Annotated in this window: 42 protein-coding genes and 3 tRNA genes (1 of these 45 running past the window's edge); 18 read left to right on the top strand and 27 right to left on the bottom strand. The window is 57.7% G+C overall.

Annotated features, from left to right (window positions below):
* Positions 1–118, bottom strand: the beginning of a protein-coding gene (locus tag GO707_RS01785) for a CPBP family glutamic-type intramembrane protease (protein ID WP_114538872.1). Its footprint begins 569 nt before the window's first position; the window shows 118 of its 687 coding nt (coding positions 1–118); it begins with the start codon at positions 116–118; its stop codon lies off the left edge, out of view.
* Positions 119–191: 73 nt separating this feature from the next.
* Between GO707_RS01785 and GO707_RS01780 the strand changes: the two genes are divergently transcribed.
* Positions 192–899, top strand: coding sequence for a TraX family protein (locus GO707_RS01780; protein ID WP_227069380.1), 708 nt, complete (start codon positions 192–194; stop codon positions 897–899).
* 60 nt (positions 900–959) lie between these two features.
* On the opposite strand, the gene GO707_RS01775 is transcribed toward GO707_RS01780, so the two are convergent.
* From GO707_RS01775 to GO707_RS01735, 9 genes are all read right to left on the bottom strand, one after another.
* Positions 960–2,417, bottom strand: a complete 1,458-nt coding sequence (locus tag GO707_RS01775) for a hypothetical protein (protein WP_114538871.1) — start codon at positions 2,415–2,417, stop codon at positions 960–962.
* 86 nt (positions 2,418–2,503) lie between these two features.
* Positions 2,504–3,454 (bottom strand): Rpn family recombination-promoting nuclease/putative transposase, encoded by a 951-nt coding sequence (locus tag GO707_RS01770; protein ID WP_181869638.1) that lies wholly within the window; start codon positions 3,452–3,454, stop codon positions 2,504–2,506.
* 30 nt (positions 3,455–3,484) lie between these two features.
* The gene (locus tag GO707_RS01765; RefSeq protein WP_157011821.1) at positions 3,485–3,643 is read right to left on the bottom strand and encodes a hypothetical protein; all 159 of its coding nucleotides are present in this window, start codon (positions 3,641–3,643) and stop codon (positions 3,485–3,487) included.
* Between the two features lie 77 nt (positions 3,644–3,720).
* Positions 3,721–4,347, bottom strand: a complete 627-nt coding sequence (locus tag GO707_RS01760; RefSeq protein WP_147272670.1) for a hypothetical protein — start codon at positions 4,345–4,347, stop codon at positions 3,721–3,723.
* A 705-nt stretch (positions 4,348–5,052) separates the two neighbouring features.
* The gene (locus GO707_RS01755) at positions 5,053–5,721 is read right to left on the bottom strand and encodes a DUF3800 domain-containing protein (protein ID WP_114538868.1); all 669 of its coding nucleotides are present in this window, start codon (positions 5,719–5,721) and stop codon (positions 5,053–5,055) included.
* A 760-nt stretch (positions 5,722–6,481) separates the two neighbouring features.
* Positions 6,482–6,976: a hypothetical protein gene (locus GO707_RS01750; protein WP_114538866.1), complete on the bottom strand. Its 495-nt coding sequence runs from the start codon at positions 6,974–6,976 to the stop codon at positions 6,482–6,484.
* Between the two features lie 60 nt (positions 6,977–7,036).
* Positions 7,037–13,030, bottom strand: coding sequence for an InlB B-repeat-containing protein (locus GO707_RS01745; protein WP_227069490.1), 5,994 nt, complete (start codon positions 13,028–13,030; stop codon positions 7,037–7,039).
* Between the two features lie 173 nt (positions 13,031–13,203).
* Positions 13,204–14,613, bottom strand: a complete 1,410-nt coding sequence (locus tag GO707_RS01740) for an ATP-binding protein (protein ID WP_114538864.1) — start codon at positions 14,611–14,613, stop codon at positions 13,204–13,206.
* Positions 14,614–14,778: 165 nt separating this feature from the next.
* Positions 14,779–15,369, bottom strand: a complete 591-nt coding sequence (locus GO707_RS01735; RefSeq protein WP_157011819.1) for an integrase core domain-containing protein — start codon at positions 15,367–15,369, stop codon at positions 14,779–14,781.
* A gap of 288 nt (positions 15,370–15,657) precedes the next feature.
* Here GO707_RS01735 and GO707_RS01730 point away from each other — a divergent pair, with 288 nt between their 5' ends.
* On the top strand, positions 15,658–16,818 hold the full coding sequence (locus GO707_RS01730) for an IS256 family transposase (protein ID WP_157011817.1): 1,161 nt from the start codon (positions 15,658–15,660) through the stop codon (positions 16,816–16,818).
* Positions 16,819–16,861: 43 nt separating this feature from the next.
* On the opposite strand, the gene GO707_RS01725 is transcribed toward GO707_RS01730, so the two are convergent.
* The 11 genes from GO707_RS01725 to GO707_RS01675 all read right to left on the bottom strand — a co-directional run bounded on the left by GO707_RS01725 (position 16,862) and on the right by GO707_RS01675 (position 29,242).
* Positions 16,862–17,143 carry a hypothetical protein gene (locus tag GO707_RS01725; protein ID WP_157011815.1) on the bottom strand — a complete coding sequence of 94 codons (282 nt, stop codon included), beginning with the start codon at positions 17,141–17,143 and terminating at the stop codon, positions 16,862–16,864.
* Between the two features lie 89 nt (positions 17,144–17,232).
* Complete coding sequence (locus tag GO707_RS01720; RefSeq protein ID WP_198160973.1) at positions 17,233–17,664, bottom strand: helix-turn-helix domain-containing protein; 432 nt, start codon at positions 17,662–17,664, stop codon at positions 17,233–17,235.
* 62 nt (positions 17,665–17,726) lie between these two features.
* The gene (locus GO707_RS01715) at positions 17,727–19,025 is read right to left on the bottom strand and encodes an ATP-binding protein (protein ID WP_114538862.1); all 1,299 of its coding nucleotides are present in this window, start codon (positions 19,023–19,025) and stop codon (positions 17,727–17,729) included.
* 478 nt (positions 19,026–19,503) lie between these two features.
* Entirely contained in the window at positions 19,504–20,277 is a 774-nt protein-coding gene (locus GO707_RS01710; protein ID WP_232325506.1) for an Rpn family recombination-promoting nuclease/putative transposase, read from the bottom strand.
* Positions 20,278–20,456: 179 nt separating this feature from the next.
* On the bottom strand, positions 20,457–21,056 hold the full coding sequence (locus tag GO707_RS01705) for a signal peptidase I (RefSeq protein ID WP_173111216.1): 600 nt from the start codon (positions 21,054–21,056) through the stop codon (positions 20,457–20,459).
* Between the two features lie 158 nt (positions 21,057–21,214).
* A complete protein-coding gene (locus GO707_RS01700) occupies positions 21,215–23,887 on the bottom strand; it encodes a Spy0128 family protein (RefSeq protein ID WP_157011811.1) in 2,673 nt (890 codons plus the stop codon).
* A 79-nt stretch (positions 23,888–23,966) separates the two neighbouring features.
* Positions 23,967–25,946, bottom strand: a complete 1,980-nt coding sequence (locus tag GO707_RS01695) for an autotransporter outer membrane beta-barrel domain-containing protein (RefSeq protein WP_157011809.1) — start codon at positions 25,944–25,946, stop codon at positions 23,967–23,969.
* 15 nt (positions 25,947–25,961) lie between these two features.
* Positions 25,962–28,124: a MucBP domain-containing protein gene (locus GO707_RS01690; protein ID WP_157011807.1), complete on the bottom strand. Its 2,163-nt coding sequence runs from the start codon at positions 28,122–28,124 to the stop codon at positions 25,962–25,964.
* On the bottom strand, positions 28,070–28,369 hold the full coding sequence (locus GO707_RS01685; RefSeq protein ID WP_157011805.1) for a hypothetical protein: 300 nt from the start codon (positions 28,367–28,369) through the stop codon (positions 28,070–28,072). Before GO707_RS01685 ends, GO707_RS01690 begins: the two co-directional genes overlap by 55 nt.
* 582 nt (positions 28,370–28,951) lie before the next feature.
* Positions 28,952–29,027, bottom strand: a tRNA-Ala gene (locus GO707_RS01680).
* A 138-nt stretch (positions 29,028–29,165) separates the two neighbouring features.
* Positions 29,166–29,242, bottom strand: a tRNA-Ile gene (locus GO707_RS01675).
* Between the two features lie 438 nt (positions 29,243–29,680).
* On the opposite strand from GO707_RS01675, the gene GO707_RS01670 reads away from it, so the two are divergent.
* Positions 29,681–30,193 carry a bifunctional nuclease family protein gene (locus tag GO707_RS01670; protein ID WP_157011803.1) on the top strand — a complete coding sequence of 171 codons (513 nt, stop codon included), beginning with the start codon at positions 29,681–29,683 and terminating at the stop codon, positions 30,191–30,193.
* 299 nt (positions 30,194–30,492) lie between these two features.
* Here the strand turns inward: GO707_RS01670 and gyrA are convergent, their stop codons facing one another.
* From gyrA to dnaN, 4 genes are all read right to left on the bottom strand, one after another.
* Positions 30,493–33,096: a DNA gyrase subunit A gene (gyrA, locus tag GO707_RS01665; RefSeq protein WP_418655103.1), complete on the bottom strand. Its 2,604-nt coding sequence runs from the start codon at positions 33,094–33,096 to the stop codon at positions 30,493–30,495.
* A gap of 246 nt (positions 33,097–33,342) precedes the next feature.
* Positions 33,343–35,286 carry a DNA topoisomerase (ATP-hydrolyzing) subunit B gene (gene gyrB / locus GO707_RS01660; RefSeq protein ID WP_335878660.1) on the bottom strand — a complete coding sequence of 648 codons (1,944 nt, stop codon included), beginning with the start codon at positions 35,284–35,286 and terminating at the stop codon, positions 33,343–33,345.
* Between the two features lie 256 nt (positions 35,287–35,542).
* A complete protein-coding gene (recF, locus tag GO707_RS01655; RefSeq protein WP_157011799.1) occupies positions 35,543–36,649 on the bottom strand; it encodes a DNA replication/repair protein RecF in 1,107 nt (368 codons plus the stop codon).
* Positions 36,650–37,750, bottom strand: a complete 1,101-nt coding sequence (dnaN, locus tag GO707_RS01650; protein ID WP_157011797.1) for a DNA polymerase III subunit beta — start codon at positions 37,748–37,750, stop codon at positions 36,650–36,652.
* 724 nt (positions 37,751–38,474) lie between these two features.
* Here dnaN and GO707_RS12140 point away from each other — a divergent pair.
* The 10 genes from GO707_RS12140 to GO707_RS01600 all read left to right on the top strand — a co-directional run bounded on the left by GO707_RS12140 (position 38,475) and on the right by GO707_RS01600 (position 46,896).
* Positions 38,475–39,608, top strand: a complete 1,134-nt coding sequence (locus tag GO707_RS12140; protein ID WP_232325509.1) for an ATP-binding protein — start codon at positions 38,475–38,477, stop codon at positions 39,606–39,608.
* A 79-nt stretch (positions 39,609–39,687) separates the two neighbouring features.
* On the top strand, positions 39,688–41,316 hold the full coding sequence (dnaA, locus tag GO707_RS01640) for a chromosomal replication initiator protein DnaA (RefSeq protein ID WP_157011795.1): 1,629 nt from the start codon (positions 39,688–39,690) through the stop codon (positions 41,314–41,316).
* 411 nt (positions 41,317–41,727) lie between these two features.
* On the top strand, positions 41,728–41,862 hold the full coding sequence (gene rpmH / locus GO707_RS01635) for a 50S ribosomal protein L34 (protein WP_022737978.1): 135 nt from the start codon (positions 41,728–41,730) through the stop codon (positions 41,860–41,862).
* A gap of 11 nt (positions 41,863–41,873) precedes the next feature.
* On the top strand, positions 41,874–42,260 hold the full coding sequence (gene rnpA / locus GO707_RS01630) for a ribonuclease P protein component (RefSeq protein ID WP_302223934.1): 387 nt from the start codon (positions 41,874–41,876) through the stop codon (positions 42,258–42,260).
* Positions 42,193–42,477 carry a membrane protein insertion efficiency factor YidD gene (gene yidD / locus GO707_RS12525; protein ID WP_114538850.1) on the top strand — a complete coding sequence of 95 codons (285 nt, stop codon included), beginning with the start codon at positions 42,193–42,195 and terminating at the stop codon, positions 42,475–42,477. The genes rnpA and yidD overlap by 68 nt, the downstream gene beginning before the upstream one ends.
* Positions 42,478–42,505: 28 nt before the next feature.
* On the top strand, positions 42,506–43,282 hold the full coding sequence (locus GO707_RS01620) for a YidC/Oxa1 family membrane protein insertase (protein ID WP_022737989.1): 777 nt from the start codon (positions 42,506–42,508) through the stop codon (positions 43,280–43,282).
* A gap of 96 nt (positions 43,283–43,378) precedes the next feature.
* Entirely contained in the window at positions 43,379–43,966 is a 588-nt protein-coding gene (locus tag GO707_RS01615; protein WP_114538848.1) for a Jag family protein, read from the top strand.
* Between the two features lie 95 nt (positions 43,967–44,061).
* Positions 44,062–44,736 (top strand): 16S rRNA (guanine(527)-N(7))-methyltransferase RsmG, encoded by a 675-nt coding sequence (gene rsmG / locus GO707_RS01610; RefSeq protein WP_157011793.1) that lies wholly within the window; start codon positions 44,062–44,064, stop codon positions 44,734–44,736.
* Between the two features lie 119 nt (positions 44,737–44,855).
* Positions 44,856–45,851: a ParA family protein gene (locus GO707_RS01605; protein WP_321203150.1), complete on the top strand. Its 996-nt coding sequence runs from the start codon at positions 44,856–44,858 to the stop codon at positions 45,849–45,851.
* Positions 45,844–46,896 (top strand): ParB/RepB/Spo0J family partition protein, encoded by a 1,053-nt coding sequence (locus tag GO707_RS01600; protein ID WP_335878659.1) that lies wholly within the window; start codon positions 45,844–45,846, stop codon positions 46,894–46,896. The genes GO707_RS01605 and GO707_RS01600 overlap by 8 nt, the downstream gene beginning before the upstream one ends.
* 172 nt (positions 46,897–47,068) lie before the next feature.
* Here GO707_RS01600 and rlmN read toward each other — a convergent pair whose 3' ends face one another.
* Entirely contained in the window at positions 47,069–48,124 is a 1,056-nt protein-coding gene (gene rlmN / locus GO707_RS01595; RefSeq protein WP_114538845.1) for a dual-specificity RNA methyltransferase RlmN, read from the bottom strand.
* A gap of 72 nt (positions 48,125–48,196) precedes the next feature.
* On the opposite strand from rlmN, the gene GO707_RS01590 reads away from it, so the two are divergent.
* Positions 48,197–49,147 (top strand): D-alanine--D-alanine ligase family protein, encoded by a 951-nt coding sequence (locus GO707_RS01590; RefSeq protein ID WP_157011791.1) that lies wholly within the window; start codon positions 48,197–48,199, stop codon positions 49,145–49,147.
* 75 nt (positions 49,148–49,222) lie between these two features.
* Here the strand turns inward: GO707_RS01590 and GO707_RS01585 are convergent, their stop codons facing one another.
* The gene (locus GO707_RS01585; protein ID WP_198160972.1) at positions 49,223–49,915 is read right to left on the bottom strand and encodes a hypothetical protein; all 693 of its coding nucleotides are present in this window, start codon (positions 49,913–49,915) and stop codon (positions 49,223–49,225) included.
* Between the two features lie 87 nt (positions 49,916–50,002).
* Here GO707_RS01585 and GO707_RS01580 point away from each other — a divergent pair, with 87 nt between their 5' ends.
* From GO707_RS01580 to GO707_RS01565, 4 genes are all read left to right on the top strand, one after another.
* Entirely contained in the window at positions 50,003–52,972 is a 2,970-nt protein-coding gene (locus GO707_RS01580) for a helicase C-terminal domain-containing protein (protein WP_157011787.1), read from the top strand.
* Between the two features lie 15 nt (positions 52,973–52,987).
* Positions 52,988–54,223, top strand: coding sequence for a hypothetical protein (locus GO707_RS01575; RefSeq protein WP_157011785.1), 1,236 nt, complete (start codon positions 52,988–52,990; stop codon positions 54,221–54,223).
* A gap of 61 nt (positions 54,224–54,284) precedes the next feature.
* Complete coding sequence (locus GO707_RS01570) at positions 54,285–57,413, top strand: aminopeptidase (protein ID WP_114538840.1); 3,129 nt, start codon at positions 54,285–54,287, stop codon at positions 57,411–57,413.
* A gap of 19 nt (positions 57,414–57,432) precedes the next feature.
* A tRNA-Arg gene (locus GO707_RS01565) sits at positions 57,433–57,508 on the top strand.
* The last annotated feature ends 163 nt before the right edge of the window (positions 57,509–57,671 follow it).

Below are 57,671 nucleotides of genomic sequence, written 5' to 3'. Positions count from 1 at the left end.
GCACTGCTTGCGAACCCCCGTCGGCCCACCACTGACCGAGGCCGCCCACGACGCCGGCGAGCAGCACCAAGACGAGCACAGGCCCAAAGCCACACGGTATGATTTTGGTATTTCCCATGGCGCATCATTATAATAGGTGCGCCTCTTTGACTGCGCCGGCACCTTTCAGCCGGCCTCGCGAAAGGATCCCCATGAAGCCTATGCCCCCCGTTACCGCCTTTGTGTTGAAGGTGGCAGCTATCGTGGGCATGACGTGCAACCATGTTGCCAACGTGTTCGGCAGCGAGCTGCCAGGGGGCGCCATGGTCGCTTTGTATTCTTTGGGCGGCCTCACCTTCCCCATTATGGCGTATCTGCTGTGCGAGGGGTATCGACACACCTCCAGCGTGCGACGCTATGCAGAGCGACTCGCCGTGTTCGCGGTTGTCTCGCAAATTCCCTATTCGCTGCTGTTCGGAGCGACGGGTAACGTGCTCATCACCCTGCTTATCGGGCTCGGGATGCTGTGGCTTGTCGACCACCAGCGGCAGAACCTTGTCCTATGCGCGCTGGGCCTCCTTGGAGAGCTGGCCGTCAGTTCCTTTTGCGACTGGGGCATTATCGGCCCGCTTATGATTCTGCTTTTCTGGCATTTTCACGATCGGCCGCGCGGGGTAGCGCTCGCGATGCTCGTACCTTTTTTGAGCCTAGGGCTGCCGGCTCTTTCATGGGCAGTCAGCGATCCTGCGCTGCTAAGCCTAGGCGTACTCGGCTATTACACCGTTGGGTTCGGGTTGGCAACAGCGCTCATGCTGAACTACAACGGCCAGCGAGGCCGACCGTTGAAATGGTTCTTCTATGGGTACTACCCTGGGCATCTTCTAGCACTGTGGGCGCTGGCGCAAGCGCTTGCTCTCTAGCTGAAACGCCAAACCCTGAGGGCGCGGCGGTCCTTTAGAAGCGCTCCCTTTAAAGCAAGGCTAAAGCGCTTGATGCCCGGCATTCGGAACGGCGACGGCATCAGCCTCGACAGCACTATTGCCCAGCACCTGGCCCTCGAAAGACGCCAGCCGCTGCGCCATCACGAGACGTCGGCGCACGGCGATAACGCCCCACAGCGCCGTTCCAATAGCCCCCAGACCCGCGACCCAAGGAGCCGGATCAACCGGAGCGTCGAAGGCCCCCATGGGAACCTCCTCTTCGGCAATGGCTTCGGCGCCGCCGACTCGAGCAACCATCGGTGTTGCATCATCGTCGATGGAAACCGTCTCGGCTGCAGGCTGCTCGGCAGAAGTCGTTTCGGCAAGCTCGACCTTCGCGGGAGCGGCCTGGGGCGCGGGCTCGGACACAGCCGTGCGCTCGCCCGCATTGAACCCACCGCCGTTGGCACCGGTGGCGGTGTCGTTATTCTGGGCATTGCTCTGCGACTGCTGAGGTGTGGGCGGCGCGGGAACCTTGATGCTTGGCACCTTCGGGGTTTCGTTGTCGGAAGGCGCCGGCGGCTTCACGCCACCGTTGTTGTCGACTGACCCGTTACCATTATCGTCGGGGACGACGGGCTTGCCGGCAGGATCGTTATCGCCAGGGTTTTCGGGCTTGACCGGCTCTTCGGCTGTCTTTTTGTAGACCAAGGTCATGCCGGAAACGGAGGATCGCGCGAGAGATTCAGCTGCTACCGTAACGGACTCGCCGCCATTCTTCTCTGTAGTTAGCTCTTTCGAATATTCGTAGCCTTCGATGTCGATGATTTGGTCGTCCGCAGCTATCTCCGACCCAACGGCAGCCAAAATGGTGCGCGTGTCGGTCTTGTTGCCCTGATCATCTACGTCGCCCACAGCAAGTGCGTTGCCCTCGGCGTCAATGTAGCGGACATCGAAATTCACCAGCTGATCGCACAGTTCTCCGTCGAGGTGCCACGTATGCCCTGCCACCGCATAATCAGTCGCTCCGGAGCACACCTTAAGGGCGGTCCACTTCGCAGCACTCAGGCTCAGTGCTTGGGCACCAGGGTAATAGTTGATCGACCGCAAAGCCGTGCCTATCTGATTTTGCATAGCTTTAAGCTCAGTTTGGTCAACCTCGTAATTCAAGGGCTTTTCACTCGGTTTTGCAATGCCTTTCAATGCAATGACGCCTACCGTGAACCAGCCCTCCCGGTTGACCTCCAACCCGGCCGCCTTCGCCGTATCCAGAGCCGGCCCATTTAAATGCAGGTACACAAAGACGTTCGATCCCGCCTCGGGCTCCTCGGGTGCAGGCAAAACAAGGTGCTCGGTAGCCGCATCGACGCCGTCGGCCTCTTCTGCCAGGGCGGTGCCGGGAAGCACCGTCAGATTCAAAAATGTCAGAGCGAGCAATGCGGCCAAGCCGGCAGCCAAAACCCGCATCGCCAAACCCATTCCTTTATTGGTAAACCGCGTGATGTCTCCCACGATCATCACCCGCTTCCTTCCCATTTCAGCATCTCGTTAAAGATGATTCAAGTTTACCAAATATTGACAGAATTATCAGCTCATCAACCGCATTATTCGGCCTGGGAGATGCCAAACTCACGTATCAGCTCATCCCGGTAACTCTCTTCCACAGCTGCCCGTCGAGCGTCGTCGAGCCGTTCGGCGCCCAAAAGCAACGCCATCAGCGAAGCAACCTCGCTAGCCGCTTCCGCGCGGCCCTCGGCCAGGCCTTGCTCTCGGCCCTCGGCCAGGCCTTGCTCCCGACCCTCGGCCAGGCCTTGCTCCCGACCCTCGGCCAGGCCCTGTTCAAGGCCCTCGGCCAGGCCCTGTTCAAGGCCCTCGGCCAGGCCCTGTTCAAGCCCCATCTGGAGGCCGATTATTTGACCGCGCTCTTGTCCCTTTTTCTCAGCAATGCGCCTTTGAATTTCCATGTCTTCCTCAAACGTCAGCAACGCCATCTTCTCCTTCCGCCAATTCTCGTTTTTGTTGGCCTTTTTCACCGCAACGGCAAGCTGGCCCATAAGCGGATCTTCCCCGGCTTCCCCCGTCCAAACATAGTGTAGCAGGTTCCGCAAGCGCCCCTCGGGGAGCTTGCCCCAAGCAGGGGCGGATAGGGCTTTCCAAAGAAAGCCATGACCGATGCGCGCACTGGGTTTCTCCAAGCAGTTCACATCGAGCGTATACACAGGAAGTCCTTCATCGAACGGATCGTGCATGCAGATGAAAATAATGATACAAGGAGGTAGCTCTTCGTAACCTTCTCCCTTCCGCAGAGTCAGCGTATCCAACGCTCCCTGGTAGTACCGCATTCTCCGTCCGAGGTCTTCTCGCTTGGTTGTCTGCATCTCAATATCGTAGATCTCGTTTTTCGTCTTCACGAAGGCATCGAGACGCACGCCGTGATTGGTGAGTGTTGGGCGAACGTCGTCTTCGGTGACGATATACTCGATATCTGCTATTGGCTCGAGGAGGTTCCCATGGACACTGCAGCCGACATCGTCGCGCAGCTCGCTACGCGCCAACCGCGATGGCATCCTCGGCGCGGCCTTCCTCTAGCCCGCCGGCAGCGAGGCGACACGGGCGAGCAGCCCCGCCACCGTCTCCGGATCTTCGATTCTGCTTACCGCAAAGGCGCGCTTTCCCGCATCCTTGATAGAGGCGCCGACGTGGTAGGCCTCGGTGCCGCCGAGAGCCTCCAAGTCGACATACACGTCGACAAGCAGAATCCTTTCCCGCGCGCGGAGGTCGTTAGCTATGTCTCAGTCGAAGGCCCCTAGCACGAATCGCACTATGCGAGCTTGCGTCTCACCTGCTTAAGAAAGTTCTGCCTGAAGTTTCTACGCGTTCCGAAGAAGCGCCGGTAGGAGGCGCTCACGTCTCCGCGCTCGTAGCGTCTCTCGGCGAGGCCGACCGTGCACAGGTAGTCCGCCGCCTGGGCCAGCCTCTTTTCCTGGTGGGAAAGCGGTTTGTAGACCGCGGCACTGCGCGCAAGGGCGTAATCGAACGCCCCGTGCAGAGACGCTGTCACCGCCTCCTGGCCTCCATCGTAGTATATCGCCACCCGATCGTATAGCTGAAAGTCGTCGAGACGGTCGAACACGAAGTCGATTATATCCTTGCGCAAGCGCGCCTCAAGCCGATCGCGATCTTCCGTGTACGCCCTCTCGTAGGAAAAGACCCTGTAAGTAATGGGCAACGTGCGGACGAACATGGAAAACGCGATCAAATGGCGCTTTCTCTTCTCAGGAGAGATTCCCTCGTAGTCTCCATGGCCGTGAATGAGATCGACGCCATGGAACGGAATATCGGCCAACCCCTCCAGACTCAAGCGATCCAGATAAGGCCCGATATACTGCGCAAGCTCTTTGCTCTGGTCGTGAAACACCAACGCCGTCAAATAGTAGCCGGCGGCCATGTCTTGCGCCCCCGCCTCATCGGTGAAGCAGCTTAGTAGTCGCAAAACAGCACGCCCCCTTAAATGCAAACGGCGAGGGAGCACCCTCGCCAGTCTGGAGCCATCGGGCCTTCCGACCCTCCGGCAGAATCTTTTATACCACAAACAGGCGGCCCTGGAAACGCATCTTTCTCATTTGTTTCCCTTGCGACCGCCGCTAGCTTCGGCTTCGGACTGAAAACTATCCTACTCGATCGCGACCGCGGAAATGACGCGGGAGTGTCCCGATCCGTTCCCCGCGCCGACCGCACCCGCGTCGCAAACCACCAGGAAGATGCCCCCAAAACCGCAGCGACACAGAAGGAGGACATATCAGCGCTGCCCCCTCTGGTCATCGGCTGCTCCTCGGATCCGCAGGCCCTCGCGGACCCGAGGGCCGCCCCTACGCCGCCAGGAACGCGGCCAGCAGTCCATCGTCCCGAGCGACTTCGCGCTCATCCCGAAAGTTCTCAACGAGTTCGACGCATGCGAGCACACGGGTACGGACAAGCTGGGCAACAAGAAATCCCTCGTCGACATCGTCACGCAGCTCGCTGCGCGCCCACACGAAGAAGAATGGTTCGAGTTCAAGACGAATTGGTGCGAGCCCCGGATTTTGGGGGAGTATGTATCCGCCCTCTCCAACGCCGTTCTCTCTCGCCCAAACCCACACAGAAGCTAGAAGGCTCAGCGGCGGAACTCCTTCAGATAGGTCTTCTTGAAACTTCCGGCGCCTCCGAAGAACGCAGCCTCGGACTTCGTGAGCCCGCGCTCGGTGCGCCGTCTCTCAACTAGCTCGATCGTACAACAAAGATCCGCGACCTGGAACAGGACGTAATCGGCCGGTGCGACAACCCTGTGCTCGACGTGGCTGAGCGAGGCCGCGAAGGCGACCCTGAGCGTGCGACTTATCTCCTTTTGCCCCCTATCGTAGTACACGATGACCCTGTCATAGGACTGAAAGAAAGAAATATTCTCTCTTAAAAACTCACCCAGCTCGCGAGCGATGCGCTCCTCCAGGGCATCGCCGTCCCCGAACCAGCGCTTATCGACGAGAATAACTTTGTGCCTCATGGAACAGCGGCGGCTGAACGCGAAGAGCGCATCGAACATGCGGCGCCTCTGCCTACCATCGAGCTCGGAATACGGCGCCTCCCGGCGAATCAGCGGCGCGGTGTGAACCGGCCCATACCTGTCGAACCCCGACTCGCGCATCACCTTTTCCAGCCTCCCCAGCTGGGCGTCGATGGGCTCGTCTTGGTCGTGAACGACAAGGCTCACAATATAGAAGGGGCAGTGAGCGGCGAGCGCCCCGAAATCTCCGGACTCGTCGACGAAAACGCTCAACTCGCTCATTTTACCCCCTCCCCTCAGCATGGCACCGAGAAATAAAAAGGCGGGGACTGTTCCCCGCCGATGGGTGGACCCGCTCTCGCGCGCCCCGCGCTAATCTTATATCACGGCCTGCAACCTCGCGTCAAGCCACGAGGAGCTGGCGCGCCGCGATCGACTGGGCTCGGCCGTCAGGACCGGTCTCGACTTCGAACCAAGGCCATCCTACTTGATCCCGACCGCGGAAACGACGCGGGAATGTCCCGATCCGTTCCCCGCGCCGACCGCGACGGAGTCGCAGGGGCGCCCCCATTGCGCTGCGGAGGCATGCGCCCCGCCGCTGGCGGGGATACGGAAGGTGCGGAAAGCAGGGCCGCGCTGATGGGAGCGCAGCAGTCGCGTGCAGCGCGCCCGCAACCAATCGCCCTGCATCGTCCTCGACTCGAGGCGCATGAGAAAAGTCCCGGACGCCGCAATCGAAAGGGAGCTGAGAAGGTGCGCGAAGACCATCAAGGGGATAAGGCGCCTCCTGTTCGTCGGCCGACACGGAAGCGTCACAACCATTCTCTGAATCTGTGGTATGATTGCGCCAGCAAACGCCCGAACGGTACGCAGTTTACCTTCCTCGGGCGTTTTTGCTGCTTCCCCTGGTTTAGTTTTTCATCCCAGCATCTTTCCGCTGAAATTACCTCCTATTTCATAGAAAAGGAGGTCGGCGCTCGCCAGAGCGCCGGCCCCCTCTCGGTTGGCTATGTCGCGGCCCCTAAGGGCCAGCGGGCCTCCCCTACGCCGCCAGCAGGGCGGCCAGGTCCTCGCGGGACGAGAACGCACGCGGCTCGGCCTCGGGGTCGTGGGCGGGGACGACCTCGCCCTCCCAGACCTCGCCGTTGCGGTCGAACTTGCGGCTCCGCACCACCCAGCGGAACGCGGGGCGCACGCGCTCGTCCAGCGCAGCCACCTCGTCGGGGAAGGCCATGCCGGCGAGCGTGCGCTCAAGCGCCGCCAGCTCGCTCTCGCCGGCGTCGGGCATCACGAGCCCGGCCTCCGGGTTGTACACGATGCCCTCGCCGATAAAGGCCAGGCGCATCTTCTCGCGCCTCTTGCCCTCGGCCCACACGATGCCGCCCACGACGGCGGCCACGGCGAGCCACCACACCACGGCGACCACCAGGTCCAGCGGGTCGTCCACGTGGTTGAAGCCCAGCGCGAACCAGGCCCACAGCAGAACTCCGCAGGCGACGGCCGCGATCGCTGCGACGATCCAGTTGTTCTTTCTCATCTCAGTCTCTCCTTTCCTTCACGGAGGGGGGCGGCGGGGCCGCCCCCTCGCGGCTGTCTCTTACAGGGCCTGGCGACCGTCGGCGGGCACGGCCTCGGGGGCCTCGTCCTCGATGCCGAGCACCTGCTTCTCGTAGTCGTCCACGTCGTCGGCCAAATGCAGGCGGCGGCGGACGACGATGGCGCCGTAGGCGGCGGTGATGAGGATGCCGAGCAGCATCACCCAGTGAACCCAGCAGTGCGGCTCGTCGAAGGCGCCCATGGGGGTCGCCTCGTCCTCGATCTCCTCGGTTTCGGCCAGCGGCGTGCCCTCAGCGGGCGCGGCGGCCTGCGGCGTGGCATCGTCCTCGATGGGCTCGGCGGCCGGAGCCGGCGTCGCAGCCGCAGGAGTGGCGGCCGGAGCCGGAGCGGCGGGAGCGGGAGCCGCCGGGGCAGCAGGCGCAGCCGGGGCCGGCGTCGCGGGCGTCACAGCAGCCGGGATCACCGGAGCCGTAGCGGCCAGGACGGTGAAGTTGCCGGGAACCACCGTCACCGAGTAGTTCGGGTTGGCCAGGTAGGTGGCACCGATCACGCCCGGGTAGAAGCCGACGCCCTCGGCCGCGTTGCTCCGGCCGAACGAGACGGCACCGAGATCTCCGGCGCGAACCAGGCCGGTCACCGTACCCGTGAAGATCGGGTCGGCGGCACCCGCAGTCTTGGTCGCGCTGTTCGCGACGATGACGGCAGGCCGCGGGTTGATGGTCACCGTCGCGCGGACGGCGCGGGTGGTCTCGTAGTTGGCGGCGTTCGCGCGCACCCACACCGAGTAAGTGCCCGCGTTGGTGAAGCTCGGGTTGGCGGCAGTCCAGTTAACGCCGTCGAGCGAGTACTCGAAGGTGGAGCCGGCCACCGCGGCGGTCGGGGAGACCGAGGTGGCCGCGCCGTCGTAGGTCTTGGTCAGGCCCGTGGCGTCCGACAGGTTGGAGACGGTAACCACGTTGGCCCCGGAGGCGACAATCTCGAAGATGTCGGTCACGTAGCTCACGCGGTAGTTACCCTGGATCTCGTCACCAGAAGGCGTGATCACATAGTCATCGACGTCCTCGCCAGGAGCGCGGGTGACATTGCAGGCAATGTCAAAGCCGTCGCTGGGCTTCTGGCTGACCGTGGCCGTGAGGGCCGGATCTGCCGTGCCGTAGGTCTTACCGGCGCCGTTGGCCGTCACGGTGACGGGGAAGTGCATGATCTGGTACTCCGCCCAGTCCTCGCCATCGTAGTTGCCCTTGCCGACGACCGTCACGCGGACGGTGCCGACGTTGGTCGTGTCGGAGGACCAGCGTAATTCGTAATCCTTGCCTTCGACGAGCTTCTTATCGCCGTCCTTCACGACGATCTTCTCGTGCTGCGGCTGCGAAGAGCCGTTGTATGTAACATTCTCGAGGCCTTGGAGGGTCAGCTTGTGTTCAACTGCGTCCGGATCCTCCGGGGTCGGAGTCGGCGTCGGGTCGATCTTCTTTGCGGTCACGGTCAGCACCCCGATGCCGTCAAGCGAGGTATCGTGGATGTAATTGCGCTCATCGGTGCCGCTAGCCCAATTGACATCGCCAGCCGAGTTCGGCACTTCGCCCTTGTCGGTGATCTCTCCAGTTCCCTCGACGTACGCCGTGTCCTTAGCAACCAGGCCTGCAACCTCAGCATTTTTGTTTGTCAGAGGAGTGCCGTCGTATTCCTTGCTGTCGGAGGCTGTATTAATACCGTACGCCTTAGCAGTGATGGTCAGCTTCTGGGTGCCGGTGACGTAGCCCTCGTAGGAGGACTCGACGGAGGCGCGCACGTTGACGGTCACGGAGTCGGCCACGGCGGTCGCGGTGATCGAGGCCGGGTCGGTGGTCCAGTCGGTCCCGTTGACGCTGTACTCGACCTTCACGGCCTTGCCGTTGGCGTCGGCGGCGGTGGCCACGCCGGCGGCGTGGGCGGCGCCGTCGTAGGTCTCAACGACGTCGACGGGGGTGAGGGTGACGTACTGGGCGATCTCGGACTTGGTGATGTCCAGGGAGCCCGGGGTCTTGGTCTTCAGCGTGTAGTTGGCGGTCACGTCGTCGGCGCCGGCCATGACCTTGAAGTCGTCGCCGAACGCGCCGTCGTAGTGGCCCACCTCGGTGCCCGAGAGCTCGTAGCCGATGGTGGCCGTCTGGCCGGCGACCACGTTGTCGAAGGCGTACTCGCCGTCCTTGGTGTAGGGCTTGCCGGTGTAGGGCTGCTCGGAGGGCCAGCCCTCGCCCGTGACGGTCACCTCGCGCTGGCCGATTTTAGCAAGACCGTTCTTAATCTCAGTGATGTTGTACAGACGTGTTACATCTACACCAGACCAATAAATCTTCACATCGGATTTATCAAGCGTGGTCAGTTTTTCACCAGCATTGATCATCTCACTGGAGCCATCAGACAGCTTGATTGCATCAGAGCTTATGACCACCTTATGACCTGGTAGCAAATTCGTAGCGGTCGCATCAGTCCACCCGCCAGCAACCATAATATTGGTGCCATCATAGGTCATAGTCTTTGAGGGTGCCGTTACAACGACATCAATCTGCCACAACGCCTCTATCGTCAGATCGCCAATGGTTCCCTTGGCAAGTGTGATGGTCTGCCCCAGCGACTCCGGAGGCAAAAGATCAGTCGATGGATCTTTGCTAATTATCTGCTCAACCTTGGTATCAACTCCGTCGACCTTCCAGCCAACAAATCTGTGACCTTCCCACGTAGGCTGCTTGCTGATACTGATCTCTAGATCGTTCTTTGTATAGAAGTCGTTTTCCCAAGTTTCGCCATTGCCCAGCACATAAGTAATAGTGTAGGGCTGGTAGTCGAGATCGAAAGTTACCACTTTGCCGAGGCCCATGTCGGAGACGACCTGGGTGGTGCCGTTCTTGAACATGTAGCCGTTGTCGGAGGCCCAAGTGGCGGCCTCCTGGGAGATGCCAACAACCTGCATCCGAGCTGCCGCGGGAACGTCCTTCTGGGTGAGTTCGTTAACGATGGAGCCATCGGGGAGCTTGTACTCGACCGTGTACTTGATGTCGTCGAGCTTCGCGTACTCGAAGACCATCGTGTTCTCGCCGCGGACGAGCGTCGTAGTTTGGGTAGCCGGAGTCGGCAGGTAGTCCTTGTATTCACCGAGCGCATCCTCGGAAAGAGCGCTTGCCGTAACCGTGGATCCAACCATACCGGTGTGCTTCTCAGTAGCGATAACCTCGCCGCCGACCTTATGGATCACGGTGTACTCAACTGTGGAGCTCGCCATCCAGGAGGCATAGAGCGTGGTGTCCTCGGTGATGGGCTTGCGAGGATCGAACGGCGCTTCGGTGATGGGGCTGGTGACCCAGCCGGTGAAGATATAGCCGGGTTTCTCGGGAGTGGGAAGCTGAGAGCCGATAATCTCGCCGTACTCCACGTCCTCGGGCATCTGCGCATCGTCAGTGAAGGTACCGCCCTGACCGTCGAGCGTGATCTTATACGTCGGCATGTTCCAGTCCGCGTACAGCGCCAGACCCATGGGCATCGCAGTGCCAGTGAATGGCGTCGTGTGCTCGGGATCGATGAACCAGCCGGCGAACGTCGCGCCGTCGACCGGGGCCTCCGGCTCAGTGAGATACGAAGTGATGTCAGCACCTAGTTTCACGGAGTTGGTGGAGAGTTTCACGCCCTCGTAGCCGTATAGATCGAGGCTATAGCTCGCGGCGTTATAGTAGAAATCGCCAGTTGTGCCATTGCTGGTAGTGTATTCGCCGAAATTAACGCCCCGTGACCTACCATCGATATAGGCGTCGTGTCTCATATATCCAGTATGATCCGGGAAATCGGCGCTATTCAGGTAATTGAATTTCACATTAATAGTTTTGTACAGACCATAAGTACGACCGTCGTACATGGTAGTGGTATCCGAAGCATAATTCTCGAGCCAATAGCTAAGCGTCTGACTTTTTTTCGAGCTGTACTCAAACTCGTAGACTGTAGCATTCCTACCGGGCATGACATCGATTGCGGCGACTTTCGTGCTCTGATCGTTTTCAAGAGACCACGCGATGTCGTTTCCAGTTGGCTCGTTGAAAGCTTTGTTGAAGGCATCAGTAATGTGAGCCCCATATTTAGCTGTCAAGGTCAGCTTTTTCCCACCGTGTTTTTCTTCGGACGTAAGAGTATAAGTGTTGCGCTTGTACTTGACCGTGACGACGGTGGAGCCGTCGGCCTTGACGGTCGCGGAGGTCGATTCGGCGAAGGTGAAGTGCGCGGTATCGAGACCGGAGGGCTTGGCGGAGTTCGCGTTCGCGGTCACAGTAGTACCGACCTCGGCGAGCTGATTGCCAATGCTGCCGAAGTATGAGCAGTTGCCGTCGTCAGCATTCTCGGTCAGGTAGACAATGGTGTAGAGCGCCTGACCGGCCGTCCACTTCGCGTAGAGGGTGCGGTCGCCGGTGAGCACGTAGGTGTTCTGCGCCGGGGTGGTCAGGGCCTCGTCCTCGTACCAGCCCTCGAACGTGTAGCCCTGCTTCTGCGGGGTCGGCGTCCAAGACTCGAGGGTCACCTCGTAGCACTCGCCGTCGGTGTGCTGGTGCGCCTCGAGTCCGCAGGTGTAGCCGTAGCAGCTGTCGCCATGGGTGTGGGCAGTTTTCCCACAGCTCGGATTCCGGCTCCAGCTGCTTCCGTAACAGCCGCCCTTGTACTCCATATGACCACCCAAGAGCGGAATACCTTTCCATTGCGACTCCGTATAGCTATGGGTATGCTCCTCAATCTTGCACGTCAGCCCCCAGCAGTCGCCGTCGTGTGAATGGACGGTCTTGCCGCAGGTGAGAACCTTGCTGTAGGGGATATAGGTGATGGCGTCAACCGTCTGCCCGTGGACTCCAAGCACCGGAGGGACGTAGGAGCCGCCGTTGGACTCGTAGCTCAGCTTGTAGCTGTTGGGCGCGTAGTAGATGTTCACCACGGCGTCGTTCTCGACCGTCACGATCGTCTGCGCGACGCCCTCGCACGTGTAGCCCTCATAGGTATTGGCCACGGCCTCCGTCGAAGTGCCGACGATGCCCTCCCGCTGCACGGATTCCGCAAGCGTCTCCTCGCCCTCGTTGGCGCCTCGCTTGTAGTGGTTGACCGTGTAGGTCGCCTTCTCGCCCCGCAGGGTCACCACGATGGTCACCGGCTCGTCGTCTTGGAAGCTGAAGGAGACAAGCCCCGTTTCGTCGATGGTGGCCATCTCTGCGTCGCAGCTTGCGGTGAAACCGTTCAGATCGAGCTTGTAGGTGCCGGCGTAAGCACCGTCCTTCTTCTCGACCGCTATCGGAATGACGTCGCGCACCGCGCCCGTCTCGTATACGACGCGGAGGGTGACGGTCTTCTGCTCGACCGTGGGAGCCTTGATCTCGGCCTTCTTGCCAACCAGAACGTAGACGTTGCCAGACTCGGTCGGAGCAGTATCGGAGAAAGCAGCTGTGCCGTTATCCCGAATCTCGGCAACCTCGACAGCACGGGCTCCATTCGCGACCTTCATGACGGTAATCTCATCGCCGTCGACTCCGGCGTTGCGGAACGACACCTTCACCTTCTTGGCGGGAGACACCTCGTCACCCGCAGCGTTGAAGAGAGTGATGCTGTAGGCAGATTGCTCCTCGACCTTCTTGCCCTCATCAGCCACGACCTCCTCGACTGTCTTCTCGACAGCGCGCGATGACACCGTCTCCACCTTCATGGAGCTGTTGGCCGGGAGCGCTCCCTCGGGAGCCTCCATGACGACAGTCACTCCATCGCCCGCCTCGGCGGTCAGGCGCTGGGCCGGATAGCTCTCCTCGGGCTCCTCCGCCACGGCAGGGGCCTCGGGCTCGGCGGCGGGCTCGGCCTCGTTCACCTCCTCCGCGGGCTCCTCAGATTCCGGGCCGTTGGCCTCGTCCTCGGGCTGCGCCTGGGCCTCGGGCTCTCCGACAGGCTCGGCGAACTCGGTCGCCTCCCCGTTGTCACCCTCGGCGTTGGCGTAGTCCGTGAACATGGTCACGTTCAGGAACGAGAACACCAGCAGCACCGACAGCAAGATTCAAAGCTCTGACCAGGGGTTTCTCGGAACTTTCTTACGAAGTGTCCAAAACAAGTTGGTAGGCAAATGACAGGGTAAAGAACGACGAAAATGCTTTCTAAACGCTCTAAACCCTATTCGAGCGGTACATTTTCAGGGGTGAGCGGCGAAAGAGAAAAGCCTCACACTACTCCGCTGGAGTTCTCTCTTGTGGGCGCGGATAGGGACGGAAGCGTTATGCTGAACGAGTCCTCCTCATCGGAGCGCTTTCTCAGGCCGAGAGCCTCGGGCAGGCACGCCGTCACGTACCAGGGGAGGTAGACAACACGATCGCGCTGCTCCACATTGAGGCGCGAAAGCACGTAGCCCTTTTCAATCCCGTATTCCGGAGTGGCGAGCAGCTTGTTCAAAGCTTCATGGGCGCGGGGCGTGCGGCCCGACTTGATCTCAAGTGGAACTACGTCTCCCCGGGCATTTTCAACCAGGAAATCAACCTCTCCCCTCTTGCGGTTCATGTAGTAGAACAGATCACACCCGCAAGCAGTAAGCGCCTGGGCGAACACGTTCTCGAACATGAATCCGAGATTGAGCGTGCGATCATCGCTGTACAAACCGCGCGCCACCGAAATGTCGTAGCGACTCGCCAGCATCCCCGTGTCCGACTCATACAGCTTGAAGTTCCCCGCGTCTTCCGTGGCCTTGAGAGGCCTCTTCGGATCGCGTACCACGTTGCATTTCAGGCCGACATGGGCCGAAACTAGCCAGTTGAAATCGAAGCTGAACTTGCTGTAGCGCGCATCCCTTCCTAGGGAGTTCAGTTGGAACCGCTGCGAGCGCGCGTCCAGCTGAAGAGGAAGCTGTTCGAAGATCGCCCTCACGGTTGGAGCCGCAGTGCCGGCGTATTTCGTGATGTCGTGAACATACGAAACCACCAGCTCAGCCTGAACCTCTCGCACCGGTCCCATATTGCCGGCGTTGTCGAGAAAGGCTTGCACTGCTGCAGGCATTCCCCCTACTACCATGTAGCTGCGGAAGTAGCCGAGTAGGGCTTCGTGCAGGTAGCCAGGCACCGCCTGAAGGGACGTGCAGCAGTCCCGGACGACGGAAAGAGCCTCGTTCTGGACACCCGTCGCCCAGCAGAACTCTTCGAAGTCCATAGGGAACATGGTGACCTCGGTCACAAAGCCCACAGGATAGGAGCGCACGTGCTTCAGCTCGGTTCCCAGCATCGAACCCGAGAACGCATAAGAGAATCGGCCGTCCTGAACAAGACCCTTCACCATGGTCATGAGGTCGGGAAGCTCCTGGATCTCGTCGATGAAGATCAGCGTCTCGCCAGGAACGAGGGGCTGGTCAGCCATGAGAGAGAGGCGTGTTATGAGATCCGCTACATTGGAGGCCTCAGCCAGCGAGCGCTTCGCCGCCTTATCGAGGTAGAGATTGACTGTCAGAAGGCGCTGATACTTCTCGCGACCCAAGCGCTCTACCAGATAGCTTTTACCGATCTGGCGCGCACCTGTCACGAGAAGTGCTGTCTGACCACGTCGGGTCGCCCAACGCTGTAGAGACTCGTAGACCTTCCTGCGAAACAAGGAGGACTCCTTTCGCTGCTATCGTTTTGTCTATTCTAGCTGGGCTTTTTCAATAATGCAATTCTTTATTTGGTCGATTTCTACGATAATGTAACTCTTCATTTTGCAGAAATTGACGATTTTGCCGCTTTTCATGGCTTCGGGCTTACCAGTTCTTTGTACTAGTCAAGCTTCGTAGACACTTTTTCCATCTTCCCCGTGGCAATGGTGGACACCAGAGCTGGAATCCGCATCGCGTTCGTAGACACTGGAGCTGTTTTTCTTTAGAGGGACGTAGACACCGGCATCGAAGCAGAGGAGCTCGCTTGTGCCGATCGCGTTGCTTTCGGCATCGGCCTCGGCCCTTGCGAGCTTCTCGCGCACGAACTTCGGCGTCGGGTCGATCACGCGACCCGCGAACGTGTCGCGCCTCTCCACCTCCCCCGCCATGAAGGCGTCGTAGAAGTCGTTCGGCGTCATGTACCCGAGAGACCAGCAAGGTCGCTTCGCGTTGTACCACTCGATGTAGTCGTCGACCACCTGCTCCACCTCCCAATCCCGCTTGTCGTAGAGCCCGAAGTCCGTGAAGAGCTCCTCCTTGATCCAGCCGTTCAAAGACTCGTTCACGGGGTTGTCCGTGGGCTTGCCCGCGCGCGAGCACGAGCGGACGATGCTGCTCTCGCGGATGATCTCGTTGTAGGCCTTGGATGTGTAGACGCTCCCCTGGTCGGTGTGCAGCACGCAGATGTCGCCCGATCCCGCCTCCAGCCTCCCCACGGCCTCCGCCCTGGATCTCTCGATCTCCTCCCTCGCCTGCTCGAGGCCGTCGTGGTAGATGCCCGGCCAGCCGCGTCTTTTCGTGAGGCCGCGCCCTATGATCTGCTTCGTGAACACGTCGAAGTAAAGAGCGAGCTCCCAGTACCTGCTCCGCGTCCAGAACGCCGTCGGTAACGTACAATCTCTTGCGCACTTTCACAGCAGCATAGCCTAGATACCAAAAGACACGGCTCCGGCCTTCGGTATGATTCGAGTTGTCTAGATTCGATCATATTAGGAGGCAGAGCCATGTCCGATCCCATCGTATCATTCGACGAGGCCGCCATGCGCGGCGAGCTCAGGGGGCTCGTCAGAAGAACAGTCGAGGACACCCTGAACGCCCTTCTCGAGGAGGAGGCCGACGATCTGATAGGCGCCGACCGCTACGAGCGGACGGCAGGGCGCGAGGCCTACCGCGCCGGACACTACGAGCGCGGGCTCACGACCACCTCGGGCCAGGTGACCCTCAGGATGCCCAAGCTCAAGGGCATGAGGTTCGCGACGGCGATCATCGAGCGCTACAAGCGCCGTGAGACCTCCGTCGAGGAGGCCATGATCGAGATGTACCTGGCCGGGGTCTCCACCAGGAGGATCGAGGACGTCTCCGAGATCCTGTGGGGCGCGAGCGTGTCGGCATCGACGGTGTCGAACCTCAGCGACAAGGCGTTCGAGGCCGTCGAGGAGTGGAGGAGCAGGCCGCTGACCCGCAAGTACCCCTACGTCTTCGTCGACGGCATCTACCTCAAGAGAAGCTGGGGCGGCTCCTTCGAGAACGTGGCCGTGATGGTGGCCATCGGCGTCAACGACGACGGCTACCGAGAGGTGATCGGGGCCGCCGAGGGCTTCACCGAGTCGGCCGAGTGCTGGCGCGAGTTCCTCTCCTGGCTCAAGGGCCGGGGCCTCTCTGGCGTGCGCATGTTCACCGGCGACAAGGCCGCCGCCATGACGGGCGCGATAGCCGAGGTGTTCCCGGACGCCGCCTACCAGCGCTGCACGGTGCACTTCTACCGCAACGTGCTCTCGAAGGTCCCCAAGTCCAAGCGCGCCGAGGTGGCCGCGATGCTCAAGGCCGTCCATGCCCAGGAGTCTCTGGAGGCGAGCACGGAGAAGGCCGGCCGTGTCGCCGCCAAGCTGGAGGACATGAGGCTGGCGGCGGCCGCCAAGTGCGTCCGCGACGGCGTCGCGGAGACGCTGACCTACACGCGCTTCCCCGCGCGGCACTGGAGACGCATCCGCACCAACAATGCCATCGAGCGGCTGAACCGCGAGATCCGCCGCCGAACGCGGGTCGTCGGCACCTTCCCGGACGGCAAGAGCGCGCTCATGCTGGCGACCGCGCGCCTGAAGTACGTGGCCGACAGCGAGTGGGGGTCGAGGAGGTATCTGGACGTGTCGCTGCTGGACGAGTGATCATGCCGACGGCTGGCGGTCGCCTGCTGGAATTTGCGCAAGATTATTGACAGTACCACGCCGTCATGTCGGAGACTATCACCTGGCGCGGGCGATCGACCGTCTCCCACGTGGAGAAGATGAGGTTGGGGTAAGGATCGCGCGCCTTGCGCTCGCGATCCTTCTTCTGATGCTTGGTCTCGGCGCGTATGCCCAGGTAGAGAAAGCATCTCCTGACGTATTCCGCGGACACCGTTATGCCATCGCTCCTCTTGAGGTAGGCGTGCACCCACCGGTACCCGTGCGAGGGGTGGGCGTCGTGGCAGCCTTGCACCAGCCGCAGCACCTTCGCGCGGTCTTTCGGCGGATCCCCGCCCCTCTTCCTCCACTTGTAGAAGCCGGAGCGGCTCACGCCGCACAGGCTGCAGAGCCCGGTTACAGGGAACTCCTTCGAGAGCGCCTCGATGATCGCGCACTCTTCTCGGATACAGGCACGAACTCTCCCGGCGTCCCATCTTCTCTCGGGATCCGGATGTAGCCTTTTTTTAGTCGCTCCAGCTCGATTCTGGTCTTGATGAGCTCGCGGCGCAGGGTCTCCTCCGTCTCGTCCACGCCCTCGGGAAGCAGGCTCGGCGTCTTCTTCGAGCGATACAGCCCGGAGAGCCCCTCGGCGCCGTACTTCTTGAGCCAGGTCTTGAACGCCGCCTCGCTCACGTTGTTGGCGCGGCAGAAGTCGGAGAGCTTGATGTCGGGATTGCTCCTGTAGAGCCTTATCAGGAGCTCCTTCTCCAGAGGGTTGAGTATATTGTTGGACATGGCAGGCTCCCATCGTTCGGAAAGAGGCGATGGCGACTCCATTATCGCCATCGCCGACAGACTTTTGAAGATGGAATTCCGGAATTCACTGTCTACTTAGACATTAGCAGCACTCAGGCGCCGAGGGCGCGCAGGGGAATGACGTAGATACCCTCTTCGGCTTGGTAGGCATACTCGCCCGTGCCCGTCAGAACCGCCACGAATTCGGGCGGCCGGGTGCGCGCATGGGGGTTGCGCGTCACCTTCTCACGCACGCGCTTCAGAGTCGCCACGCCCGCATCGGCCTTCGCGATGCCCAGCTTGAACTCGAAGGCTGCCCACCGCCCGTCGGGCAGCTCGACTATGGCGTCCGCCTCAAGGCCGGCGTCGTCGCGGTAATACCTCACCGGCACGGCCGGAGCATCGGGCAGCGCCTGCGCGTACACCATGAGGTCGCGCACGCACATGTTCTCGAACACCAGCCCGAACGTCTGCCAATCGGCGAGAAGCGCCTCCTCGTTCATGCCGAGGAGCGCCACGACCAGGGAGGGGTCGGCGAGGTAGCGCTTCGGCTTCACCGAGAGCCGTTTAGGGGATCGCCTCGCCGGCACCCAGCCCGGCACCTCTTCGATTACATACATATTCTTCAGCAGCTCGAGGTACGAGGCCACCGTAGCTGTCGTCGTCAAGGGCTCATCGCCGCCCGATACGTCCGCGAGAAGCGTCTTGTAAGTTGCTGCCTGCCCCAGGTTTCGCGCGAGGGAAAGCGCGATGCGCCGTGCCAAACCTCCGTCTCGGCCGTGGCGCGGGACGCTTTCCGAGAACAATAGGTTCAGGTACTCCCTTGCGGTGAGAAGAGATTGGCTCGGGGAAAGATCCAACGTCTCGGGCCAACCACCGCGGCACGCCGCAGCGGCAAGGGAGGCCGCGTCCCCCGGCACCGTGGCCCGCGCAAATTCTCCGCGGAAAAGCGCGGCCAGGGAAACCTGACCTGTCGAGTCGCCCGATTCGGCAAGGCTCATCGGGTGCATGCGAATGCGGCCTATGCGGCCGGCGCCGCTGTGCATCGCTCTCGCCTGATCCTCGTCTTTCGCGAGAGGGGTGGAAGAGCCCGTTAAAAGCCACGCGCCGCGCAGCCCCCGCTTGCGATCCACGGCATGGCGAACGGTGTTCCAGATGGCCGGTGCAAGTTGCCACTCATCAATGACGTGGGGCTGCTCGCCCGCAAGCATCGCCTGAGGGTCGGATTGGGCTAGGGCCAGGGCGTCGTCGACGTAGCTGACGCTTTCGCCGTGGCGACAGGCCGTCCAGGTTTTCCCGCACCATTTCGTTCCGGCCACTTCCACCGCCCCGAAAATCTCAAGGTAGCGGCGCACTTGGTCGTCGACAATGCGAGGCAGGTATTCGTCTCGCGGAGGCAGTTCGTTGGGCATAGCGCGCTCCTGTTCGCGTTTCGCTTCTTAGCGCATTGTAGCCTTTACCGGGTGTTTCCGATAGTCACTTTGCAAAATCCTAAAATTTCACTTTGTATTTTCCGACATTCTCACTTTGCAAAATCCGAAGATTCCACTTTGTATTTTCCGGATTTTGCTTCGAGCTTCGAGCAGGCGGATGTCAAACCCCCCAATCTTGGCGTGGCGGGCACCAGATCCCGGCTCCTGAAGAGGGACGATTGATTGTCATATTCAAAATAACGAGATTTTACAAGAAAAACGAGACTTTCAGGTACAAAATAACGAAGATTGGAAGGGGCGAGCTGTAGCGCTGTTAGATTTTCGGCAGCGAGATCTTCGGCAATCCTGCTTCGGGAAGGAGAACCTCACCGCACTTGCGGCTCGTGCCGAAATCCAGTGTCACTCGCTATGAAATCAGCGCAGCTGGAAACGGGAATAATCAGTAGGGCGTTTTGCGCTATAGGGAGTACTCTTTCAGGAGGCGCTCTAGGGCTTCCTGATCACCAAGAAGCAAAATGTCTTGCTCTCTCCCGTCTGCGAGAAGGCGGTTGATTAACGCTGAGATGCGAGCGGCCTCTTCCTTCTTTCCTTGCTCGAGGCCTTGCTCGAGGCCTTGCTCGAGGCCCTGCTCGAGGCCCTGCTCGAGGCCCTGCTCTTCTCCGGCCTCATAGCCCTGCTTGAACCCCACTTCGCTATAGAACTTCTTAGCTTGGCGAACACGACGCTCGGCGTTGGCCTCCACAGTACTGACGGATATCATCTCGCTCATCACCTTATCATCGTCGTTGGCCGCTACAACCAGACGGTCAATTTGGGCCACAAGATCATCGCCCTCCGTAACGGTACCGTCCTCGATGTATTGTAGCAAGGATCGCAGCTTCTCGTCGTCCTCTTTTACCCACGCGCTTCCGTTAAGGACGATCCACGTGCAGCGCGTATCCAGCTGACAGTCATTATTCTCCAAGCACCTCGGTTCAATGGTATACACGGGGAGACCGCAGCCGAACGAATCGTGAACGCAGAGAAAGATAATATAGCTGCGAGGTAAGTCCTCGTAGTCATCTCCTTTGTGGAGCAGATCGCTATCGATCACCGATTGGTAATAGCGGAGTCTGCATCCAAGGTAGTATTCAGCCTGCGCTTGCATTTCGATGTTGAAGGCTTTTCCCTCCCCTTTTACATAAGCGTCGAGCCTCACGCCGCGACCCTCAATGCTGGGATCAATTGACAAAGGCCTCAGCCAACTTGGGAGATGGGAACCAAACCGCTAATCTTGGCATGGCGGGCACCAGGTCCCGGATCCTGAGGAGGGACGGTTGATTGTCATATTCAAAATAACGAGGTTTTACAAGCAAAAAAACGAGAACTTCAGGTACAAAATAACGAAGATTTGTTGGCGGAGGCGCTGCATTATTGCCTCGCGAGGGAGGCTATGGCGGTGCCGATTATGGAGAAGGCGGCGCCCATGAGGACGACCCAACCCAAGACGAGCTTTCCCGGCAGCGACGCCAGCGCCATGACGAAATACCCGATGCCCGGTATCTGGTTCACGGCGCGGCCGACCACGTTGTCGTACAGCGCCGGATGCGCGTCGATGCCTTCGTTGGCGTCGCCGCGGGTGATCAGTTCGCAGTCTTCGTAAAGGTTTTCCTCCACGCGGTGAATGACGACTTCGTCATTGCGCCAGAAGACCGCCACGTCACCCACGGCTAACGCCTCGGGCTCGATGGGTTCGGCGTACACGAGGCTGCCCACGGGAAATGACGGCTCCATGGATCCCGATACGATGGTATAGGATTGCAATCCCATGAAGCGCGGCGCCACTGTTGCGCTGATAGCCAGCAGGGCAACCGCCGCCAGGAGCACGGCACCGACGATCGAGCAGAGCCGCGACACAATGCGCAACCGCGCGAGGCGCTTCTTAACGTCGCGCGCAAATGCATCCGACGTCTCCGCCGGCCCTGAAACGCCGAGCGAACCTGCCGGTATGTTAGCTACTGCATCAGTCATGGAAATCATGGGGTCGATGGATTGTTTGCTCTGTCTTTTCCTTAGTCAATAGCTCATCTTTTACTATCAAGCACAGATACGCGCGAAGCCCCGAAGAGCCTCGCGCGTATCCCTCATGGTATCTCAATCAGGCGGTTGCCTGCGACTCCCGACACATCCTAGTTCTCGTCATCCTTTCCTGCACGACGCCGGCGGCCGGCCACGATAAGGGCGATCAGACTCGCCAGCACGATGAGGCCGATGCCCAGGATCGGCAGCATGTCGCCAGTCTGGGCCAGAATCGTGCCCAGCGGCACCTCGCGGGTGGTTTCGTGCTCGCGCTGCTCGACCTCTTCAGCGTCCATCATAGTGTCGTAGAGGGTGATGGTGTTGTCGGACAGCTCGGCGTTGCCGTTTTCCGTGCCCTTGGTGATGGTCACGTTGCCGTAGTTGTCGATGACGAACTCAACGTCGTTGGCCAGGCGGTACTCACCGGGAGCCTCCACCTCGCGCAGGAGGTAAGTGGTGCCGACGTTCAGTGTCTTCGCCAGCTTCTGGGGAGCCTTGCCCGAAGTCCAGCTGGCCACTTCCTTTCCCGATTCTTTATCGAGGATGACCAGCTTGGCGCCTTCCACCCATTCGTGGGTGCGCGTGTCCAGCTTGTTCACCTCGATTTGGGTGGTTTCGTCGTAGACGCCGCCGTCCTTGTCGTAGGTCAGCAGGATGTTGCCGTCGGCGCTGTGGCCGGGCTTGGTCTGGTCATCGGCCGCGGTCGCCTCGGCTTGGGCGGCGATGGCAGCCTGCAGAGCCTGAGCCTCAGCAGCGGCCAACGGAGCGGCAGCGGCTTCCGTTTCGGCGGCGTCGAAGTACTTGGTGTCAGTGTACTTCAGGGCATAGCCGTTGGCGGACGTCGCATCTTCCACGAGGTAGAAGTAGGGGCTGCGGAACTCGCTCACGGTATGGCCCGCGGGCGCAGCCGTTTCCTTGAAGTAGTACAGGTTGTTGGTGGCAAGGCTCACGTTCTTGTAGGTGATCCAGCCGCCCTCCTCGGAGGTCGCCTCAGCGAGCCAAATGTCGCCCTGCGGGTTCTCGTTCACCATGTACAGCGCGTAAGTGGCGCCCACCAGGCCCTCATCGCGATCGGATACGCTGGTCTTGCGCACCTGCAGATCCATCGGACGCGCCTTGTTGTTGATGGTCGGGTGCCAATCGGGATTCAGCTTCGACATATCGCCGATGTTGCCCGGCTGGGTCTCATAGTCGGCGTACTGCTCGTCGAAGCGGACGTTCTGGTTGGCCGCGGCGTCCCACCAGCCGTAGTACATGTCGGTGCACACCAGCTGACCGGTCGCCTCATCTTGCTCGATGACCGTGGTGAAGGTGATCACCTGATCGCTGTACAGCACGGATTGGTCGTTCATGCCGCCCTTGCTGGTGTCCTCGATGACGCGGTAGTAATAGGTGCCGGGCTTGGTGTAAGCCAGGCAGCTGGGGTTCTCGAGGTCGCCGGAAACGTTGTTCGCCTTGTCGAAGTCGACCATGCCGAACTCGTCGTTAGTAGTGGCGGAGATGAGCTCGCCCTCGGTGTCGTTGTAGTTCGCCACCTGAATGAGCTTGAAGGCGAACTCGCCAGACTTGATGGCGCGGCCCTCGAGGTTCTTGACGATCTTCGGATCGACGTAGCACACCTGATCGACCGGCTCGCCGCTAGCAGCGTACACGCTATAGCTGGCAGCGCTGATCAGATCGTAGGTGTCGGTATTGTAGAACGCTGGGAGCTCGCCTTCGGGAAGGGTCAGCGGGTTCAGCGGGGAGTTGATGTCGTCAGCGTAACCGAGCACCGTTCCAGTGGCGGTGAGGTTGCGCGTATTGGCAGCGTCTTCCGCGACAGTCACCTTCACGACATAGGCCGTGGTGTCCTTGACGGCCTCATCGCCGTCCTCGGTGATGAGGTAGTAGTGGTCGCCCACATCGTTCTGGAAGCCCTCGCCTTCGCCTTGCTGCTCATAGTTGATTGCGGGGAAGGAGATGAAGGCGTGGCCGTCGGTGAGGTCGGCGGCGGCAATGCTGGCCGTCCACTGCTGGAGGTTGTCGTTCGACACGAGCACGTTCGCCAACGGCTCACCGGCTTCGGGGGCGCGCTCGATCTCCTGCAGAGTAAAGCTGCAGTCATGCGGAGCGCCCAAGCCATAGAAGAACTTGTCGGCCTTGAACTGCCAGGTACCCTTGGGCGTGGCCACATTGGTGAAGGTGACGCCGATATCACCGGCTACTTCCTGCAGCTCACTCGAATCGGAAACCGTCTTGTAAACCTTCTTGGCCGTGCTCAAGCTACGGCCGTCTTCAGACAGCGTCGTGGTGATCTTCACAAGATAGGCCGTGGTGTCGTACACGACGCCCGCCGTTGCGCCTGGCTGCTCGGCAATGACGTACCAGTGGGTTTCTTCGGCAGTTGTGGGTGCATAGTTGAATTTGAAGGTCTTGGCGTCTGTTCCTGAAACTACCTCGGAGGTAGAGTCGGCTACCGCGATGGTGGCTGTCTCGTCCGAATCCGTCAGCGCCTGCTCGGCCAGATTGACGGAATTCTTCAGCGTAATCTTGTTACCAGCCTGATCCACCAGGGAGTCGATATTCGCCGTAACATCCTTAAGCCCGAATGTGAATGTGTTAGCCGCGATGCCATCAGCGATCTTCGTCACCGGAATGTTCACAGACGTCTTCAAATCCAGCGTGTTCGTAACTGTTGCAGCATCGTCGCCCGATTGATTGCCAATCTGCACCGAGTTGACCGTGGTGGTGTAGGTCGTGGAAGTCAGGAGAACGTTGTTGTCCTTTTCTTTGTAGCTAGCCACCTCTTTTTTGACATTCAGACTGACATGAACATCGATACCGTCGGGAATAGAAGACACAAAACCCGCGTCTTTCTGTTCATTAGTTAATATCTCCTTCAAAGAGAAGGTTTTTTTCTTTCGGGCCTTCGGTACTGAAACCAGGCAATATAAATTTCAGATCACCGTTCTCGGTGTATCCTTCGTATGTCTCATTCGTTTCTTTGTCAGTTAACTCGAAGCGGAAAACGTCATCGGAGCCAATGTCTAGAAGATCACCCAAGCTGTTAACAATTTTCTTCGTCAGTGAAACCGTGTAAGGGTTCACCGTGGTTTTTTCTTCCGTGTCGAACTTTCCGAACTTGATCGCGCCGTTGCAGGCAATACCACCGCCGTGAGTTCCACTTTTGTTTCCTGTTATGATGACACTTCGAGCTATGTTCACATTATCGGCAGTAGCCGTGTTAGTAAGACAAAGGGTGGCATCATGGGATTCATAGCTCTGGCCCACAGGAATACCGATTTCCCTTGACCACAATCCAGTATCGCTCACCGAACAACCGTTCACGGGAGGCATGCCAACCTCGAACCCCCGCCAAGCAAGAGTTTCTCCATCCCCACGCACGAGAGTATTATCCGCAGAAACATAGCTCGCGAGAGTACAATAATAGTCTTGTGCAAGATCAACCTTAAAAGACTTGCTCACATAATCCTTATTTTCAAGAGTATATTTTGTGCTCCATCCGTAGGTAAGCTTACCATCGACTACGTTGCCAGGATTCTCCCCGTTTAGTAATTTGTCAATTTCGCCTTCGCCCATACCAGTAAGGAAGAAGTCGCCCGAGGGAACATTCTTACCAGAAGAAACAACAGACGCAGGAACATTGAACCGCAGCACCGTATTCAAAGGATAGCTCGTTCCCGAAGCAGTGTTCTTGAACACTGCGGCGCTGCTTTCCAGCTGGCCTGCACTGGTTGTTTCCTTCTCTCCGATAATAATTTTCGCATGAGGGCAGCCAGCAACGCCTCCACCCAGACCAGCAGCGCTGTTGTTCGTAATAAGGGCAGAGGGAATCATCAAGGTGCCATTATTGTTGATATAAATGCCACCGCCGCCCCAGTCGGTAGTAGTCTCTGTTTCATTGTTAATGATGGAACCACCAGTTATCTTGGTGTCTTTTGCGTCAGTAAAAATTCCGCCGCCTTCATGGGCACGCAAAGGACCATCGGAGTCATCCGTTTTATCGGGGTCTTTTGCTTTGTTACTGGAGATCTCGCCGCCCGTCATTTCGAAGTGACAACCATTCCACACGAATACACCGCCACCAGCGCCCGCTTCGTTCTTGGTGATGGCGCCGCTGTGCATGATGAAGCTAGCCCCGTCGTTCACAAAAACGCCGCCGCCTACCGTGCCTGCGCCGTTGTTGAAGTTACCAGGGCTCTCCGATCCTTTGCCACCTGTAACGGTTGGTCCTACACCGTTTTCTGTGCCGAGAATGACCTTGCTGTTAGAACCAACTATCGCTATGACAGAACTGATACCCGATCCCTGGATTGTGCCTGCCCCCACAATGGACAGCGTAGCGCCGCTGGTCACTCTGATGTCGCTGTGAAGCGTGCCATTGACGGTGAGGGTGTAGGCTCCATTCCCGCTGAAGGTCAGAGGGCTAGAGGTGTTGGTCACGTCGCCTTCAATGGTATGCGATTCGTTGTTGGCCAACGCCGTGGAAGTCGTATCCGCGGGAGTTTCGGCGCCTGCGTCGGGATTCTCCTCGGGGAGCGCCGTCGCCATGATCCCGGCCTCTTCGCCTGCAGGCGGCTCTTCCCCATCGAGAGTTGCACCGTCTAAAACGTTTTCTTCTGAGAGGACCCCCTCCTCTTCACCTTCAGCATTTTCCGCACCTTCGGCGCCTTCCAGATCGTCCGTATCTTCGACGGATTCTTCCGTGCCCGTGTCGGCTAGGACGTCGTCCTTGGAGCCGTAGGCGATGTTGATCTGGGGGACAAGGGCGACGATCAGTAGGATCGACAGGGCGATTCCCAAGAATTTGATGATCGATTTGTTCTGCAGCAACTTGGTCATGTCGTCCTCCTCCCTTTAAGCGTTCATCGAATCGGTTGCGGTTTGCTCGTTCTTTTTGCGGCGACGCATCCACCAGTAGATGCCAAGGCCGGCGACCACGAGAACGATAGCGCCCGTGGCTACGACCAGCGCCATGCCCGAGCCGGAGGTCGCCACGTCCTGGGCGAGGCCGGAGTACAGCGGGTTCTCGTCGTCGACGATAGCGCGCTCAGTACCGGTGTCCTGGCCGCCAAGCGTCGCCAGCGGATTGTCATCGTCGTTGATGACCGCGGCGGCATCGCCTGTGCCCACACCGGCATCAACCGTTGCCGGCGCCGTAGCATCGGCAGCGGCTCCTTCCGCAGCGGGGGCGGCAGCAACCGGAGCGGCCGTCATCACTGTGGTGCCCGGCACCGTCACCACGCGCTCGGTGTCGACGATCTGCGTGCGGCGAATAGTGATCTGCGCGCTGAGCTCGTCGTTCACATCGCGGTAGTAAATGGTGTAGGTACGCGCCGGTGAGAAGTAGGCATGGCGGATGGCCGTTTCCTGACCCGCCAGACGCACGTAGGTGTCATCGCCGAGCGCGAACTGCTCCTCGCCGAGGATGTTCACGAAGTCGTTCGTTTCGGGATCGATGGTGATGGTCTCACTGCGGAGAATCTGGCTGTTGGCGATGTTCATGTACTGCACGGTGATGTCGTAGGTATCGCCCGGCGTGTAGTCCTCCGGCACGTAGTAGACGTACTGGAGCACGTCGGTGCCCTTTTCCAGATCTTCCCACGCGTAGGTGATGGGCTCCATATTGCCAGACCACGGCACCAGACCGTTCTTCGGGGCCGGGGTGTAGGTGGCCGTCTGCTCCGGGGTGACTTCGTAGTGGATCTTATCGATAAGAGCACCCGTCTCACCGTTGATTTCCATCACGGTGAGGTTGACCTTCTTCGTAGTGGCCTGCGAGACGTACTTCGCCGTTACCGTGCGGCCGGCCGGATACTCGCCCGCTTCGAAGGCGACGACGGGATTGCCCTGCTGGGTCTCCGCCGAGCGGGCCCCAATGGCCACATTGTCGTCCGTCGCATTGGTCTCGATGGTCCAAGAATCCAGCGTGTAGTAGTTGACGCCCCACTGTCCCTTGTCGCGGTCGGTGGTAGGCGCATCCGCTGCATTCGTGACAGCGCTCATCGAAAAGGAGTTCGGCAGGGTGTATTGGTAGCCCTTGCCCTTCACATCTACGCTGTCGGTCCACAACGTATTGCCGTTATCGTCCACATAGTTAATGGTGACCTGATAGGCGCCGGCTTCGGTGTTCTTCACTTCCATAACGCGAATCTGCTTCGTGGCCTGCTCGGGCGTCAGCATGATGGTGGAGCCGGTGAGACGCTGGATGACGCGATAATAATGCGTGGTCTCCTGGCCGGCCTCATCGGTAGTCGTCTTGAAGAAAGACTTCTTGATAGCAACCTCTTTGCCTTCGCCGAGGTTTTCCACGATTTCCGTTTCGATGATGTTGCCATCGACATCGACGTACTTGACGGCGCCGGAGATGGCGGCAGCGTCAACTTGCTCGTAGGTGACGACGAGGCGCTGGCCATGAGTGGTGTCAGCGGCCTGCACCTCGGCTTTGGGCTCGCCATCCTTGGTGGTTTCCGCGCTTTGGAAGACAATGGGGATGTCGCCCGTGAGGTTCTTATAGTAGCTGGCACCAGCGCCGACCGTTTCCGCGAACTTGTCGTTTTTGGGATCGATCGTGCGAATGCCGAGCACCTTCCACTCATCCTCATTCGGCACGGCGGGGTCGTTGACAAGCTTCGCGTAGATGGGGCAAATAGTGCCCGCGTACAACGGGTCACCGCCGCGCTTCGCGTCGAACACTTTCACGGTATAGGCAGGGAAATTGTTCGGGTCGCCAAACACGTCATGCAACGATTGCGGCACCGAGGCTGGGGCCTCGGCATCCTGAGCCGCCGGAGCCGGCTGTGCAATCTTCAGCGCGACAATTTGGGCGATGCGAGAGGAGTTGGCATCGCCAGCGTAGTCGGGCGCGGAAGTGTCGGCATCCTTTGCCTCGGGATCGGTATCCTGCGTCTCGGGAATAGCGTAGGCGAAACGCGGCGCGATGGTTTTGCCGTCTTTCTCAACCTCTATATAATATAGATGGTCTTCCCCGCGCCGTTTTCCACGCGGAAGAGATCCCACATACCATCTTCAGCTGTGGGGGTCATGAAATCGATGCCGTGAATTTCGCCGCTCTTGACCGGGTCGACTACAGGAGCGGCAGGAGCTTCTGCCGCATCACCATTCGAAGGGTCATCGGCAAAGGCCTGGGCAACGAAAGAAAGACTCGCTGCCGGAAAAGCCAACGTAGCTGCAAGAGTAAAGGCTAGAAGGCTTCGGCCGAAAATTCTCTTTTCAGCGAGACCCCCCATGACCGATTTCCTCATTTGTGTCTCCTCTGCTGCTCGCGATCGCCTCTGGTGCTATATGCACCTATACGCGCGCGAAGCGGGGGCTTCGGGCGCGTCGGCGATCCTCTTCTCCTCGTTGATTGCGAAGAGCCGCCTCTCTTCGTCAGCTGATTCGCAATCCTGCTCTCTTGCTTGCTATTTTAGACGGCTCATCAGGCTATTGTCTACCCGTCAAATCATCTTTTAGCAAGCTAGCTCTCTGTCAATGCTAAGGATCACTTTATTGATCTGAGATTTTTTGTCTACTGCCAAAAATGACAACAAATGAGACAATTATGGCTTCTCTTCAAATTGCAAGGCTTTGACCTGGTGATTCTTCGCTATTTCACAGAGACCCCGAAAGAAGATGACTAGGTAAATGACAGGGTAATGACTATATTAAAACGCCCTGCAAGGAGTCAATCTGTGGCAAACAATAACTACTTTTCAACGAATGGCACTCAGCTAAGCGAGTGGCAATGCGTTAGGGATGACTCATGTCCCCTTCCTTGCTTCTACTTCCCTTAACAGGCAGCTACAAAAAGACGAACACCCAAAGGTGTTCGTCTGATTCGTTTATGGTGGAGCGTAGGGGGATCGAACCCCTGACCTCAGGCTTGCAAAGCCCGCGCTCTCCCAGCTGAGCTAACGCCCCATGGCATGCACTAGCAGTCATCACTTTGCTCGTTCGGGATTTCGTCAGTTTAAAGAAAATCGGCCGATTCTGGCCCGAAATATAATAAACGCTCCACCGGCTAACTCGGCTCACGGTGGAGCGTTTATCGCAAAGTAATGGTGGGCCCGAATGGATTTGAACCAGCGACCTCACGCTTATCAGGCGTGCGCTCTAACCAACTGAGCTACGGGCCCTTGAAAAAGTGCTTGACTATCTTAAGCCTGTTTCATAGGTGAGGTCAAGGAAAATTTTCCCGATTTCAAAAACGTACACGACACGCCGCGAACGGCACGAGTAGTATCCTCTTAATCAGAATATGAATTATTTCACCTTCCGTGACAGCATCCTCCCTTTCGATGCGCAAAAAGCGACTTATACAGACATTCGAAACTCCAGGATGCAAGAATTTTGAGTTATACAGGCAAACCTGCTCCTGTTTTATTTCGGAAATGCCTGTATAAGTCGCTTTTCGCGTCCTAGACTCAATGTTTTTGTCACCGGAAGATGGGCTTAAGCGGTTAAACATTCCAAAAGTTTAAATAAGCTTGGTTCAACAATGAGACAATAGACATCAAACATAGAAAGCTCAATCTGCAATCATGTTCTCATCGAACTAGAGTAAAGGACAAAGCATGGTTCCGTTGAAAGTGTTGACATTGGTGGTGGCGGGGCAGAACCAGCCGTCCGTGCTGGTTCTGCAACCCGTAGAGGAGACACCAGCGGGGAAGGCGCGCGTTGTGCCCATTTGGATTGGCCCCACCGAGGCGGCACAAATCGGGATGGCACTGGAGCATGTGAAGTTCGCGCGGCCCATGACCCATGACCTCATGCTAGATGCGCTCACCAATTTGGATGCGCGCGTCGATTCCATGGTGATTTACGGATCGAAGGGGCAGATGTTCTTCGCGCACCTGGTTCTTTCCCAGGGAGGACGACTCATCACCTTAGACGCCCGGCCGAGCGACGCCATTGCCCTGGCGCTTCGGCAAGATGCGCCGCTCTATATTGAAGAGACGGTACTTGACGCTTCTTCGTTCCCGTTTCTCTTCAAGGGTGAGAAGCAGACGGAAGAGGAACTGGCGGCGTTCAAGACATTCCTCGACCATATATCCCCCGAGGATTTCGGAGATATCGAACAGCTTTAGTTTTCTTTCATCTGTGATAATATAACTGAACCAGCAAAGTCCGTGTGCGGGCGGGACCTACTACAAAGGAGGTTTCGCCTATGAATGAATTCCTGATTGCTTTGGCCGCCATGGCCAACGTGGTGACAGCTTTGCTATCACTGTGGCGGGAGTATAAGCACCAACGGATGGAGAGGATAGACAAGAGGGACTAGCAGCAACTAGTCCCTCAAGTTGTTAACCCGCTCCGCCCGCTCAACCGTTAACCAAACGACGGGCTTTGCTGGTGTTTCTACTATAGCACGTTTTCTAACGTTTTGCTACTCTTCTGTCGCTTCTCCCTCGTCGCCCAGATCGTCGTCGAGGTCGTCGAGGTCGTCGATGGCGAGAGTGCCTTCCTCGCTCTCCTCCTCGAGCAGGCCCATCTGGTTCTCGTCGGCGGGTGCCGCCTTCTTGGCCTTCTTCTTGCCGGTGGAGGCGATGGCCACCGCGCACACCTTGTCCTTGTCGGCGACGTTCATCACCTTCACGCCCTGGGTGGAACGGCCGAGCTCGGAGATGCCCTTCACCGGGGTGCGCACAATGACGCCGTCCTCGGAGACAATCATGATCTCGTCATCGGGGCCGACGATCTTCATGACCGACAGCAGGCCCTTCTTGTGGGTCATCGTAATGGTGTAGACGCCCTGGCCGCCGCGATGATGCTCGGGGTATTCCTCGATCTTCGTGCGCTTGCCGTAGCCCTTTTCGGTGATGACGAACAGGTCAGTGCCGGGCTTGGCGATTTCCATGCCGAGCACGTGAGCGTCGGCCGGCATGTTCATGCCGCGCACGCCCATGGTGCCGCGGCCCATGGCGCGAGCCTCCGACTCATCCCACAGAATGGCCTTGCCGGCGCTGGACACCATGATGACCTTCTCGCCCTTGGCCACGCGCTTCACGGAGATGAGCTCGTCGCCGTCCTTCAGGTTGATGGCGATGAGGCCGTCGCGGCGCGTGCGGTCGTACTGATCCATGGAGGTCTTCTTCACGTTACCCTGAGCCGTGGCGAACATGAGGAACTCCTCGGCCGGGAAGTCCTTCGTGGCGATAACGGCCGAGATGGACTCGCCCTTCTCCAGCGGCAGCAGGTTCACGATGGCCGTGCCGCGGGCATGACGGCCGGCCTCGGGGATCTCGTACACCTTCAGGCGGTAGACCTTGCCCTTGGTGGAGAAGAACAGCATGTAGGAGTGCGTGGAAGCCACAAACAGGTGCTCCACGAAGTCGGCGTCCTTCAAGTTCACGCCTTGCATGCCCTTGCCGCCGCGCTTCTGCTGGCGGTAGGTGCTCACGGGCAGGCGCTTGATATAGCCGGCCTTGGTCATGGTGACGACCATGTTCTCTTCGGCGATGAGGTCCTCCACCTCGATATCCTTGGCCTCGCCGGTCAGACGGGTGCGGCGCGGGGTGTTGTACTTCTTCTTGATCTCTTGCAGCTCTTCCTTGATGACCTGCTTCAACAGGTTCTCGTCGGCAAGGATCTGTTTGTAGTAGGCGATCTTCTCGCGCAGCTCGGCCAACTCTTCCTCGATCTTGGTGCGCTCCAGGCCGGTCAGGCGGCGCAGGCGCATTTCCAGGATGGCGTTGGTCTGCTTCTCGGAAAGACCGAAGCGCTCGGTGAGGCGCGCAGCGGCTTCCTTGTCCGTCTCGGAGGAGCGGATGATGTGGATGACCTCGTCGATGTTATCGAGCGCGATGATGTAGCCCTCGAGGATGTGCTCGCGCTCCTCGGCCTTGGCCAGCTCGTAGCGGGTGCGACGGGTGACGACGTCTTTCTGGTGCTCGATGTAGTAGAAAAGAATCTCCTTCAGCGAGAGCACGCGCGGGGTGCCGTTCACCAGGGCCAGCATGTTGCAGCCGAAGCCCACTTGCAGCTGGGTGTGCTTGAACAGCTTGTTCAGCACCACCTGCGGGATAGCGTTGGACTTCAGATCGATGATGATGTCGATGCCCTTGCGGTCGGCGGCGTCGTGGATGTTGCTGATTTCGGGCAGCTTCTTGTCGCGCACCAGCTCGCCGAGCTTCTCCAGCAGGCGCTTGCGGTTCACCTGGTAGGGGATTTCCTTCACCACGATGGAGGCGCGGCCGTTCTTCTTTTCCTCGATCTCGCATTTCGCACGGATGGTGAGGTTGCCGTGGCCGGTCTCGTAGGCATCAAGAATGCCCTTCTTGCCCATGATGAGGCCGCCCGTGGGGAAGTCGGGGCCGGGCATGGCGCCGAGGAGGTCTTCCGTGGTGCAGTCTGGGTTGTCGATCATGAGGCAGGTGGCGTCGATGGCCTCACCCAGGTTGTGGGGCGGGATGTTGGTGGCCATGCCGACAGCGATGCCGTTCGAGCCGTTGACCAGCAGATTCGGGAAGCGCGACGGCAGTACCGTAGGCTCCTGCAGCGACTCGTCGTAGTTGGGCTGGAAATCGACCGTTTCCTTGTCCAGGTCGCGCAAAAGTTCCATAGCCGGCTTGTCGAGACGCGCCTCGGTGTAACGCATGGCAGCGGCGGAGTCGCCGTCGATAGAGCCGAAGTTGCCGTGGCCGTCGATGAGGGGCAGGCGCAGGCTGAAGGGCTGGGCCAGGCGCACCATGGTGTTGTACACGGCGGAGTCGCCATGGGGATGGTACTTGCCGATCACGTCGCCGACGGTACGGGCCGACTTCATGTGCGGCTTGTTCGGCGTGTAGCCGGACTCGTTCATGGCGTACAGGATGCGGCGATGCACCGGCTTCAGGCCGTCGCGTACATCGGGCAGAGCGCGGGAGACGATAACGGACATGGAGTACTCGAGAAAGGAGGTCTGCATCTCCTTGCCGAGAAACGCTGCGCGCACGATGGTGCCCTCGCCGCCGTTGGCGCCCTCGATGATGGAGCCGTGGGGGTTGGGCATGTCCACCATCAACGAGCGGGCTCGCTCTTCCTCGGAGATGAAGCCGGGCTCGTTGCCATCTTCGTCGGCGTCTTCCACGTCTTCTTCTTCATCGAGGGTGGAGCTGGCGCTGGCGAGTTCCGCGTCATCGTCGCCCTCATCGTCGGTGTTCACTTCCTCGGCCAGGTACAGGGCGTCCTCCTCGGCGGCCTCTACCTCGTCGCGGTCGTCGTCGAATTCGTCAAAGTTATCAGCCATTTAGCTCTCCTAAATATCCAGGAAGCGGACGTCGCGGGCGTGTTTCTGGATGAATTCCTTGCGAGGCTCCACCTGCTCGCCCATAAGCTCGCTCACCACGCGCTCGGCCTCCACGGCGTCGTCGATGTTCACCTGCAGAAGCGTGCGGGTTGCCGGCTCCATGGTGGTTTCCCACAGCTGCTCGGGGTCCATCTCACCGAGGCCCTTGTAGCGCTGAACATCGAACTTGCTGGGGTCGTCGTACTCGGCCAGGGTGGCGGACAGCGCCTTCTCGTCGTAGATGTAACGCTCGACCTTCGGGCTGCGGGAATTCTTCTTCTTCAGGCCGAAGATGGGCGGCTGGGCGATGTAGATGTAGCCGAGGTTGATGAGCTCGGGCATGTAGCGGTAGAAGAACGTCAGCAAGAGGCAGCGGATGTGCGCGCCGTCGACGTCGGCATCGGTCATGATGATGATGTGATGGTAGCGGGCCTTCTCGGCGTCGAAGTCCTCGCCGATGTTGGTGCCGATGGCCGTGATGAGCGAGCTGATGGTGTCGGAGGACAGCGAGCGGTGCAGGCCGGCGCGCTCCACGTTCAGAATCTTACCGCGCAGAGGCAGGATGGCCTGGAACTTGCGGTCGCGGGCCTGCTTGGCCGAACCGCCTGCGGAATCGCCCTCTACAATGAAGATTTCGGACTGGGAGGCGTCCTTGCTGGCGCAGTCGGCGAGCTTGCCAGGCATGCTGAACGAGTCGAGCACGTTCTTGCGACGGGTCATCTCGCGAGCCTTGCGAGCAGCCTCGCGGGCCTTCAGCGCCTGGGTGGCCTTGCCGATGATGCGCTTGGCCGGCGTGGGGTTCTCCTCCAGGTATTCGCCGAGGCCCTGGGCGACGGCGTTTTGCACCAGCGGGCGGATCTCGGTGTTGCCGAGCTTCGTCTTCGTCTGGCCCTCGAATTGCGGATCGTGCAGCTTCACGGAGATGATGGCCGCCAGACCCTCGCGGGCGTCCTCGCCGGAGAGGTTCGGATCCTTCTCCTTCAGAAGGCCCTTCGAGCGGGCGTAATCGTTGATGGTACGCGTAATGGCCTGCTTGAAGCCGTCCATATGCGTGCCGCCCTCATGGGTGTTGATATTGTTGGCGAAGGCCATGACGGAGTTGGTGGAATAGGAGCTGGACCACTGCAGGGCCACTTCCACGGTGCCGTCGGCGTTCTCGGCCTCGAAGTAGATGGGCTTGTTCAGGGTCTCCTTGCCGTCGTTCAAGAACTTCACGAAGTCGACGATACCGCCCATGGCCTGGAACACCTCAGTGCGGGGGTTGCCGTCGGCGTCGGTGATGCGCTCGTCGGTGAGGATGATTTTCAGACCGCGGTTCAGGAAGGCCATCTCGCGGAAACGGGCGGCCAGGGTGTCGTAGTCGTACACCGTGGTCTCGGTGAAGATGTCGGGGTCGGGCCAGAACGTGACCGTGGTGCCCGTGTGCTTTGCCTTACCGATCTCGTGCAGCTTGGTCTTGGTCTTGCCGTGATCGAAATCGATCTCGTATTCCTTGCCATCGCGGCGCACCTGCACTTCCACCTTCGTGGAAAGGGCGTTCACAACGGAAACGCCGACGCCGTGCAAACCGCCGGAAACCTTGTAGCCTTCACCGCCGAATTTGCCGCCGGCGTGCAGAATGGTAAGCACGACCTCGACGGTGGGGATCTTCTCCTTGGGATGCTTGTCCACGGGAATACCGCGGCCGTTGTCCTCGCAGGAGATGGAATTGTCGGGATGGATGGTCACCTTGATGGTATCGCAGTACCCGGCCAGGGCCTCGTCCACAGCGTTGTCGACCACCTCGTAAACCAGGTGGTGCAGACCGCGGGGGCCGGTGGAGCCGATGTACATGCCCGGGCGCTTGCGAACAGCTTCAAGTCCTTCTAGAACTTGAATGTCAGAACCGTCGTAGTGATCTGGTTTGTTTGCCACTGACACTCCTTCGCTCTCGGAACAAAAGAACGCGCCCAGATGCGGGCGCCGAATGAGTGTCAATTATAGCATGTGAAAATCGCATTTCGGCTGAAAGTCGCGGAATGGGGCTATTTTAAGGCTGTTTGAGGGCCTATGTTGCGGTTCGGTGAAGACTTTGCCAGGAATTGTGGAAAACAGGGCTTAAATCAAGCGAGAAATGCACGGAGTTAATACTTTGGGGACTCGAATGGGACTATTCTACGGTTTTGGCGGGTCACACCACCGGCAAATGGATAACATTGCTCTTGTTCAACATGGCCTCATTAAAGTAATCGATGTTCGCTGTGGTGATAAAAGTCTGACTACCGCCTTCCATAGCGGTCACCAGCGCATCGCGTCGTCGGCCGTCCAGCTCGCTCATCACATCGTCAAGAAGGAGCACCGGCTTCTGCTCGATGATCTCCTCGATGACGGCCGCTTCAGCCAGTTTATACGAGAGTACAATGGAGCGCTGCTGTCCCTGACTTCCGTAGATTGAAGCGTTTTCCCCATCGAGAGTGAATACGATTTCATCGCTATGAGGTCCCACCACTGCCCGGCCGCGCCGCCGCTCTTCCTCCGCACGCTCATGAAGCGCGCGGGCCAACGCCTCGCGGGCTTCGTCGCGGGTAAGGGGCTCAACCGTTTCCTCTGGCGCTCCTTTTCCCCACGAGGGAACATAGACGGCGTTCAAACAATCGCGTCCTTGAGAAATCTCCTGGTACTTTGCAGTCAGATGAGGGAGCAGCCGCTCAAATAACGCGATGCGATAGATCGTGAGCTGAGCTCCCACCGTGACGATCATCTCATTGATGGCCTCCACAAGGGCAACATCGGCCTCCTCTTTGAGAAGGCGATTCTTATGGCGAATCACCTTCTCATAATCACGCCGTACCGTGTAGTAGCTTTTATTTACCTGAGCGCCCAACGTGTCCAACGATGACCGCCGCCCGCTGTTCGGCCCTTTTACCAAATCGAGATCATCAGGCGTAAAAACGACCGAGGGAATGACTCCTTTCAAATCGATCGGCCGTTTCGCCTTTCCATTGAGCCGATACTTGCGCGTACGACCATCAAGCGTGAGGTCGATATCAAGACGCCGATTGCCGTCAGTTGCCTGCATGGATACGCGACTACGCTCCTCGCCGTGGCGAATCAACTGATCAGCCGTACCATGTCGGAACGACGTGAGCGCCGTAAGCAGCTGGATGGCCTCGATGAGGTTCGTTTTGCCAACAGCGTTCTCCCCCACAAGTACGGTGATGTCCCCAAGCTCGTTTAGAGCCGCATCCTCATAGTTGCGAAAATTCCGCAAAGAGAGGCTTTCAATACGCAGGGTCATTTAGGAGATGCGCACAGGCATGACGAGGTAGAGGAAGTTTTCCGGCTCAAGCGCGCGGAAGATGCCCGGCTTCAACGCCGATTGCACTTCAAGATACACCTCGTCGGTGGCAATGGATCCGAGGCCATCCAACACATAGGCATAGTTGAAAGCGATTTCCACATCTTCGCCTTCAATGGCGCAGGAGATGATCTCCTGAGCGCTGCCCACATCCTGAGATGCTGCGGAAATCTGCACCGTTTGGGAGGCGTTGTTCAAATCAAAACGCACCGGCGAGGAGGTGGATCCGAGCAGCGAGGCGCGCCGAACACTGGCCACGAGCTTATCCACCTCGATGGTAGCGCGAGTAGCGTAGCCGTCGGGGAGCAGCTGCTTGTAATTGGGGAAGTTGCCCTCAATGCGGCGGTTGATAAACACCGTGTCCTCGCAGGTCACGACGATCTGATTGTCAGCCAAGGCCAGAGACACCGGCGACTCCGTTTTCGGCAACGACGCGATTTCCGATAGGAAGCTGCCCGAGATGACCGCGTGGAACTCATCGGCCGAGGAGTTCGGCAGAGGAGCATCCGTGATGGCGAGACGATAGGAGTCGGTGGCCACCATGCGCAGCACGCCGGCCTCCAGGGTGATGAGGACGCCCGTGAGAATAGCGCGAGACTCATCTTTGGATACGACGCGAGAAACACGCTTGACCATAGTGGAAAACTGATGAAAGGGAATTTCTATCTTCTGGTGAACGTCCACACGGGGAAAACCGGGGAAATCCTCAGCGTTCAAGGCGCGGATAGAGAACGAAGACGTGTCGCAGGTGACAAAGGCCTGATCATCAGTGGCCTCGACATGGACCGCAGCATCGGGAAGGTTCTTCACAATTTCCGAGAACAGCTTGCCGGGCACCACCGTGCGGCCTTCCTCCTCAACGAGCGCGGCCACGGAGTATTGAATGGAGAGCTCCAAGTCGGTGGCTTGGAGGATAATTTTGTCGCCGGCGGCCTCGATGAGGATACCGGACAAGACAGGGAGCGTCGATCGAGTGGAAACCCCTTTGAGGACAATGGACAGGGCGTTGGCAAGCTCGGTGCGATTGATACTGAATTTCAAGGGATGCCTCTCTTCGTAATGGCCTGAGCTGAAACAGAAGATATCGTGCGGGTATTATAACGCCGGAAAACAGGGAAACGGAGAGGCCGCGCAGAGTTGTCTGACTAATGGTTGATTAGTTTTACACCCTTTTCTCGCTCCGCTAGTGGAAAAAGTGGATAACTTCCTCTTTCCCCAGCGCAAGCAGTGGATAACCGTCCTTTTCACTGAGTGGATATCGAAGGTAAAGATGGTTGACAGTTTTAGCTAACAATTCACTGTCGATTTTTCTTTTCAAAAACGACGCGTTGAGCTGGGGTTTTGTAAATTATGTCAGGGTAATTCTCTTTAAACGCACCTATGTTCGAACAAGATCGTGCTTGATGGGAATTTTCTTCTCAAAGGCATAGGAAGCGGCTGAGAAGGGTTATCGAGAGCCTCTGTCAAGGTTTTTGGGTAAAGTTTTTCACTTTTTCCTCTTTGAATGACAGCCGTTAGGAATTCTCGAATTCCGAGTTTTCCACTTTTACTGAATATTTGGTTGATAAGTCGGAATTCTTCAGAAAATCGCAGGTAGTTCAGTTTCGGTTTTCCACTTTTACTGAACAAATAGTGAATTACTCATCACTGGTTATGAAATGCGCAGGTAGATACCTTGTAAAATGATGAAACACGTTACAATATCCTGAAAAATTCTTGAAACGACGAATTGAACGGCGAACAAAACGGAATGATCTTGGAAACCATGGAACAACATACTTCTCTTCACGACGAAGCTCCCCAGGGGGCTTCCTTCGACTATTCCTTCGTCGACACCGTGGGGCGCATTGCTCTCTACGACGACCTGCGCAGCGCACCACGGGTTGTGGAGATAAAGCCCGCCGACACGGCGGCTTATATCGAGGCGCTCGCCTCCACGGTGTACGAACAGTCCCATGGCGCAGGGGGAACCATCCCTTACACCGTTATTCGGGAGGTTTCCGAAAATTTCATCCATGCGCGCTTCAAAGAGGTGGTGGTCTCCATTCTCGACAAAGGGAACACCATCCGCTTCGCCGATCATGGCCCCGGCATCCCCTCGAAAGAAAAAGCCCAAATGCCAGGGTTTTCTTCTGCCGTCGAGCCTATGAAAAACTATATTCGGGGCGTCGGGTCGGGCCTTCCCATTGTGCGGGAGTACCTCGAATCGTCCCATGGCACCATTACTATCGAGGACAATCTGGGGACCGGCGCCGTCGTCACCGTCAGCTTGGTGCGTGAAGAAGACGATCCTCTGGACGACTGGGACGAAACCGACGTGCTGAGCAGCAAGAGAGAGTACACCTCAGGCTCGTCCTACGCTTCGGAAACCGCCGTGGTTCATCAGCCCTACGCAGCGCCCCTCGCAGCCGGCACCGAACCCTATCCCTCCAATCCAGCCGGAATCTATCCCTCCATGGGCTCATCCAGCGCACCAGGGGCGACTCCCTACCCACCCGCCTACGCGCCGCAAGGCTACAGCGCAGTACCCGCGGCTCCAGCTCCCGTACCGGCTCCCTCTTACGGAGCCCCTTACCAGGGATATCCGAGCTACGGGGCCTATGGAGCCGCCCCAACCGCCTATCCGGCCTACGGAGCAGCGCCAGCACCGGCGGCGTATCCGGGTTACCCGAGTGCCGTCATGCCGGCGCCCGCCCTCTCCGAACGCGAGCGAATATTCCTGAAGCTTCTCCTTAAAGAAGGAACCCTCCGGAACAAGGATTTCAGCGACCTGACCGAGACGCCGGCCTCCACCACCAACACCACCCTCAATCGGCTGCGAGAGGCAGGTTTGGTGGAAATGGTCGGGAAACAGCGGGCCCTCACCCCTTACGGCCGACAGATCGCACAGGGTCTCTAAGACCCAAGCCTTGCCAATTTGCTAGAATTGCCCTGAAAGCGGAGAACCACGGCAAAATACGCCGGCGGAAGGATGATGTATGGATAGCGAGACGCTCAACGAACAATGGGCGCGTATTTGCGCCCAGGTCAAAAGCTACCAGGATATCGACCCCTCCCAGGTTTCCGCCTTTTTCTCGCGGCTCGTTCCCCAGGCCATGAGCGATTCATTTCTCATGCTCACCGCCGACAACGACTTTATAAAGACATGGGTCGAGCAGCATTACACCGAGGTTATCGTACGCGCGCTGCGCGATCTCACCGGCGTCGTATTCGCGGTGGCCATCGCCGTCGACCCCACCCAAGAGCAGCGTAAAATCGCCGCTGCAGGCCAACCATCCCCTGCGGCGCCCCTTTCGGCGCCCGCCCAACCGATGCCGACGCCAACACCCGCGCAGCCAGCAGCATCGACGATGGAGTCTCTCCCTTCTCAGCCCATCGCGGCAGCTGCGCCCCCCTCACCGGCCTATGGTGCTCCCCTGTCTCAGGCGACCCCCTTCGAACCATCCGGCATGGTCGCCCATTCCCTTGCAGAGGACGTCGTGGTCGATCACTACGCGCCTCCCGCGCCCGCACCGCTCTCCCAGGAGCCGGTCGCCGAGAGGGCTTCGAATCCCTCGTCTTCCCTCACGTTCGAGAACTTCGTTATCGGGGAATCGAACCGCATGGCCTACTCCATGGCCGTCGAAGTTGCAGAGTCCCCCGGACGGCTTCCCCTTAATCCCCTGTTCATTTACGGGAAAAGCGGCTTGGGCAAAACCCATCTCATGAGAGCCATTCAGAACTACATCGAGGAAACGCGTCCCTCGATGCGAACGGTCTACGTGGATGCTCAGGACTTTGTCTCGAAGTACTCAGAGGCCGGCGCCATCAAGGACCAGGAGAAGGTCAGCTTCCGCAACTTCCGCGCCTACTATGAGCAGGCGGACATCCTCCTCCTCGATGACGTCCAGCACCTTCAGGGCAAGAAGGAATCCATGAACATGCTTTTCCAGCTGTTCAACACGCTGACCAGCCAGGGCAAGCAGGTGGTGCTCTCCGCCGACCGCGCTCCCAAGAACATCCAATTCGACGAACGTCTGAAATCTCGCTTCTACAGCGGCGGCACCATCGATATCCAGCCGCCGGAAGTGGAAACCAAACTCGGCATCGTCAAATCCTTCACCGACGAGTTCAGCCGCAGCGAGGGCCTGGGAAACTTCACCCTCTCCGACGACATTCAAATGTACATCGCCGAGAACTCCGGGTCCAACATCCGCGAGCTCAAGGGCGCCGTGAATACCGTCATCTACCGCATGATCTACTGCGATCGCAGCGATATCTCCATCGATGAAGTGCGCGAGCTTCTAGCCAATCATTTCACCGGCGGCATGTCACGAAGCTTGACCGTGGAGGACATCCAGCGCGAAGTGGAGAACTTCTTCAAAGTGAGCCATAGCGACATGGTAGGCCCCAAGCGATCCCAATCCATTGTGAGACCGCGACAGATCGCCATCTACCTGTGCCGACAACTGCTCGACCTCCCCTACGGCGATATCGGCAAGAAATTCAATCGCGACCATTCGACCGCCATCCATTCGGCAACAAGTATCGAAGAGCGTTTGAAGACCGATCGTGATACCCAGGAAGAGATTGAGGTGCTGCAGAAGATCATCTGCGAGCTGGACTAGTTTGTTCACAAACTCTTGATAAGAAGGGAAAACCTGCGCATAACAGGGCAACTTTTCAACGACAACGGGAGAGAGCAGAGGATGGCCGCCAGCGCATGGTTCACAAGCGCGCTTGACAACTCACCAAGCAGTAAGTACGTTAGCAAGCTCCCCACCTGCGGCTATGCCAGTTATCGACTAATCCACTCGTCTTATTGAGACTACTATTTGAATTCTATTTTTAGAATCCCTCTTCAATGGGAACTACTTTTTAGTTCTGCACAGCCGTTACCTGTACTTCATGGTTCCACCTCCCTATCGCAACTCCCTTCGCAGCCATCTTCCTTATTCTTCTGTTCGCCCCGTTGACAGTACTTTTTTGCGTTGTATAATTCAAAAGCTACTCTTTAAACCATGAAAGGGAAAGAAACAATGAAACGCACCTATCAACCGAACAAACGCAAGCGCGCCAAGTGCCATGGCTTCCGTGCCCGTATGGCTACCAAGGGTGGTCGCGCTGTTCTCGCTTCCCGTCGTGCTAAGGGGCGCAAGCGTCTCACCGTCTAGGAGATCTTTAGGTGCAGACTATTAAATCCAGCACTGAAATCTCCCAGCTCTTCTCTACGGGGCATCGTCTTCATACGCCATACTTTACGGTTATTGTAGGCGTCCAGGACGACAAGCAGAGCAATTATGAGCGACACGGCCATTCCGGTCGTGTCGCTTTTATTGCGGGGAAGAAGTTGGGGAATGCCGTTTGGAGAAACCGCGCCAAGCGCCGCTTGCGAGCACTCTGCATGGAAATGGGTGGGCCGTGGGCCGGCTTTGACGTGATATTTCTGGCAAAATCAGGCCTCACTCGGGCTTCTTATAGTAAAGTGCTGAAAGCATGCGGAAATGTCGCTGAGCGCCTTGCCCAAGGCGAAGGGAAGAACACCGTTGAAGAAGCTACTCGTACGCATTAAGAGGATTCCGACTCTGGTCGCTATCGGTCTTATTATGTTTTACCGAATGGCTCTTTCACCCCTTCTCCCCCCTTCTTGCCGCTTCATTCCCACATGTTCCGAGTACGGACTCACCGCGTTCAAGCGATATGGGTTTTGCAAAGGGTTCGTGCTCACTGCAAAGAGAATACTGCGATGCCGCCCTGGCGGTCCGTGTGGGTACGATCCCGTTCCCTGAGTCGCTGGTGCATTTGGAAAGGTAAGCTATGTGGGATATCTTTAAAGACTGGATCTTCGACATCATCCAATTCTTCTATAACTTCTGCCACGACTGGGGACTGGCGATCATCATCGTCACGATTATCTTTCGTATCATTGTCGCGCCCCTCATGCATAAGCAAGCGAAGTCCAATTATGCTATGCAGAAGGTGCAGCCGAAGATTCAGGCCCTGAAAGATCGTTTCCCCGATGATCCCACGCGTCAATCCCAGGAGATGCAGAAGATATACGCGGAGATGAAGTTCAACCCGCTCGCTGGTTGTCTTCCGATGCTGCTCCAGATGCCGATCTTTATTGCTCTGTTCCAGGTGCTTCGCGAGATGGGCGATCGTATTGGCGAGGGCACGTACTCGTTCTACAACTTGGTTCCGAATCTCGTCACGACGCCCTCCCAGGCTTTCGGCGAGGGATTCGGAACATTTGTTCCCTATCTCATTCTCATGATTATCTTTGCTGGTGCTACCTTCCTTCCGATGGTTCTTCAGCAGTTGAAAACTGAAAACACCCAGCAGAAAAATCAGACGCTCATGATGGGCGCGATCATGTCTCTTATGATGCTTTGGATTTCCTGGGGTTCACCGGCGGGTGTGTTGCTGTTCTGGGGCGCATCCTCCCTTATCGGTATCGGGCAGAACCAGTTGACGCTTGCGCGCTGCCGTGCTGCCGATCGGCGTAAAGAGGAGGAAGAAGCTCTCGTCGTCAAGCCGATCGAGGTTAACGTCACGCGCAAAGAGAAGAAGAAGCGTCCTAAGAAAAAGCGCTAGACCTTACTGATTTTAGGGAGTGTTTCACATGAAACACTCCCTTTGTACGTTCCGTGGCATCATTTCAACCGCGGTGTTTAAGGTTAGGAGCCTGTAATGACTGAAGAGTTCGAGGACATGATTGAAGAGGTAGAAGACGAGGTGGTGGAAGAATCTCAGTCTTCTGCGGATCCCATTAATACCGAAGAGGTTGTTGAAGAGGACGAGCTTATCGTGACGGACGAGATGCTCGATACCATTGCCGACACTGCTATCGCGGCGCTCCAAGATATTCTCCAGTATTTCAATGTCGGCGAAGTGACTATTGATGAGTACGAGGGTGACGAGGGCGAACTGATTCTTGATATCAGCGGCAAAGATATGGCTGTCCTTATTGGTCGTCATGGAAAAACTCTTGATGCGCTGCAATTCATTGTGTCGATGATAACGGTACGCACTATCGGTTTCCGTTATCCAGTTATTGTCGATGTTGAGGGCTACAAGAACCGCCAGCGCCAAAAGCTCGAGTCGATTGCGCACAGCTCCGCTAATCGAGCTGCTTCTCAGCACCGTAAAGTTGGATTGCGCCCGATGACCCCCTACGAGCGTCGGATTATCCACATTGCTTTGAGAGACGATGATCGAGTCGAGACCGTTTCTGAGGGGGAGGGTCCTTCCCGCCATGTGGTCGTGGTTCCTCTGTAAAAACTGTTCTAATACTTTCAATGTGCTGATGGGACGCGCAAAGCACGTCCCATTTCCTTTATTATGGACACGTTCGCCTATGGAAAGGAGTTGAGATGGCAGATGATCAGACGATGAGCTTGATGCAGTGCTATCTTGCTTCAATCCTTGAAGCAAACAAAGTTACGAATCTTACTCGCATTACTGATGGGGAACAGGCGCGTCTCCTTCATATAGAGGATTCGCTGGTAGGTTTGCCGGAGGTCAATGAAGCTCCTGACGGTCTCTATGGAGACCTTGGCTCAGGAGGGGGGTTCCCCGGCGTCCCTCTTGCGCTTGCGACAGGAAGAACGACCCTTCTCGTTGATTCGGTGAAGAAGAAAATGGCCATCGTCCAATCTGTCCTTGATGATCTTTTGTTGAGTGAGCAAATTTCTACATCGAGCGAACGCATCGAGGATCTTCCTCTGGAGTACAAGGAGAAATTCGCCGTCCTCACAGCTCGAGCTCTGTCTAAACTAGTTTCTCTTATAGAGCTTGCTTCGCCCCTTTTGAAAAAGGGCGGTCGGTTAGTCTGTTATAAAGCCCAGCTATCATCGGAAGAACTTGATGAAGCTCTTGCTGTGCAAGACCTTGTGGGTATGAGAATGATCTCTCAGCGTGAGATTTGCTTGAGCGATGGAGAGACCATGAGAACCATTGTAGTGTTTGAGAAAGTCGGCAAGTCACGCATCAAGCTTCCTCGAAGAATTGGCTTGGCTCAGAAACAGCCACTGCGTCCCCGTAACTGAATGTAGTATGTGATCGTGTTTCACGTGAAACACGATCAATTTGAATCCTTCTGTCGAACATCGCCTGAACCAGCTTGAGGCGATGATATACTGTGCTCCAATCAAGGAAGGAGGTTCCTGTGGGATTCTTTGATGGTCTTAAACGAGACACAAAACAAGCCCGGACTGTCGAAGAGGTTGATCAACCTCAGACTCAGGAACAAGAAGTGGTAGCCGCTGAAGAGGAACTCGTTGACGATCCTGAAAATATTGAAGTGGTTGTCAGGGAGGTTGAGGATTACGCAGCTCCTGTGATTCCTCGAGAACCTTTGAAGAGCTATAAAGACAAAGCGCCGGTGCGTCATGTTGTCGGACAGACGAAGATTATTGCCATCATTAACCAAAAAGGTGGCGTAGGGAAGTCGACAACAGCGATCAACCTTGGGGCTGCACTGGGAGAGATGGGCAAACAGGTGCTTCTTGTCGATCTTGATCCTCAGGGAAATTGCTCCAGTGGCCTAGGCGTTGAGAAGAGTCTTATACAGCAGTGCATCTACGATGTTCTCCTTAACGATGTTCCTCTTGAAGAGGTAATTATTCCTGATATCGCCGAGGGATTAGACATTGCTCCGGCTACGATTAATCTTGCGGGGGCGGAAGTCGAGCTGGTCTCGGAAATGGCGCGAGAGAATCGCCTTAAGGATGCTGTGGGTAGCATGCGGGGCAAATATGATTTCATTCTCATTGACTGCCCGCCTTCTTTGGGTCTTTTAACAGTTAATGCTCTGGTGGCGGCTGATAAATTGCTTATTCCTATCCAATGCGAGTTCTATGCCTTGGAGGGTGTGACAAAACTTCTCGAATCAATGAAGCGTGTCAAATCTCGCCTTAATCCTACTCTGGATATCTACGGCATTCTTCTTACTATGTACGATAGCCGTACGACGCTCTCGAAGCAGGTTGTCGATGAAGTGCGTGAGTATTTTGGGCGCCTGGTGTTCGCCACGCCTATTCCTCGCACGGTTAAATTGTCGGAAGCTCCGAGTTTTGGGCAGCCGATTACCCAATACGATCCCAAGGGAAGAGGCGCTCTTTCCTATATTGAATTAGCGAAGGAAGTGATTGCACGTGGCTAAGCCCGAACGTCGTGGAGGACTCGGTCGAGGTCTGGGTTCCCTCCTCCCCGGTTCCTATGAATCACCTGCCCCTGTTTCCCCTGCGCCCGGGCGCCAGAGAGTGACAATTGAAGTAGATGAAGAGGCGGCGCGAGAGGCCCCTGTTTCCACACGGCCCGTACGGACGATGGTTGAGATAGAGGAAGAACCAGTTAAGGTCTCTGAACCCATTGTGCGAGAAGCCATCATTGAGGAATCGAGGACTGAGGAGGTTCCTGCACGGGGAACTGATGAGGTGGAGATTGATAGAATCGCCCCTAATCCTGATCAGCCGAGAACCCAATTTAAAAAAGAGGAAATAGAAGAACTCGCTGCTTCTATTGAAAAGGATGGTCTGCTCCAACCTATTCTTGTAAGGCAAATGGCCGATGGTACCTATCAGATCATTGCCGGTGAGCGCCGTTGGCAAGCCTCTAAGGCTGCTGGTCTTAAGAAGGTTCCCGTTCGTGTAAAAGAGGTTGATGACGACCAAGCCCTTGAGCTTGCGTTAATTGAAAATATCCAGCGCTCTGATTTGAACCCGATAGAAGAGGCGTACGGATACCGTCGGTTGATGGAGCGACGCTCGATGACTCAGGCGGAAGTGGCACAAGCAGTTTCCAAAGGTCGTTCGACTGTCGCCAATGCACTTCGACTTCTCGATCTTCCTGAAGAGGCTCAGCAGCTTCTGTTTGAGGAAAAGATCACGGCGGGCCATGCACGGGCCATTCTTTCAGTGCCCACAGCTGAAGGTCGTCTTTCCTTGACTCAGAAGATTATTGATAACGGTTTGAACGTACGCGAAGCAGAGAATCTTGCTCGCCTTATGTCAGGTAAAAAGGACGGCTCTGCCTCGACTCCTCGTGAGCCGATGCCTGCGGTTTACAAGTCTGTGGCGAAGACCTTACGCGAGACACTGAAGACTAACGTGCGTGTGAAATCGTCTAAAGGGAAGAACAAAATCGAGATTGAATTCAAAGATGAGGAAGATTTGCGGCGACTCTTCAGTGAGCTTGTTGGTGAGTAACTTTCGATAGCATTTAATGACTAAGAAAAGAGTCTGTTTCACGTGAAACAGACTCTTTTCTTTTGTTAAAAGAAGTCGTTGTAGACCCTAGTATGAGGTAAGAGAAAATGCTTTACATAACATGCCATTAGTTATCTTTGTTTCACGTGAAACAAGAGAAGAGAAAGACGAATTAACGAAGAGAACCTTGCGCTAACTTGTTTTTTAACTGACCACATGCTCCATCGATATCAGCTCCGCGGGATTTTCTGAAACTTGTTTCCACACCATAATGGATCAGCGTCTCGACCCAATGTTTTGCAGTTGCTGGCGAGGCAGCTTGCAGAGGGGATCCTTCTACGGTGTTCACCGGAAGAAGGTTGACATGGCAGAGTAGCCCATCACAGAAGTCGAGAAGTGCTCGAAGATCTTCTTCTGAATCGTTGATATCCTTGATGAGAAGATACTCGAAGGAGACACGACGGTTGGTAGACTGGGTGTATCTCTCCACAGCCTTTTTTAGATCCGAAAGAGGTTGCTTTGCCACTTTCGGCATAAGCCGATCACGCTTCTTCTGTAAAGCCGAATGAAGAGACACGGCGAGCGTGAATTGCTCTGGCTCTTGGGAGAGACGATCGATCCCATCTATAATGCCGCAGGTAGAGAGCGTGATATGTCTCGCTCCTATATTGAAATCGTCCCGGCTGTTTAGAATGCGCAAAGCGGCAAGAACTTCATCGTAGTTAAGGAAAGGTTCCCCTTGACCCATAACAACGACATTGCTTACCCGTTCTTGGAAATCCTCTTGGACGAGAGCCACTTGAGCGATGATTTCTGCAGCCGTGAGATTCCGTGTAAGGCCTTCGCGGCCAGTTGCACAGAACTGGCAGGCCATAGGACATCCTACTTGTGAGGAAACGCATACTGATAGCCGATCGAGAGAGCCGTCTCGATGGTAGACGGGCATGCCCACCGTCTCAACTAATGAGCCGTCGGCCAGAGTCACAACATATTTGCGTGTCCCATCTAAGGAAATTTGTCGGTCGAAAATTTTTACCGTCTCCAACGGAAAGAACTCAGAAAGTTTCGTCCTGAGGTCTTTCGGAAGATTGGACATGGTATCGAAAGAAGCCGCATGATGGCGGTGAACCCACTCGTGAATCTGTTTTGCGCGAAAGCGAGGATATCCCCACGAGGTGACAAGATCCTCGAGTTCGGCTTCTGTAAGCTTTATCAGTTCGTTATTCATAGGTTCATTATAGACGGTGGCGTTGCTCTGATATACTGCCTCCAGAGATTTATCGTCTGGAAGGAATGCTCCATGGCAACAGTAGTTGAACCCGCAAAATGTCGCGTCGCCCTCTTAGCTGGAGGAACCAGTGGGGAACGCGAAATTTCCCTTGCATCGGGCAAAGGTGCCGGGGAGGCGCTTCGTGAAGCGGGGTTTATTGTTCAGGAGTTGGATCCGGCGAAGAAGGACCATCTGAAAACGCTCATTGAGGAGCCCTTCGACGTTGCCTTTCTCTGTCTTCATGGAAAAGGTGGCGAGGATGGCGTGCTCCAGGGCTTTCTGGAAACGATCGGCCTTCCCTATACGGGACCTGGTGTGTGGTCAAGCGCGACGGCGATGAATAAGGCCCAATCCAAGCTCTTTTACCAGCGCGAAGGCATTCCTACTGCTCCCTATCAATACATCAAGAAGGGAGAGGGGTATTCCGTTCAAGAGCTTGCATTGGCTATGGGCGGAACCTGTGTCGTGAAACCGGCTACCGAAGGCAGCGCTTTGGGTATTTACATCGTGGAAGGCGAAGAAGCTATCGCTGATGCCATCGAGCGTGTGTTCGAAATCGACGAGCTTGTTGTCGTTGAGAAGTATATTCAAGGTACCGAGCTTACGGTTGCCGTGTTAGGAAACAGAGATCCTTTCGCTTTACCTGTCATCGAGATTGTTCCTAAAGCTGATTTTTATGATTTCGAATCGAAATATGCCCCCGGTGGTTCGCAGCATATATGCCCGGCACCTCTCGATGAGGAGAAAACCAAGCAAGTAATGGACGCCGCTGTCGGCGCCCATAAGGCATTGCAGTGCAGTGGCGTGTCGCGTTCCGATTTCATTCTCGACGAGAATGGCATCCCGTGGATTCTGGAGACCAATACCATTCCTGGCATGACGGCGACCTCGCTTCTTCCCGATGCGGCCCGCGCGGCAGGCATCAGTTTCCCTGAGTTGTGCACGAAGCTCATTGAATATGCCTTCGAAGAGGGAGAGTAAGCGCTTGCGGCCGAGGGGCGACCAAGGTCGCCCCTTACGGTTACCGGTTAGATAACTAAAACAAGTGTTCTCGTTTTAGAACACTCCGCAAGACTTCAGGCCGATGATGATGGCGGCAACGAGGGCAAGAAGAAAGGCCCAGCTGAGAATGTAACAGCCTTTATTGCCCGTGCGTCCAGCCTCCACGAGGCCGTCGATGAACCCTCGGCGCGTTTTAAGTAGCGCCATGCCGCGTTGTTTCTCGGGGAGAGGCTCGCGCTCGCTCGGAAGCCACGTGCCGTTCGAGTTGATGATCTCGTCGACGGCCGACCCCTTCAACGCCAGCTTCGGGCGAATGCCCTTGCCGATAAGCCCGCAGATGCCATCGATGAACTGGTTGAATTCTTCTGCGTAATGGGGGCTGTACCCGATAACTGCGGCCTGTCCCCAATATTCACCTGGCTCAGGTGTTTCCGTGAAGGCGACAAAGGAGAGAATTCCCACGAGTTCCAGACCTTCCGCTGCCAAAAGGCTCAGTTCGCGTGAGAAGCTGTCGTCGAAGTAACCGATAGTTTCGTTGAACTTGTTGATAAGCCATGCGCGATGGACGCCCTCGTCCATAGTGAGATTGATGCGGTATCGGTCTCCCACGAGGGTGTTGGAACCCATGAGCACCGCCGCATCTTTCTTTGAGACCGTTCGAAATGTTTGATATGTACCGAAATACCGTTCCATGAATATTCTCTCCGCCCTGGCTGATACAATACCGTGAGTTGTCGAGAACACCATAACCGAGCCCGATGAATCAGGGAACACTCGCTAGGCCGAGGTTCCTTTTTTTCACCACCAAGGGCGCCGCGAAAGATAGGCTGCGCTATGTCACGTGACACCACCCCCCTTGAAGGACAGCTGAAGAACTTCATCAGCGACGGAACGCCGCCGGAGATTATCGCGCGTTACGAGTCGCTGCCTGAACGGGCCCAAAGGAGCGATTTCGGCCGGTTCGATAATAATGTCGTTGTTTTGGATACGGAGACAACGGGATTCTCTCTCGTCCATGATGAGTTGACGCAGATTGCAGCGGCACGGGTGGAAAACGGCGAAATTGTCGACTGGTTCGTTACCTTCGTGAACCCGGGAAAGCCCATTCCTGAGGATGTTGCCCATCTCACCGATATCCACGATGAGGATGTGGCCGACGCTCCCTCGGCGTCCGAGGCCCTAGCCGATCTGGCCGCTTTCATAGGAGATGCCGTCGTCGTGGCCCATAATGCCGAGTTCGACCGCAATTTCACGACGAAGCATCCGACGGGCTATCCGCTGCTCGAGAACACTTGGATCGATTCCCTTGATTTGTCCCGCATCGCGCTGCCCCGCATGAAATCCCATCGACTCATCGATCTCGTGAAGGCTTTCGGTGCTCCTCGGTCAACGCATCGGGCCGATGAAGATGTGGCGGCGACCTGTGCCCTCCTGCGTATTTTGCTTGCTGCTGTGGAGACCATGCCGACTATGTTGCTGCGGGAAATCGCCTCTATGGCGGAACCGAACGATTGGCCGACGGTTGTGGTGTTCAAGTATTTTGCCGAGCGTGCGGCTGAGACGAGCGAGGAGAAACCCCTTCCGTTCTCACTGCGCACCCTGCGCCGAGAACGGGTGGGGAAAGCCGATCTAAGACCGCTCGTGGATGCCGATGAAATCGCCGCCGATCCAGGGCGATCCTTCTTGCTCCCCACGGCCGATGCTGTGGCCCAAGCGTTCACCGCCGAGGGCGTAGTAGGCTCCCTGTACGAAGAGTACGAGCAGCGCGGCGAGCAAGTGGCTATGGCCGAGGCGGTGCGCAACGCGTTTGCCCGATCGCGCAATCTTATGGTGGAGGCAGGAACAGGCGTGGGTAAATCCATGGCCTATCTTTTGCCGGCGGCCATCATTGCCCGAGATAACGGTATTAATGTCGGCGTAGCTACTAAGACGAACGCTCTCCTCGACCAACTGGTCTATCATGAGCTTCCCGCTCTTTCGGAGGAGCTCGGTGCCGACCTCACCTATGCTGCTCTCAAGGGGTTCTCCCATTATCCCTGTCTGCACAAGGTGGAGCGCCTCGTCGTGGAAGGCCCCGGCATGCGCACCGTGGGCAAGGAGCAAAAACCTCAGGCTCCGGCCCTTGCCGCCTTGCTTTCCTTTATTGAGCAGACGGCCTACGACGACATCGACGGCCTGAAGATCGACTACCGCACGCTGCCGCGCTGGATGATCACCACCACGAGCCACGATTGCCTGCGCCGTAAATGCCCATTCTTCGGCACGTCCTGCTTCGTTCACGGTTCGCGCCGCAAGGCCGAGGCCGCCAATATCGTCGTTACCAATCACAGTCTCCTATTCTGCGATCTTGCCGCTGACGGAGGCTTGCTCCCGCCCATCCGCTATTGGGTGGTGGATGAGGCCCACAGCGCCGAAAGCGAGGCTCGCCGGGCATTTTCCCTTGAACTGGCAGAGGAGGACATTCTCTCCCTCGCGCGCCGCGTAGCTTCCGAGGAATCTCGGCGCAATGTCTTCGTGCGGGCGGAGCGCACCGTTGTTATGCCGGGCAATGAATCCTCGACGACGCTGTTCTATGGGCTCACGGGAAAGGCGCGCCGCGCGGGAGCCGAATTCGGCGAAGCGGCCCAAGCGTTCTGCAAGGCACTGCCCGACTTGTTCTTCTATGACACCAATAAGCGCTCGAAGGGCTACGAGACGGTGGATCTTTGGCTGAATGACGAGATTCGCCACGGCTCCCTCTTCCAGAACATTGCCCGTCTTGGCCGCGCCATGGCCGAGCGTGCCGAGAAGATGGTGACGGTTTGCCAGGAACTCGTGGGTTATTTGGAAGATATCGAAGGGGCCGCCGTCATTCAGCGCGAAATTGCCTCCATTGCGATGGAGATGAAGGAGATCATTCAGAACGTCGAGGTCATCTGCACGCAATGTCCCGAGCGCTATGTGTATGCGGCGAGCTTAAGTCGCAAGACCGATCGTCCGCAGAACAAGCTGGAGGCCTTGCTCGTATCGGTGGGGGAGACGCTGAACGAGACCTTGTATGCGCGGACCCATTCGGTGGTCTACGCGTCGGCCACGCTGACCGTTGACGGCAGCTTCAACAGCTTCTCCCAGGCCATGGGGCTGAACGAGAGCGAGTTTTCCGTTGCCGACGAGCTGCTGCTTGCCTCAAGCTACGACTTCGACAATCAGATGGTTGTCTATGTTGTCAACGATATGCCCGAACCCAATGATCCGAGTTATCTCGGTGCTCTGCAGCGCCTGCTCATCGACGCTCACCGTGCCCAGAACGGGTCGATGCTCACCCTGTTCACGAATCGCCGCGAAATGGAGAAGTGCTTCGAAGAGGTGCAGCCGGCTCTGAAGGGAGACGATTTGCGCGTCGTGTGCCAGAAGTGGGGTGTGTCGGTGAAGGGCCTGCGCGATGACTTCCTCGCCGACGAGCATTTGTCCCTTTTCGCTCTGAAGAGCTTCTGGGAAGGGTTCGACGCGCCGGGCGCCACGCTGAAGGGCGTCGTGATACCGAAATTGCCCTTCTCGAAGCCGACGGATCCCCTTTCTTGCGAACGGGCCGCTCGTGACGATGCCGCCTGGCGGCGCTATGTCCTGCCAGCGGCGGTGTTGGAAACGAAGCAGGCAGCAGGCCGTCTTATTCGCAAAGCTGATGACCGGGGCATTCTGATCCTTGCGGACAAGCGTCTTATTACGAAGGGCTACGGCAAGACGTTCCTGAGATCACTTCCCAGCCAGAATATCCGATTCCTATCGGCGGCTCAGATCGTCGACGAGATAGCAGCGCGCCGCTAGGGGAGCATTCTGGTTATGGTAGCGAAGAGGGCGCATCATCCGATGCACATAAAGCGGCGCACGCGGGGGTCTTCCAACGAGATTTCCTTCAGCGTGCTCGATGCCGCCCGTGAGGCTCGCGATGCCGAGGAGCGCGATCGGCGCGAGGGAGGCTCGGGCGGCCCTTCTCTTTTCACATTGGGGAAGGGAAAGAAGCCTCGGCCAACACCGGTCAAAGGGCAGTCCATCGTCTTGTCTGGCGAAGCTCCCGCATCCCCATCAGCCTCTTCTTCCGCTGTTGATCGAAAAATGAGGGGCATCGTGCCCGTGTTCGTGGTGGTGTGCGCCCTTTTGGTCATCACGCTGGTGGGCGGCCAAGCTCTTATGTCGATGAGGGAGCAGCAGAAGTCTCTGCTTGATACCCTGAATGATCAGGTTGACATCATCAAGAGCTGCGATGAATCCCTTCTTCCCTTCGACGAACTGGTTATTGAACAGTGTGATGCCAAGCGCCTTTCCCCCTCGGCGACGGGAGACGCCGCGCCTTCCGCAGAAGCGCTGAACGAGGGGTATCGTGCCGTTGTCGCGGAGATCGCCCCGATGAGAGCCCAGTTAGAGGACTCTATCGCATCCATGGAGACGCTGCAGTCGTCGCTGAGCGACAATGACGATAAGGAGGCGGCCTCTCAGGTGGTGACGGCCGCTCGCTCGCGCCTTAATATGCTGGATGCGGGGGTCAGTATCATCGAGGAGTCGATGATGGCGACAGAGGCGTTTCTCAAAGCCCGATCGGGGTGGAATGCCGTGATAAACGCCGATGCGGCTATTCGTGAAGCCACGGCGTTGGCTGAAGAGATGAGCAAGGAGAACATTCTTGCCTCGCAGGCTAAGGGCAACGAGGCCCTGGCGTTTTTGGAAGAGGCTCAGCAGGATTTCTCTCAAGCCGAAGCGGCCTATCTCAGTCTTGATTTGGCAGCCTTTAAAGCCTACGTGGCTAAAAGAATAGAATCGCAGCAGGCAGCCCTTGCTGCCGACGAGGCCTATCTTTCCCGCAACAAGGAAGAGCTCGAGGCTCAGAACAGCCGCTATAACGCGTTGGAGGAGGAAGCGGCCGCCTTGGCCCAAGAACTCGGGGAAGATGACCCAGAGCAAATCGTTGCTCTTCGATTCTACAAAGAGATTGAGGCCGACCAAGGCGCCTATGAGGCCGAGCGCCTAAAAGCAGGAAATGCTGATGCCTTTCTTCGTGAATATCTCGGAACGGCCTCGTAATGGCGTATACTTACGATAATTATGTCCATAGAACCCTCTTCACCGAGGAAAGGCAACGTACATGGCCGAATTGAACGAACATGTCGCATATCTGTCTCAGGAGATCGGCCCCCGGCCGGCGGGTACTGAGGAAGAACAGCGTGCGGCTCTCTACATAAGCGAGCAGTTTTCCGCCGAGGCCGGTCTGACGACTGCTATGGAAGACTTCCAGTGCAATCCCGACAGCTCACTTCCTCGAACGCTGTGCAGTGGTGTAGCTGTGTTGGTGACGCTGGTGGCGACGATTGTGGGGGCGCTGGCTGTTCCTGCCATCGTGGTGTCCCTCATCTGCGCTGCGTTGGCAGCCGCTGAGGTGTTCGATAAGCCGGTGCTTTCGCGGCTTTTGAACCGCGGGGTGAGCCAGAACGTCGTCGCGCGCTACCTGCCTGCGAAATCGCCGACGCGAGCGAGCCGGAGACGCAAGGTGATCGTGGTGGCGAACTACGACAGCGGTAAGGTGCGACGCGATTTGAACGGTGCGATGCCGGCGGTGCTCCCCATCCTTTATTGGGTTGAGCTGGCGATGCTGGTGGTCATGCCGCTGCTTTTGGCGATTCGCATGGTGCTCGCACCCGACGGTAGCGTGCTCGTGGTGTTCAACGTCCTTCTGGCTGTTGCCATGGTGGTAGCGGTTTTGCCGGTTGCGTCGTTTCTGCTTGAGAAGTTCGCGAACTACAACGAGGGCGCAAACTGCAACGCTGCAGGAGTGGCGGTGCTTTTGGAAGTCGCCTCTCGCGTGGCCGCCGCTCGGGATCTCCCCGATGCCCCCGAGCCAACGGTTCATGGCGAGGCGGCCGCCGTGTCGGCGGGACTTGTTCCTGAGGGGGCGGAGATTGTCTACCATACGGGGAATACTTCCGAGGATTTGGGAACCTCCATGGAGTCAGCTGCCGAGCGCCTGGCGGCCGCCAAAGCTGCCGTAGCGGCGTTGTCAGGGAAACCGGTGTCTGCAACGCCTACTGAGGTGGCAACAGAGGATGAATCTCCGGCGAAGGGAGAGGAAAACGGCGCCGTGGAGGTTTCTCCGGAAGAGAGCCTAACTCCATCCTCTGCCGCGGTCGTCGTCCCTGTTGCTGCTCCCGCCTACGCGGCGCCTGTTGAGCATCAAGTACCTGAATGGTTCAAAAAGGGCCAGGAGCAAGCCAAGAAGCCTGCTAAGGAAAAGCCCGTGCAGCGGTCGCGGTACGCCACGGCTTTGGAACGGGCCGAGGAAGAAATTAACGCGCGCGAGGAGCATGAGCGCCGCAACCTCGACGAGCTTTCCGAGCGTATGCGTGTTATGCGCGCTTCGGTGCAGGCAGCTTCGGCAGCAGCTGGCGCAACACCCACCGAGATTATGGACAGCGTGGTTGCGGACGAGAGCTCCGAGGAAATTTCTGCTCCGCCTTCCGCATCGGCCGTTAATGAAGAGGCATCGCCCTCGTTGGCCCCCGTATTGCCAGCCATTGAAGTGCCGGCGGTTGAGGCCGATCAATTGCCGTCTCCTTCTAACAACACGGTCTCCGCGATGCTGGCCGACATTCCCGCCATCGCATCCGAGCCGGCCTCTTCGGAAACGGGGACGCCTGCCTCGAAGCCTGTCGTGTCTGCTGTACCGGCTGCGCCTGTTGTGCCCCAGCCGACGGATGACCCCGATGTGACGGTGCGAGACGGCCAGCGTCCGTTGACGGGCGCCACCGTGGCGGTTCCTCCCATTGATCTTTCGACGTCTGATGCTCCTGCTGCGCCTGCGGGCGGGCAGCGCGTGGTGGTGCCCTCGGTGGGAGAAGTGGCTGAGACTCCGGCTTCGGCTCCAGCCGCTGCCCCCCGCCGCCGGCGCGCTATTACGCTGCCCAATATCGGCATCTCCCAAGAGCTCCCGCGCATCTCTATGGATGATTGCCAGCAAGCCGCTCCTCTTTCAGAAGATCGCCCCGAGCATGATGGTCGCGTGCATGACTTGAGCGCCGTCATCCCCTCGGTGACGACGCCCGAGCCGCCGTCGGCCGTTTCAGGTACGCGGGAAGCGGCGCTGCTCGACGCGCTGCCGTCTTTGGGAAGAACGACAACGACGACTGATCCAGCGCTTTCCGGCAGCATTAGTCTTGCGGGCACGTTTTCTTCTATGGGGGCGACGGGAGCGGCCGCGCCTATCGGCGATGAGCTTTTGGAGAATGCCTCCGAGAACGATATATATATCGAAGACGTCGATGACTCTGCTTATGTGGAGCAGATCACCGAGACGGGAGCGATGGCTGGTCCCGGTTATGTGGAGATGCCCAAGAGCCGTTTCGGCGGTATCTTCGGCAAATTCCGCCGCAAGAAGCGTGAGGAAGCATCCAGCCCGCAGGAATGGCTCGATGTTGAGGAGAGCTTCGATGCCCGTGAAGTAGGAGCAGCGCGCGGCGGTTGGGAGAGTTTCCGCGAAGAAGGCGATATCCAGGCTTACGACGAGGAGTATTTGGACGCCGACGCAACGACAGCGTTTTCTCCCGAGTTTGATGACGATTTTGCCGAGGACGGCTTTGATGCACCGCGCTCTTCGCATCGTCGCGGCCGTCATTTCGAGGGTGGGGCGTTCTCTCGCGATCAATTTGACGATGAGTCTGAAGGCGAAGAAAACCAGACCAGTGCCGCCGATCCGTCCAGTGTGTTCGGTGAAGGACTGCCCGCCGATTTCGTCTTCGAGCCGACGCCGGAAATCGAGCAGATCGAGCAATTCCACAGCGACCGCATCGATATGGAAGTGTGGTTTGTGGCGCTCGGTTCCGAACTTGCCGGCAATGGCGGCATGAAAGCGTTTATGGCTGCTCATGAGGTCGAGCTCAAGGGCGCGCTTATTGTGGAGCTGGAGGCGTTGGGTGCCGGTGAGCTGACGCTGATTGACAAAGAGGGCACCTATGTTCCCAAGAAGGCCTCGAGCCGCATGAAGCGCTTGGTTCGCAAGGCCGGTCAGGCCACCGGGCTGAAAGTGCCCGAGGCTACGATGGAATGGCGCAACAGCGCATCGGCCTACGCCTTGAAGCACGGCCAGCAGGCCCTGCATTTGGCGGGCATGGATGGCAGAAAACCGGCATTCTTCGCCGAAGAGGACGATGTCATTGAAAACATCGACAACGACATGTTAGCCTTGAACAGCGATTTTGTCATGGAAGTACTCAAGCATATCTAGCGACGAAATCCAGATATCCGCCCCCGTAGCTCAGCGGATAGAGCGTCGGTTTCCTAAACCGTGCGTCGGAGGTTCGAGTCCTCTCGGGGGCGCCATGATGTGAACGGCGGAGCTTCGGCTCCGCCTTTTTATTCAGGCTCGTGAGCCTGCACGGCGCGCGAAGCGCGGCGGGCAAAAAACCACCCGCTATGCGGGTGCGCGTCGAAGGCTCCGCCCTTGCGTCAAAACGCCGCCAGTCGGGATACGATACGGGTGTTC

The sequence above is a fragment of the Adlercreutzia rubneri genome, assembly GCF_009755265.1.
Lineage (GTDB): Bacteria > Actinomycetota > Coriobacteriia > Coriobacteriales > Eggerthellaceae > Adlercreutzia > Adlercreutzia rubneri.
Note: the sequence above shows the minus strand (reverse complement) of the source record. Positions and strands in the feature narration are given on the sequence as shown.

Bases quoted from the DNA above. Each gene is read 5' to 3' on its own strand.
- GO707_RS01585 (WP_198160972.1), bottom strand. From the start codon at position 49,915: ATGGTGTTCTCGACAACTCACGGTATTGTATCAGCCAGGGCGGAGAGA.
- GO707_RS01685 (WP_157011805.1), bottom strand. From the start codon at position 28,369: ATGAGGAAATCGGTCATGGGGGGTCTCGCTGAAAAGAGAATTTTCGGC.
- recF (WP_157011799.1), bottom strand. From the start codon at position 36,649: ATGACCCTGCGTATTGAAAGCCTCTCTTTGCGGAATTTTCGCAACTAT.
- GO707_RS01615 (WP_114538848.1), top strand. From the start codon at position 43,379: ATGACTGAAGAGTTCGAGGACATGATTGAAGAGGTAGAAGACGAGGTG.
- GO707_RS01575 (WP_157011785.1), top strand. From the start codon at position 52,988: ATGGTAGCGAAGAGGGCGCATCATCCGATGCACATAAAGCGGCGCACG.
- GO707_RS01780 (WP_227069380.1), top strand. From the start codon at position 192: ATGAAGCCTATGCCCCCCGTTACCGCCTTTGTGTTGAAGGTGGCAGCT.
- GO707_RS01580 (WP_157011787.1), top strand. From the start codon at position 50,003: ATGTCACGTGACACCACCCCCCTTGAAGGACAGCTGAAGAACTTCATC.
- GO707_RS01620 (WP_022737989.1), top strand. From the start codon at position 42,506: ATGTGGGATATCTTTAAAGACTGGATCTTCGACATCATCCAATTCTTC.
- GO707_RS01590 (WP_157011791.1), top strand. From the start codon at position 48,197: ATGGCAACAGTAGTTGAACCCGCAAAATGTCGCGTCGCCCTCTTAGCT.
- GO707_RS01715 (WP_114538862.1), bottom strand. From the start codon at position 19,025: ATGCCCAACGAACTGCCTCCGCGAGACGAATACCTGCCTCGCATTGTC.
- rsmG (WP_157011793.1), top strand. From the start codon at position 44,062: ATGGCAGATGATCAGACGATGAGCTTGATGCAGTGCTATCTTGCTTCA.
- GO707_RS01720 (WP_198160973.1), bottom strand. From the start codon at position 17,664: ATGGCGATAATGGAGTCGCCATCGCCTCTTTCCGAACGATGGGAGCCT.
- GO707_RS12140 (WP_232325509.1), top strand. From the start codon at position 38,475: ATGGAACAACATACTTCTCTTCACGACGAAGCTCCCCAGGGGGCTTCC.
- GO707_RS01750 (WP_114538866.1), bottom strand. From the start codon at position 6,976: ATGAGAAAGAACAACTGGATCGTCGCAGCGATCGCGGCCGTCGCCTGC.
- rlmN (WP_114538845.1), bottom strand. From the start codon at position 48,124: ATGAATAACGAACTGATAAAGCTTACAGAAGCCGAACTCGAGGATCTT.
- gyrA (WP_418655103.1), bottom strand. From the start codon at position 33,096: ATGCCCAACCCCCACGGCTCCATCATCGAGGGCGCCAACGGCGGCGAG.
- rpmH (WP_022737978.1), top strand. From the start codon at position 41,728: ATGAAACGCACCTATCAACCGAACAAACGCAAGCGCGCCAAGTGCCAT.
- dnaA (WP_157011795.1), top strand. From the start codon at position 39,688: ATGGATAGCGAGACGCTCAACGAACAATGGGCGCGTATTTGCGCCCAG.
- yidD (WP_114538850.1), top strand. From the start codon at position 42,193: ATGTCGCTGAGCGCCTTGCCCAAGGCGAAGGGAAGAACACCGTTGAAG.
- GO707_RS01730 (WP_157011817.1), top strand. From the start codon at position 15,658: ATGTCCGATCCCATCGTATCATTCGACGAGGCCGCCATGCGCGGCGAG.
- GO707_RS01570 (WP_114538840.1), top strand. From the start codon at position 54,285: ATGGCCGAATTGAACGAACATGTCGCATATCTGTCTCAGGAGATCGGC.
- GO707_RS01705 (WP_173111216.1), bottom strand. From the start codon at position 21,056: ATGACTGATGCAGTAGCTAACATACCGGCAGGTTCGCTCGGCGTTTCA.
- GO707_RS01775 (WP_114538871.1), bottom strand. From the start codon at position 2,417: ATGATCGTGGGAGACATCACGCGGTTTACCAATAAAGGAATGGGTTTG.
- GO707_RS01755 (WP_114538868.1), bottom strand. From the start codon at position 5,721: ATGAGCGAGTTGAGCGTTTTCGTCGACGAGTCCGGAGATTTCGGGGCG.
- GO707_RS01695 (WP_157011809.1), bottom strand. From the start codon at position 25,946: ATGACCAAGTTGCTGCAGAACAAATCGATCATCAAATTCTTGGGAATC.
- GO707_RS01670 (WP_157011803.1), top strand. From the start codon at position 29,681: ATGGTTCCGTTGAAAGTGTTGACATTGGTGGTGGCGGGGCAGAACCAG.
- GO707_RS01760 (WP_147272670.1), bottom strand. From the start codon at position 4,347: ATGGCCGCCGGCTACTATTTGACGGCGTTGGTGTTTCACGACCAGAGC.